Source organism: Vibrio sp. 10N.222.54.A3, assembly GCF_041474095.1.
Lineage (GTDB): Bacteria > Pseudomonadota > Gammaproteobacteria > Enterobacterales > Vibrionaceae > Vibrio > Vibrio crassostreae_C.
Genome location: NZ_JBFRTN010000007.1, coordinates 1 through 52,488, shown reverse-complemented (window position 1 = coordinate 52,488; position 52,488 = coordinate 1). Strand labels below are relative to the sequence as shown.

Below are 52,488 nucleotides of genomic sequence, written 5' to 3'. Positions count from 1 at the left end.
CCAATTAGGAAACAAAGCCGTTCAGAAAGTTAGATTCGAGCGAGCTGGCTAGTTTGGTTGAACAGTTTGGCAATAACCTTGATTCTCTAGGTTTAGAGACGTTTTTCCGCGATCTATTAACGTTGAATGAACAACGTAAACATCAAGCATTAGAGCAACTTCTGACTTACGCGGCTGCTCATCAAGACCAAGCGGAGTTTGCTTTGGTTATTGAGCTTAGTCATCAGTATCCAAACGATATTGGTCTATTTTGTGTTCTGCTTCTTAACTTGATCACATTGAACCCGGGTGAAGCGATGTATTTGAATGCGAATACTCCGCATGCTTACATTAAGGGAACTGGGCTCGAGATCATGGCAAATTCAGACAACGTTTTGCGAGCAGGTTTAACGCCAAAGCACATTGATGTCGCCGAGTTGGTTGCCTGTACAGAGTTCAAACCGATCCCGTTTGAACGCTTGTTGTTAGCGCCCTCAAAACTGGGTCAATGTGATAGTTATGATATTCCTGTCAGTGATTTTGATTTCAATATCTTTCATCGCCCTCAGCAAGAAGAAGTGATCACAAGCGGTGCTGAAATTTTGATGGCAATAGATGATGATTTAACGCTAGTGAGCCAAAGAGGTGAGCACTTAACCCTTACGAAAGGGCAATCGGTATTTATCCCGGCTTATATTGGTCATTACGAATTGAGCAGTAATGGCCGTGTTGCCAGAGCGTTTAATTAAGTGAGTGCTCAGCTGGAATTGCTATCAAGTTTTGCGAATGAAGATGTTGGCTTAAAGGGCTAATGGAAGAATGAACAAGCCAAATTCATATTGGCTTGTTCATGTTGCCTATCGATTACTTAATAGTCGGCAAGCTTGTTGCTTCCATATTAATCGACATACTCCAAGATTGTTCCTCTCGAATGGACTTAATAGATCCTCGGTTTGTAAGCCAAGCAGTTTGAGTGTCACGAGGTCCGTCATTTTCAAATTGTGTTTCACTTTCTACTTTACATGCATCAAAGGTACCAGCAGGTACAGTGACTTCTTCTTTACCTAAGTATGTTTCTTGGTAGTTGAAGGTGGGTAGAAAGTAAGGTCGTCCGTTGATAATTTCATCTAATGACGTTTCTACAGATACAGTCCTTAATCCAGGAGACTCAATCCCAATGAATTCACCACTGACTTCGTCATACTCATAGTCATATTGTGATGTTAGCGGTGCATTGGTTGAGGTACCGAAATCTACCACTTGATTGATAATCTTTTGATTATCAGCAATTGCCAGTGGCAACACAGCCTTAGCCGAACCCCAGCCTAGTGAGTCATCAGAGTTAAAGCCCTCTTGACCTAGATAGTGATCTTCAGAGCTATATGAATACTCATACCCCATTAAAACACCTTGCGAATCTTTTATATCGATACGCGTCTTTTCTAGGCTACCTGCTAAGTTAGAAATCCAACTTGGAAGTCCGGTGACTAACGTAACATCATTCAGCCAAGAGAAAGTGTCACCCAAGTAGGTAAACTCATAAGTTAGGTTCTGTGTTACTGCTTCCGGCTCCCACATAGGTGTGCGTTGCACATCGTAAACCGTAACGTCATTAGCTGTAGCGATGAACTGAGCATCCGGCAGTGAGTCGAGACAAGCTTGTATGTTCAGAGGATGCAGAGGCTGTGGCGTTAATGCGTTATCCAAAATGAACTGTTTAGTTGCTTCGTCAAAGATATAAGCCTCACTACTAGCTTCTTCGATCTCTTTGAAGGTAATACGTACAAAGCCTTCGACTACAGACAAGTAAGCGGAGTTATCTTCTTTTTGGTAGTTAGACCATGTAGCTTGCGAGTGGATAGATTCAGGGATCGTAACTTGACGTAATACCTCGCCATTTACGGATTCATCTTTCCACGAACCGAGTTCTGACAATTTGGAGAATGTAGAATCTAAATTCCATGCTCTTGTATAATAAACTACGGTGCCGTTAGAGAGCAGCTGTGCAAATATTTCAGCATTTTCCATGCCTGCCATTGGAATTAAATCTGCATGATTGTTAGACGCTGTGTCATGACGGTCTGATTCATCTTCAGCAATGGTCGATGCCAAAGTGGCAAGCCATGTATCGCTGCCATTCTTAAAGGCGCTAATGCCGTTACACATGTTATTGAGCGCTTCATAGCGATCCGGAGTGTGCTCGGCACACCAATCACCTTTGTAAAAGGTATAAATGTTGTCGCTGATGTCTTCTACAGACAATTTATATGCGGTTGTGTTGTCAGGGAATTTTAAACCTACTGGCATAATGTTAGACCAAACGTTCTCATCATCCGTTTGATCCATGATTGAACGAACATTGAGCCCACTGATATCTAATTGCTTGGCGCTAGCAACTTCACTAAAAATCGAGCTTCTAGATTCTAGAGTTAAGCTGCCGTCTTCGTTCGGCTTAATGCTGGTTAAGGTATCATCGCTCGCTTCCCAACCGTTTTGTCCTAACACCATGCTATTTGTGTCAGGGGTATATTCAAACTCAACAAATTGCTCAGCAAAGTAATCATAAATATAACTGGTATCGGTAACTGAGTTATCTGCATCAGACTTCAATGTTCCATAGGCAACTACTAAATCTTTGCCAGTGTCATTATCGCCGCCAAACCAATTGATACCGTCTGTTTTGATAAGCTTCGCGAGGTCGGCTTGCTTAGAGCCTTTATTTGCCTCATTTTCTTTAATTTTATCTTCGAGATTAGAGTCATCAATGGTGATGTGATCGCGATTAATACTGCCAGCAATATCGCTTGGGTTGAAGTTATCTCCAGCTGCTTCAATATTTTTTACGACTTCCTCGAGGACTCGAGTGACTTCTTCATTAATTAATGCGGTGAGTGCTTCGACAGAAATACCGGCGCCCGCTGCTGTTTCTGATAGCGCATCCGTGTTCTCTGCCATGACTGAAGCGGTAACTTGAGCAACGCGGTGTAGGTTTTCAAAAGCCGCTTTTTGTGCATCGGCTAAGTCGTTATTGTTTTTGGCTTCGATATAATCTTGCGTTAAATCGAGATTTGTCCCCAACTTCTCTTGAATAGCTGTTTTAGCTTCTTCTAACGAAGAACCACTCTCTATTTCATTTTGAATCAGAGTCGTTAATGGGCTAATAAATGCGGATTTTGGTGGTGCAGTTAAGCGATAGCTCTTGCTTAGAACGACACCTGGGTTATCGGTATCGATGGTTTGTCCGGCAACCACTTCGATCAACAGAGTACCTTGTTCAAGTTGTTCTTGAGTTAGATTATCAATTGTAAACGAACCATCGTCACCCGTTACGGCACTTGGCTCATCCTTATCACAAACTTTATTACTGTTTAGATCCAAACACGCATTGGCTCCTACCAAATAGCCATCAGCGGCCTTTGCTGTTAAAGACGCTGAAGTTGCTGTTGAACCGCCAGTATCAGTTGTGGAGCTATTTGAACTGTCGCTACCACATCCTGCTATCCCTAGGGCTATTGCCACTGCTAACAGTGAACGTTGACCATTCATGTTAGTTCTCCTATTAAGTTATTGATAAAAATTTACTACTCTGGAATCAATTGGCAGAATGTCATTGATAAATATGACTATTTATAAATTGAATGCCATTGATGAGAAATGTATCAAAGCGGAATGTGGTGGAAATAGCCGGAGTATTTATTCTAGAGACATATCTAACTAGTGGAGTTATATATGCGAGTGATATCTCTGGTGAATGTTTGGTACTTGTAATTTACATACTTATCAATTGTAATTATTATATATCTAGTTGTATTTTATAAACTTTTGCAGCTAAGGTGATAAAGTGAGCATCACTGTCATCAACAATTTGATAGCCAAGTGCCTGATAAAAACTGATGGCGCGAGTGTTACTTCTAAAGCTCGACAGAGTGACTTGGTTTCGTTGTTCTTGATGGGCTTTGTTGTGGATGAGTAACATGGCTTTTTTACCAAGAGACTGACCTTGGTATTGAGGGGAAATGATCAGCAGATGAATATGATAGGTGTTTCCGTAAGGCTTAAAGCAGACGAGTCCGACTCTTTCGTTTTTATGGTATATCCAATGAAACCAAGAGGGATGGTAATCGTTTAAAAGTCGCTTACGTTGGAAGTCGTCCTCCCAGCCGAAAACGTTATCTACGTGTATGAAAAGCCCCTGCTTAACAAACGCAAACAGTTCTTCGAATTCGGAACTTGGAACGAGTCGGAGTTGTATATTCTCTTCTTTTATTACCACTCTGCTTGCTTCCTTATCAAACGCCTTTTAATAAGCAAACAGTAACATAATTGAAGAAGCCGAATCAGCTTAGAAGTTCAATTGTCTTTAAATCAAAAAGCCATGTGTAGTGCATGGCTTAGAATAAAGTCTTGGACTGATTTTTCTATACGATCTTAAGTGCGTGGTGGCGCGTGAGCTGTTTGTGTAGCGAGTCTTTTAGCGCCATGCGTTCAACTTTGAGGTTGTGCATGCTGTCGTCATCGATAGGGCTGCCAGAGATTTCTAGCTGACGGATGTCGTAGTCGAGTTGGTGGTACTTCTGCATGTCTGCTTTGAATTTTTCGTCGTCGTGGTTGAGCTGAACAATGTCTAATTTAAGATCTGGGAAATCTAAGATAAAGGCATGGTTTTCATTGAGCATTGGCACTTCCTCTCTAGTCGGATTATTAACAGTATAGAAGCAATTTATCGAAAGAAATGTGGCTCAAAACACAAAGCCGTAAAGCGATCAAAAAAGGGCTCAAACTCGAGGAATCATCTTCGAACTTGCGCCCTTTTGTATGTATATAGCTAACTATTTATCGTTACATGTTTAGAACTATGTGTGTTGAAAGCAGAAAGCTTACTTCGCTTTCTTACCAGAGCGTTGCTGCTCTTTGTGTGCTAGCTTTTCTTTCTTACGTTGATCGATAAGGTGAGCGGCTTCGCCACCTACGTGGGTTTCGCCACGAGCATTCGACAGTTGAACTTGCTTTTCACGTTCGCGGAAACGGGCTTTCTGCTCGTCGCTGTGCTTATCAATACACTTAGGGCAGCTTACGCCTTTCTCGAAGTGCTCAGAGGCTTTGTCTTCGTCAGTGATTGGCAGACGACACGCGTTACACACATCGTAACCGCTCTTCTCTAGCTGGTGGTTAACTGCAACACGACCATCAAATACGTAGCAGTCGCCTTCCCACATGCTCTCTTCTTCTGGTACTTCTTCTAGGTACTTAAGAATGCCGCCTTCAAGGTGGTAAACCTCATCAAAGCCTTGCTCTTTCATGTAGGCCGTTGATTTTTCGCAACGAATACCACCAGTACAGAACATTGCGACTTTTTTGTGTTTCTTAGGATCGAGATTGTCTTCAACGTATTGAGGGAATTCACGGAAGGTTTCTGTGTTTGGGTTTACAGCATTTTTAAATGTACCGATATCGACTTCGTAGTCGTTGCGAGTATCAACCAGAATCACATCAGGATCAGAAATCAGAGCGTTCCATTCGTTTGGTTTCACGTAAGTGCCGACAACGTGGCGTGGGTCGATACCCTCAACGCCCATGGTTACGATCTCTTTCTTAAGCTTAACTTTGGTGCGGTTGAATGGTTGTTCTTCGTTGAACGACTCTTTGTAAACAACATCAGCCAAACGAGAATCTTGTTTGAACCATTTAAGAAGAGCGTCGATAGATTCGCGCTTACCTGCAACGGTGCCGTTGATACCTTCACTCGCAAGTAGCAAAGTACCGCGGATTTGGTTGGCTTCTAACACGTCAGTGAGTGGCTGGCGAATTTCTTGGTAATCATCAAGTGCTACGAATTTATACAGAGCACATACAACATATTGAGACATGGTTTTTCCTTTCTGCGAGCTGGAACGTAAATCCAGAGCGGTTGCCTTTTATGAGACATACTGAATTTGATTTACTCAGGTTTGCCCATATTGGCTTATTGAAATCCGCCGCAGTATAACCAAGCCAAGGAAGGACAAAAACCAACCAAAAGTAGGGCTATTTAGCATTGTTATTAGTGTGGCTTTTGGACTAAGAAATGCAATGAAACCGTTTTATCTGGTTCGAATTACAACACGTATTCCCAAACCAAAAAGGCCCTGCTGTAAAAATACATCAGGGCCTTGGTATTGAATCTGTCTGACTTAATCAGCGATTACGCTTGGTTAAGTACTTCCGCTAAGCGTTTCACCGCTTCTGTTAATTCTTCTGGGTTGGCGTTAGTGAAGTTTAAGCGCAGTGCGGCTTTTGCTTCATCGGCCTTTGGATAAAATACTGGGCTTGGTACAACCGCCACACCATTCGATAGCAAAGTCTTAGCTAATTCGAAGGTATCGCACTCTGGGATTTCTACCCAAATGAACATCCCGCCATCTATGGCTTTTAACACGCAATCTGCAGGCAGTTGTTTTTTTAGCTCTGAGAACAACACTTCATAACGAGACTTGTACAGTGTGCGAATGTTTTCCATGTGTACGTTGAAGTCTTCATGTTTTAGAAGACCAACAAGCAGTGCTTGCATAGGTACACTTGAGTGTAAATCCGCGCCTTGTTTGACTTTGATCAGTGGCTCAAGGTAGCTGCGTTTACCTGTTACCGCGCCAATGCGTAAGCCTGGCGATGCAATCTTAGAGAATGAACGAAGAACGATAGAGTTGTCAGGGCAGAACGAAGAAACCAATGGCAGTTCCGTACCTGTGAAACGTAGCTCACGGTATGGCGCATCTTCAATGAAGGCTACGTTGTACTTGATACACAGCTCAGCCACTTTTTGACGAGTTTCTGTTGCCCAACATACACCTGTTGGGTTGTGGAAATCAGGCACGGCATAGAACATCTTCGGTGATTGCTGTGCAAAGCACGTTTCCAGTTCGTCTAGGTTCGGGCCAAATTCAGTTTGAGACACGGTCGCAATGTTTGCTTGAACTAGGCCAAACACCTGCATCGCACCTAAGTAGCTTGGCGCTTCCATCACAACCACATCACCCGGGTCAACATACGCACGTGCAATCAAATCCAAACCTTGCTGAGAGCCAGTACAAATCATTACCGTGTGTGACTCTGGCAATTGGTAGCTTTGTGTTAGGTGGTCAAGCAACGGGCCGTAACCGGCAGTAGAGCCGTATTGGAAAACTTCAGGCATGTTCGCTAGGTTTTCTAGCGTTGGCTTCATTAAATCGATTGGGAATGTTTTCTCGTCCGGTAAACCGCCGGCCAATGAGATGACATTTGGATCACTTGCGGCTGCGAGGATCTCTCGAATGTATGAAGATTGAATCTGTTGTAATGACTGTGCGATTTCCATGTGTTGTGTCTCGTCGTTTATCGTTTTTATTCTATCGCTTGATATTACACGGCAATTGTAAAAACTAGCGTGTCCGTTTATGCTCTTAAACATGTCCATTTATGCTATTTAAACGATGTCACGTCAACACATATCGCGAATCAATGATGTCCTGTTCCATATTCACCAAGACATCAGTCAGCCTTTGTCTGCCAAAGAGTTATCTGAGATAGCGGCCTATTCAGAACAGCACTTTCATCGCACCTTTAAAAGCGTGGTCGGGGAGTCGTTGCATCAATATATCCGACGCACTCGAATGGAGTATGCAGCCAACCAATTGATGTTTGATACCAGCTCGTCAGTGGTCGAGATCGCCCATAAATGTGGCTTTAGCTCGGTGTCTTCGTTTAGTCGAGCATTTAAAGCGACCTTTAATATGTTTCCGGGCGAGTGGCGTAAACACGATTTACAAGTAGCAGAAAAACCCTATTTGAAAGATCCCGAAGTGGCGGCGGGCTATTTGAATGTGGCGCAGCGAGTATTGCCCGAACCCAAGATCGTTGAAGTGCCTGAACGCATGGCGGCCTATGTTCGACATACGGGTTATAACCGCTCTATTCGCAATGCGTGGTTGATATTGAAAGCGTGGGCGAATTCCGAACAGCGTGATTTTTCGAGCCAATTTGGTTTGCATCACTCAAACCCTGCTTGGGTTGAAATGGATCAGTGTCGTTATGTCGCGTGTATCGCGATTGATGAGCCGATTAAGTATCGTAGCGTAGTTAATCAGATGGTGATTCCGGGCGGCTTACACGCTGTGTTTCGACTAAATGGCCGCTATGGAGAACTGCTACCACAGATCAGTATGGTGTTAGAAAAGTGGCTACCCACATCTGGTTTCAAACAGCGCTCGACTCCCGCGTATGTGCATTATCATCAGAATCATTTTCTCAACACCGATGAAGTGTTTGAACTCGATTTCTACCTTCCCGTGAGCTTTTACTAATCGATGGTTGTGCTGTTTTGTTGAACCAGACTTTGATCTTTTGTTGAGACAAATTAGCACAACCAATAGCAGCTAACGATTTTATGCAGTTGGCCTAAGATAAAGATGCTTTGTTGATAATCTACTCTAAGTAAATGATGACAACGTACGGATTAAACGATAGCATTTCGTTCTAATTGCAAATAGTTCTTAATATCACTCGATAGAATATGACCATTACCCACAAAGATTATCTGAAAATCGCTTTCCCTTTCATCATCTCAACGGTGACACAACCTCTGTTAGGTGCTGTGGATACCGCTGTTATTGGCCAACTTGGTATTGCTGAATTGATTGGTGGCGTAGCGATCGGCACCATCATTATGAACACCATGTATTGGTTGTTTGGTTTTTTCCGTGTCAGTACCACGGGCCAAAGTGCGATGGCACTGGGTAAGGGAAACCGCACTGATTTGGCGGGTAGCTTGATGCGTCCGTTTGTGCTGTCTGGTTTAGTGGGTTTGATCTTTATCTTGATACAACCACTCATCTGGCAAGGCGCAATGTGGGTGATAGAGCCTGAAGCCAATGTAGCCGAGCACGCGCATATCTACTTCAGTATTTTGATTTATGGCGCGCCTTTCGTGTTGCTTAACTACACCATTATTGGTTGGTTAATGGGACAGGCGAAAGCCAAAGACGTTCTTTATACACAAGTGTTTGGTAATGTGTTGAACATTGTCTTGGATGCGGTGTTTGTACTTTATTTCGATTTGGGTGTCGCAGGTGTGGCTTACGCAAGTTTGATTGCACAAGTTACCACCTTTGCGATTGGTGTGACCTTGGTGATGAAGACCAGCAATATTTCGATCTCTGAGTTCTTGCAAGGCTCGAAGATGACCAAGAAAGACCTATCGACAATCATCTCTTCGAATACCGATCTATTGCTTCGCACCATTTGTATCTTGGTGTTCTTCAACATGATGGCGCGTACTGGCTCTAAACTGGGTACCGATGTTCTAGCGGCTAACGCGATCTTGATGCAGGTGACCTTCATTGTCAGCTATATGTTTGATGGTATTGCCAACGCATCGAGTGTGTTTGCAGGTAAGGCGGTAGGACAGAAGAACCCTTCAATGCTTGATCGTGTTTTAAGGCTTAACTTCCAATGGACGGCAGGTTTCATTGCCGCGCTGACGCTTTTAACTTTGATTTTTAAAGATATGATTGTTTTCTTGTTTACCGATATTCCAGCGCTGGTCACGCTGTACCAAGAGATGGCTCCGTGGTTAATTGTGTTCCCGCTAGTGGCTGGCTTTGGCTTAACGGTTTACGGCATCTTTACCGGAACGGGAACCACGCGTCCGGTTAGAGACTCAAGCATCGTGACTTTGTTGGTATTCTTAGCGGTACAGGCATTCACCATCGATATTTGGGGCAATCATGGTTTGTGGCTTGCGTTTACTCTGTTCTATCTTGGGCGTATTGCGTTCCTGTATCCGTTCATCGCACAAGTTAAGCAGAAGTGTTACCCAGTCAAAGATTCAGTACAGGGTGCCATTAACTAAGCTGTCTAATTGCCATCTTTAATACATTATTAATATTTTATGAAAGCGCTTTACTATTTTTATACGATAAATTTGGTGAGCGCTTTTTTGTATGTAATGACTCACTATAAATGGTCAATAAAATTGTAAGTAAAACGCGATACAGTTCAATGTCCGCTTTTCATCGCCTCAGCTAAATGATAATGTTGTTATGTTATAACATCTATCTGTGAGTATCTGCGTGAACGCCCCACTTTTGTCTGTTGACCACCTAACGATCAAAACCTCTTCGAGAACCCTTTTCCAAGATATCCACTTCGATGTTTATCGCGGTGAGCTGTTGGCGATCATGGGACCGTCAGGCATTGGTAAGTCGATGCTTTCTCGCGCTATTGCCGGGTTTCTGCCAGAGACGATTGAAGTTGAAGGTCATATTTCTCTATCTGGTGAAGCTGTGTGTGGTTTGCCTATGTTGCAAAGAACTGCCACACAGCGCCCCGCAGTTATCTTCCAAGATGCGCTTCAAGCTTTGAACCCTCTGGTTTCAATAGAAGGTCAACTCTGCCTTGCCTTGACGGGAACTCGCACTAAGCTTAAATCAAAAGAAAAAATTCAAATTACCGAGTTGCTGAATCAACTTGGTTTTCCTAATCCAGAAACCATCTTGCCGTTGTACCCGAGCCAAATTTCGGGTGGGCAACGCCAACGTGTGTGTATTGCGATTGGCTTGCTGAGTAACGCCGATATTATCATCGCCGATGAACCAACCAGTGCGTTAGATCCGGTGACAGAGCAAGAGATACTTAAGCTGATTCGACACAATGTTAAACAGCGTCAAATTGGTGGTTTACTCATCACCCATGACCTGCATAGCGCGTTGGCGTGTGACAAGCTGTTAGTCATCGATGATGGTGGTGTGGTGGCTTACGGTGCACCGAAACATGCACTTGAGTCGAGCTCTCACGCTTTCTGCTGTTCATTGAGAGACTTAATCGAATGAGCTCGACCTTATCACTAAACTCAGAAGCCTCGCCATTAATGCCAGTGACTGATTCAGAAACACAAACACCGATAGAGATTAAGTTCGACAATGTGAGTGTTCACTACTACTCCGTACCAAGTTGGTTGGGTGGTAAAGCGTTCAAAGCGCTACAGAACATTGACCTTAAGGTTGAAGACAAAAGCTTAGCGATTGTTGGGCGTTCTGGTGCGGGGAAATCAACGTTGATTGAACTGCTATTTGGCCTTAAAGCGCCAACCGTTGGTCAAATAAACTTGTTCGGTTATTCGCTCCCAATTCGCGATAGCAAAGCGCAAGCAACGGTGTGTCGCTTGATTCAATTGGTGCCTCAAGAGCCCCACACTAGCCTCAACCCTTACTATACCGTTCGACAGATCTTAGCCGAACCTCTAAGTAACTTAGATGTTTCGGGTAATCATGAAACCATCATTGAAGAGACGCTATTGGACGTGGGCTTACCTGCCACTTTGTTATCACTGAAACCTAATCAGCTTTCTACAGGTCAAGCTCAACGTGTGGCTATTGCTCGGGCTCTTGTCGTTAGACCCGCAGTGCTGGTGGCCGATGAACCTACTGCCAGCCTTGACCCAGTGAATCGCCAAAGGTTGTTGGACTTGGTTAATTCATTAAAAAAGAAGCGCGATATGCGCCTTATTTTGGTTACTCACGATTTAGGTGCCGCAAAAGCCCTTTGTGAAGAAATACTGGTACTCGACCATGGTGAAATGGTGGAGCACGGACCGACCGATCAAGTGATGAGTAAACCTGCTCATCCTGCGACTCAGATGCTGATCGAGTCTCAGCCTCTTTCGAATTCTACTTGTTAACACAACCTTATTTATTACGAAATACAGCTTATTAACGAAATACAGCTACAGAGAAAAAATAATTATGCGTTTTAATTCAATCAAACTGGCTTGCACGCTTGCGTTGGCTCTGCCTTTGACGGGCTGTTTTGACTCTCAACCAGGGTCTAGCGATGCCGCAGTAAAATCTGAAATTCGAGTTGCGATGATGCAACCACCAAGAACGGGTTTATCGCCACTTTCTGATGACGCTTTTAAGTTATCTCGTTGGAGCACAGCAGAAACTCTGGTTAACCTGAGCCCAACCTCAGAAGCAGAACCTATGCTAGCAACGGATTGGAAACATCTTGATCCTCTGACTTGGCAGTTCACGATTCGCCAAGGCGTTAAATTCCATGACGGTTCGACATTAACGGCAAACTCTGTAGTGAACTCTCTACAAAAAGCGCTTGAAGCAGCACCTAAGCCGCGCATCCTAGATGGAGTAGAGCTAGAAGTGAAAGCGATGGACAACTACCGTGTAGAGATTAAAACCAGCTTTGATGACCCTCTTCTACCAAGCCGTTTATCAAGCCCTCAATTAGCGATCCTAGCAGCAAGTGCTTATCAAGAAGATGGTCGTGTTAGTCCAATTGGCGCAGGTACTGGCCCGTTTGAGCTGACTGAAATCAACGGCACAACCAGCGCGAAACTGAAACGTTTTGACGGCTACTGGGGCGAAAAAGCGCAAGTAGAATCTGTAATTGCAGAATACGTTCCTAATGGTTTTGCTCGTGCTGCAGCACTGAGAACCGGCACGGCTGACGTCGTTGAAGCGGTACCCGTTTCACAAATCGCGACCATTGATCCGAACCTACTTTACGAAGTGGCAATGCCTCGTACTAATACGCTTTACCTGAACAACAAGTCAGGCGTATTCAGCGATATTAACTTGCGTAAGGTAGCGGCGGCTGCGGTAGACCGTGAGCAAATCGTGAATACTGTTTATGAAAACCACGCGGACATCGCACAAGGCCTATTAGGTCCTGCACTTGCTTGGGCTGAGCCGATCCGACCTGAAGGTCAAGCAATCGACAAAACGCTAAAAGCAAACGGTGAAAGTATTGTTATCGGTACCTTTACCGACCGTGCAGAGCTTCCAGAAGTGGCAGCGCTACTGAAGCAACAACTTGAAGCGGCTGGTTTCAAGGTTGAGCTGGATATTCGTGAATACGCTCAGATCGAGAACGATGCGCTATCTGGTAAGTTCGACGCGTTTATCCTTTCTCGTGCAACGGTTCTAGATTCGGGTGACCCAGTGGCTTACATGATGAGCGACTTTGGTTGTAAGGGTTCATTCAACCTTGGCCAGTTCTGTTCTCAAGAGGTAGATAAAGCACTGAATCACGCTGATTTGCAACCACTAGGTGCACTACGTCAGCAAGCGATCATCGAAGCCGAGCAAAAAATCCTTAACGACTTCGCGGCTATTCCACTGCTTCACGAACGTGTGATTCAAGGTGAAAGCGAGCGCGTGAGCAATGTGGTTCGTGACCCAAGTGAGCGCCGTTTAGTTGACCAAACTACACAGATCAAACAAGCGAAACAGGCTAACTAAATAGATGCTATCTGCTGAGACTCTGCGTCGAACCTTATTTCTCTTGACGCCTTGGTTATCAAGAATCGCCTCACTGATTGTGGTGGTGATTCTTGTTGGCTTGATGCCTGATATCGCGGGCATCGACCCAAGCCAATCCATTCTGCGTGCGAGGGCGGGGCAACAACACCTGCTTACGCCTGAAGCTTTAGCAGCGGTGCGTGCTGATCTTCAGCTTGACCGTTCGGCAAGTGAGCGCTTGATCGACTGGATAGGAAGCGCTTTTTCGGGTGACCTAGGTAAATCCTGGATTGATGGATCTTCGGTTGCGTTAGGTATTCAAAAAACAGCGTCGACATCTCTGTTTTTGATGTCGAGCGCATTGGTGATGACTTTTGCACTGTGCGGTGCAGGTTTACTTGCTACCTTGCGCAGTTGGAAGAAGGGCAAACTAGGGCAGAGTTACAGCAGTTTAAGTACGGTATTAATATCGTTGCCAGAGTATGTAGTGGCCTCGGTATTAATACTGGTGTTCTCTATCTGGTTAGGTTGGCTGCCGCCGTATGGTTGGCAAGGTTGGCAAGATATCTGGCTACCGAGTTTAGCGCTCGCACTGCCTGCTAGTGGCCTATTTAGCCGCCTACTCAGAGACAGTTTACAACGCGTTTTAAATGAACCTTGGGTGATCACCTGGCTTAGTGCCAACGTTCACTCCAACCAAATTATTCGCTTTGCGCTGAAAAGAGCGCTGAGCAGCCTGATCCCACAAATCGCGATGATCGTGATTGGTTTGACTGGTGGCGCGGTCGCGGTTGAGCTTATCTTCTCGATTCCGGGTATCGGGCGCATGATTCTAGGCGCAGCTAAGGCGCAAGACTTGCCGATGCTGCAAGGTGGCCTGTTGGTGCTGCTACTGTTTTCAATTGCTGTGAGCAGCATGAGCTTGTTTGTTCAACAGCTGATTCTGGGTCACAGCCTGAAAAGCGGTAAGCTCATTAGTAGCCACTCTTCGTTTCGCTTTACACAAAGCCGCAACAAGCGTGCTGTTGCTTTTTCAATATTCTCATTCCTGATTGCTATCGTGGTTTGGGCTGCATTTCGTGACCCATACACCAGTCAATTTTCTCGTTTAGCAGATCCAAGTTGGCAAGCGCCTTTGGGTGCGGATGGCATTGGCCGAGATCTGTTAGCGAGAATCGGCTCGGGCATGGTCTCGACCTTCCAGGCCGGTATTTTGGCAACGTTCTTGAGCTTGGTGACGGGCATCATCATGGGTTTCAACACCCGCTTTAGCCAAGGCCTTATCGAGATCACCAAGGGGATCCCATATATTATCGCAGGCTTGCTTGTTGCAGGTTTAACGGGGATGAATCCGAACAGCGCATTAATCGCGATTGTATTGGTGTCGTGGGCGCCGTTAGCCGCCCACTGCTCAAGCTTGATCGTAGAAGCCAAGGCTCAACCATATACGCACCTCGCGCCATTGTGGGGAACTAGCAAGCTTCGAATCTTCCGTTTCTACTTGCTTCCTTATGTATTGCCACCTTTGCTAAGGCACGCGATGTTGAGGCTACCCGTCATCACTCTGAGCCTGACCTCGCTAAGCTTCATCGGTTTAGGTGCGAAACCGCCTGCACCGGAATGGGGTTTGATGATTGCAGAAAACTTGCCCTACATTGAACGCGCACCATTGGCAGTCATGGGGCCAATCGTTGGGCTGATTCTGTTAGGTGCGGCAATTAACATGATGTTTGATGATTAACGAAAAAGAACAGGCTGCTTAAGTTTTCGACGTGCTATTCGATTGAGTGTTCGATTTGCTTTTTATGTTGTAACCTTGAGCCTGTTTTTTAGAATTGGCTTTCGGATCGGTTGTCGATCGGTTTTTAGCTTACTTAAGTGTTCAGCGTTAAGGGTTCAACATGTATCTCGTTTTGTATTGCCACAATATTGGTATGACCGACTTTTCCTTTTTTGAAACGGAAGACTTTGACAAAGAAGAGGGCTATATCGTGCGAGGTAAATGGCCGAATGAGAAAGCGTTTCGTGATTACTTAACCAAAGAGTTTGGTGACATGAGCGAGTTCCAAGTGATCGACTTGATCGCCAAAGGTGCAGAAGCAGAACACTACTCGCCAGAAGAGTTGATGCGCTTAGCTCAGTAGCCGTTAGATCAGCAATATCTAGCTCGGTAATACGTTTTAAATCGAATAAAGAAATGGCAGCCTGATTGGGCTGCCATTTTTCGTTTTAGGTTAAAGCTAATACCTTTTGCATCGTGAATGGTGCTACTGCGCCACTTCGTCCACCAAGTACAAGATTGACTGATACGGAATGCCACTGTGATGTGACAAACCGATCTCACAGGTTCGACTGTTACTGAAGCCACGAGTACAGTTGCTCGGCACTTGCTCTTTGAGTGGGTGTATCGCCGCTTCATTCAGCTCTGGCGTGGTAAAACCTTTATCACCCGCCCAACCACAGCATTGAATATGCTCAGGAACAATCACCTCTTCGGTACAGGCTTTGGCAAGGTTCAACATCGCGCCTTCTAAGCCCATTCGACGAGAACTACAAGTCACATGCAGCATTACGGTTTCTTGCAGTGGCTCAAGTGTCAGATGTTCAAGCAAATATTGATTCACAAACCCTGTTGGCTCTAACACCTCTAATGGCTTGGTGAACTGTTCAATACTGCGTTTAGCACATGGGCTGGTATCCATCAATATTGGGTATTCACCCTGACGACTGGCTTGCCATAGCACTTCTTCCAACTGCTGAGCCTTCGACTGTGCTAAGTCGGTCATTCCTTTGCTGTCGTAAGGCATACCACAGCATTGGTCATCTAGCTTCTTCGGTAGAATTACCTCGAATCCTGCCTTGTTGAGCAAAGACATGGTCACTTCAGTAAGAGGACGTTGGTCGCCCGCATCACTTTGTTGCCCCATGGTTCGACTGGCACACGAAGGGAGGTAAACTACTTTCTTCGCGTTGTTCGATGTTTCGGCTGTCATTGGTGAAGCCGTGAGGGAGTGATTGTTGGATTGCGGCATCTCTGGCATCCAAATCGGTGTCGCGCCTTTGGTCACTGAGCGTAGGCCATTGGTAAGCTTGCCGACCGTGTTGGCGCCCAGAACCTTACTCGCCACTTGGTTGGTTTTGAGGCCAGCCTTGGTCAGCTTAGTGGTGGTCGAGAAATGATCCGCTGTCCACTTAGCGATTGGTGTGAACTTCTCATACTTGGCAACACGAAGCTTCTTCACTAAGTCACCCGTATTAATGCCTACCGGACAGCGCTCAGCACACAGGCCTGTTGCCGCGCAGGTATCAATGCCTTGGTATTCGAAGGTTTTCTCTAGTTCACTGGCTTCTATCTCTTCACCTGCTTCTCGGCGGCGTTGCAGTTCTCGGTACAACACAATACGTTGGCGAGGTGACAAGGTCAGTGTGCGAGACGGGCAAACAGGCTCACAGAATCCACACTCAATACAGCGGTCAACAAGGTCGTCGGCAGCAGGCATTGGTTTTAGGTCGGTGATGTGGGAATTTGGATTGTCGTTGATGATAACGCCGGGGTTGAGCAGCCTTTCTGGGTCAAACAGCGCTTTGATCTGTTGCATCAAGGCATAGCCATCTTTGCCCCATTCCAATTCCACATAAGGTGCCATGTTTCGGCCCGTGCCGTGTTCCGCTTTCAGTGAACCTTGATACTTCACTGCAACTAGCTCGGCAACGTCATCCATGAAACCGCCGTAGCGATCGATTTCTGTTTGGCTGTCGAAGCCTTGGGTAAACACAAAATGAAGGTTGCCTTCGAGTGCATGGCCGAAAATGATCGCTTCGCTGTAGTCGTATTTATCGAACAACTCTTGCAGCTCTCGAATACCGTTAGCCAGGTTTTCAACAGGGAAAGCCATGTCTTCGATGATAACGGTTGTGCCAACTTCACGAACGGCCCCAACTGCTGGGAACATGCCTTTTCGAATGCCCCACAGGGTTGCAACAGTCTTTGGATCGGACGTAAAAGGGACCGATTCAACAATCGTGTAATCAGCCAATGCATCCAAAATTGATTTACATTGTAAATCTAAGTCCTGCTGGGAGCTGGCGTGTGATTCCACCAAAATAGCCGCCGCTTCTAAATCTAGGTTTGGCATAAACGCAGGCATACCCGGTTTATCCGCGACAGAACGTAGCGCCCTGCCGTCCATCAACTCAACGGCTGCAACCGGAGTTTTGGATAATGTAGTTACGGCTTTACTTGCTTGCTCGATGTCGGCAAACACCAATAGCGCTGAAGCTTTGTTCGGGTGTTCAATCACCGTGTTGTAAGTGATCTCGGCTATGAAGCCTAGTGTGCCTTCTGAGCCAATCATCAGGTGTTTTATGATCTCAATTGGGTCGTGGTAATCGACCAATGCATTGAGCGCGTAGCCGGTGGTGTTTTTAAGACGGTACTTGTGGCGGATTCTGTCTGCCAGTTCTTGATTTGAGCTAGTCTGTCTGTGTAAATCAATAATGCCTTCAAACAACGTTTTGTGTGATTGCTTGAAAGCTTCAACGCTGGCGTTATCTGCCGTATCAAGCAGGGAACCATCACTCAATACGATTTTCATGCTCTCGACGGTGCGATAGGAGTTTTGCGCAGTACCACAACACATACCGCTGGCGTTGTTCGCGGCAATACCGCCAATTTTACAGGTGTTGATAGAGGCTGGGTCTGGGCCGATTTTACGTTGGAAAGGGGCGAGGTATTTGTTAGCATCAGCACCAATCACACCCGGTTGAAGGATAATCTGATTGCCGTTGTCGACGATTTCATGGCCACGCCAGTCGTCGGTCAGAGTAATAAGTACCGAGTCTGAAACGGCTTGGCCTGAAAGGCTGGTACCCGCAGCGCGAAAGGTAAAATGAATGCCCAGTTCGCGACAGCTTTGAATAGTGAATATCACTTCATCTAAGTTTTTCAGCCTTAGAACCATTTTCGGTACCAAGCGATAGAAACTCGCATCGGTGCCGTAAGCCAAGCGCTTTGCCTCTTGTGTGACAATGCGTTCTGTTTCTATTCTTTGAGCCAGTATCGCTTCAAGCTGCTTATAAGCTTGTGGATCTACTACTCGCTCATGGGATGTGTTTGTCTCCATCTTTGCTTCCTTGTGCTTCTTATTTGGCACTGATTTGCTTTTTTGTTTTTTTATTTTATTTTCCAGTGCTTAAACGGTGTCACAACGGCAGTGGAATTGCTGTGACACCGATTGAACTTCGGTCTAAGTAGACCAAAGCATTACAGTGAATCAACGGACTTAATCTAGCCCCACCAAAGATTCACGGGTTAAGTCTTTGATTGTCTTGGCGCCAGTTAGAGTCATCGCAACGCGCATCTCTTTGTCGTACAGGTCGAGTAGGTTCTCAACGCCTGCTTGTCCTTGAGCCGCTAACGCGTAGACGAATGAGCGGCCAAGTAAGGTGCAATCTGCGCCCATCGCCATCATGCGCACTACATCTAAGCCAGTACGAATGCCAGAGTCGACCAGAATTTTGGTGTCGCCTTTAACTGCATCAGCAATCGAAGGCAGCGCTTTGGCACTTGATAGAACGCCGTCAAGCTGGCGGCCGCCGTGGTTTGAAACCACAATGCCGTCTGCGCCAAATCTCACCGCATCCTTTGCATCTTCTTCATCAAGAATGCCCTTGATGACCATTGGACCGTCCCAGAAATCACGAATCCACTCTAGATCTTTCCATGAAATCGACGGGTCGAAGTTATCACCTAACCAACCGATGTAGTCTTCCAGCTTGGTAGGAGAACCACGATAAGTAGAGATGTTGCCTAGGTCGTGTGGTTTACCCAGTAAGCCGACATCAACTGCCCAGCTAGGATGACGCATAGATTGGAATACGCGGCGTACTGCTGCATTTGGACCACTCATTCCTGAGTGCATGTCACGGTAGCGAGCGCCGGGTACGGGCATATCCACGGTGAAGACCAGTGTTGTGACGCCAGCGGCTTTAGCGCGTTCAAGAACGTTCTTCATGAAGCCACGGTCTTTTAACACGTAAAGTTGGAACCACATTGGGCGTTCAATCTTAGGTGCAACTTCTTCAATCGGACATACCGACACGGTCGACATGGTAAAAGGGATGCCTTTGTTGTCGGCGGCTTTTGCTGCTTGTACTTCACCGCGTCTTGCGTACATACCCGTTAAACCAACAGGCGCCAGTGCGATTGGCATCGCTAGCTTCTCGCCAAATAGTTCGGTTTCCAAATTTAGGTCCGACATGTCGTTGAGTACGCGTTGTTTTAGCGCAATCTCAGCTAGGTCAGCCGTGTTGCGACGTAGGGTATGTTCTCCGTAAGAGCCACCATCAATGTAGTGGAAAAGAAACGGTGGTAATTTCGCTTTTGCTGCGGCGCGGTAATCAGTCGATGCGGATATGATCATAATTTCAGTCCTAAATTCTTGGGATGTTGCTCTTCTTTGAGAGCTTGGTTTGGGCTGCTTTAATTCGGGAAAATGGCGTTAATACCCATGGGTGTTGATGTGCTCTAGTATCCATCCCGGAACTCATCAACTGTCTTATTAGACGGTGTCGCTGTCGGGGAATTGAGTATTAACGCCAAGTGCTTTTGAACGACTTATGGTTTACATAAGTGCGTCGGTCATTTTGAATCCGTAGATAACCACTAGGCCGATGATGCCTGTCATCACCAAGTAGTAGAACGTTGGAATGATTGTCTTACGTAGGGTTGCACCTTCGCGTCCTAGCAAGCCAACAGTTGCTGATGCCGCTACCACGTTGTGAATCGCAATCATGTTACCTGCTGCTGCACCAACGGCTTGTAGAGCAACAACCACCGCACTAGAGATAGTCAGAGTCTGCGCTACTTCGAATTGGAACTGGCTGAACATCATGTTTGAAACTGTGTTCGAACCTGCAATGAAGGCACCTAACGCACCAACCGTTGCACTCAATGCTGGGAATGCGCTACCAACGAGGTCAGCTGCGAAGTTTGCCGTGGTTACGGGCATACTTGCTAAATCTGCGCCGTTCACACCAGAGTTAATGAAGATACGAACCATTGGGATGGTGAACACCAACACAAAGCCTGCGCCAATCAGAGTCTTGCTCGATTCACCGAAGGCTTTAGCCAGTGGCGTTGCGCTGCGAGATTGCATGAGAACAGCAACCAGCGCGACGAAGACCAAGATACCGCCCGGTAGATACAGAGGCTGAATCGCAGTGCTCACACCGGTTTCACCAAGGATGTTGCTGAACGATAGGCTAACGCTCTTCAGTAGGCCTTTGAATTCAGGGCTCACGCGGCTCGCAACCAAGGTCACCGCTAGCAGCACGTATGGTGCCCATGCCATCGCCATGCTCATCTTCTTATGGCCTTGATTGTTGTCGTCAAGGTCGATTTTCAGAGAACCTAGCCATTCTGCAGGCCACTTGTCTTCGCTCTCAAAATCCCATTTTGATTTAGGTACTAGGAAGCCGCGTTTTGCTGCTGTTACAACAATCGCAAGGCCAACCAAACCACCAATCAGTGATGGGAACTCAGCACCTAGGAAAACACCCGTTAGTGCGTAAGGAATGGTGAAAGCGGCACCTGCGAACAGTGCGAATGGCAGGATATCAAGACCTTCAGTCCAGCTTTTGTTCTTACCGAAGAAGCGAGTCAGCATCATCGCCATCAATACAGGCATCATCACACCAACAGAAGCATGAATTAGCGCAACACTTGATGTGATCTGTTGTAGGTAAGCATCCCATGTTGAACCATTGGCAATCAGGCTTTCACCGATGTTGTGCGTATCCAAACCTTTGTTTACGCCAACAATGATAGGTGTACCAACCGCGCCAAACGATACCGGCGTAGATTGAATCATCATGCCCATCAGTACCGCAGCTAATGCTGGGAAGCCGATTGCAACGAGTAAGGGAGCGGCGATTGCAGCGGGTGTGCCGAAGCCAGATGCGCCCTCAATGAATGAACCAAAACACCAAGCAATGATGATCGCTTGTACACGACGGTCTGCTGATATGTCAGTAAATCCGTTGCGGATGGTGGTGATAGCTCCGGTGTGTTTCAAAGTGTTTAATAAGAAGATGGCGCCAAACACAATCCAGAGAACCGACACGGTAATGCCGAAGCCTTGGAATACTGAAGCCAGCACGCGAGTGCTAGACATATCCCATGCGAATAGGGCGATAGCAACGGTTAATGCAAATGCCACGGGCATCGCTTTTTTTGCAGGCCAGTTAAGGCCAACCAGCAGAATCGCTGCAACAACTATTGGCGAAAAGGCCAATAATGCTAGTAGAGTTTCACTCATGGGTACTTCCTCGTACTGTTTTCAAACGTTCATGTTTGAAGTAAAGATCACGTTATGGTTTGTCATTATTTGAATCGCTTTGGCCTCTAAACGGGAACCTTCTTTAGGCGAATCTTGTAATTGGAATGACTGTTTTTGTAATTGTTTTGTTAATTTGGCGTGAATTTACCCCTTTATTTTTTATTGATATAGGGAAATAATGAAAATAATTAATTCCAAAATTGGCATAATCAGATGCGAGCAGACGATTTGATCCTGTTTTCACAGGTGGTAGAACTAGGCAGCTTCAGTAAGGTGGCAGAGCAAAATAACCTTACAAATTCGGTAGTTAGTAAAAGAATTGCGCGTTTAGAGGAAGAGGTTGGCGTGCAATTATTATATCGAACCACGCGTAAATTGACCTTGACTGAGGCGGGCAAGGCAATGTTACACGGGGCCAAAAATGTGAAGCAGGCAGCTCAAGAGGCTATGGACGCAGTTTCAGGCTTTGGTGAAAATGTCAGTGGTCATATCAAAATGTCAGTGCCTACTATCTCCGGAGATTTGATTCTCGCAGACGCTGTGGCCGAGTTTTGTAATATGCACCCAGGTTTAACGGTCGATATGTCTCTGAATAATCGCTTTGTCGACTTGGTTGAGGATGGTCTCGATTTGGTGATTCGTACCGGCTACTTGGAAGACTCCAGCTTAATTGCCCGTCATATATTGGACTCTCAATGGGTGGTATGTGCTTCTCCGTCTTATATCGCCAAGAATGGTAAGCCGATGCAGCCCAAGGACTTGGTTGAGCACAATTGTCTGCAATACGCTTATCAAACAACGGGTGCTAGCGAATGGCAGTTTCTGCATAGTAAAGATGGCTTTACTGATAACGACAAATACATCGTGCGTGTCTCGGGATCATTTTCTACCGACAACGCGACGGCACTAAGAAAAGCGGCGTTGGGCGGCCATGGTGTGGCGTACGTGCCACGTTGTCTGGTTTATCACGATATTCGTAATGGTCAGCTGGTGGATATCTTCCCTGATTTGGTGGGGAAAAAGTTGGGTATTTATGCGGTGTACCCGTTCACTCGTCAGCCACCGAACAAGATTAAGTTATTGATTGAACACATCAGAACGCGTTATCTGACGATTTCACATTATTTTTAATAAGGATCACGATGAGCTATTTAAAAGAGTATCAATATCCAGTCACCAACAAACAGATCGTCAGCGATGACTATTTTGGTCAGATAGTCGAAGACCCATATCGCTGGTTAGAAGACGACAGAAGCGACGAAACCGCGCAGTGGGTGGCGAGCCAAAATGAGGTCACGTTCGATTACCTTGCTCAAATTCCGTATCGCGATGACCTGCGAGAGCGATTAGCGAAAGCGCAAGACTACAAAAAGAGCTCGCAGCCGTTTGTTCGAGGTGAGTACACCTATTTCTATAAGAACGATGGCCTGCAGAATCACAGCATTCTCTATCGTCACAAAGAAGGGCAACAAGAAGAAATTTTCCTAGATCCGAATACTTTCTCGGAAGATGGCACTACATCACTGGGTGCGGTGTCGTTTTCTAAAGATTACAGCCTAGTGGCGTACAGTATTTCAGAGGGTGGTAGCGACTGGCGTAAGATCTTCGTGATTGATACCGAGACTAAACAGCAGCTTGAAGCCGAAATCACTGACGCCAAATTTACTGGTATTTCTTGGTTGGGTAATCGCGGCTTTTATTACTCTAGTTACGACAAGCCAGACGGCAGTGAACTCTCTGCTCGTACTGAGCAACACAAGCTGTACTTCCATGAGTTGGGTACAGAGCAAGCTAGCGACAAAGTTATCTTTGGTGAGAACAACGCTGAGCAGCACCGCTATGTATCAGGCTATACCACCGAAGACGACCGTTACTTGATCATTCTAGGGCGAGAGTCGACATCGGGTAATAGACTGTTCTATATCGATTTAAACTCACCAGAACAACAGCTGAACACGCTGATTGATCATGTGGATAGCGATACGTACCTCATCGATAACCAAGATGAAGTCTTTATTTTATACACCAATCTCGATGCGCCTAATGGCAAGGTGGTGAGCTTTGATACTCGCAGTCAACAGTGGCTCGATATCATTCCTGAAAAGCCACAGCCGTTAGATATCAGCACTGGCGGTGGTTACTTGTTTGCTCATTACATGGTCGATGTGGTGTCTAAGATTGAGCAGTTGGATTACCAAGGTAATCGAGTTCGTGAAATTCATTTGCCTGGGCTGGGAACGGCCAGTGGCTTAGGTGGAAAAAACGAGCAAACTCAGCTTTATTACACCTTTACCAACTATGTAACGCCGCCAACGATTTTCTCTTTCGATGTCGAATCTGGCAATTCTGAAATCTACCAACGCTCTGAGTCTCCGTTTGAGTCGGATCAATTTGAGTCTAAACAAGTCTTCTATACCTCGAAAGATGGCACCAAGGTTCCGATGCTTATCTCTTATAAGAAGGGATTAGTGTTAGATGGCAATAATCCAACCATGTTGTACGCCTATGGTGGCTTTAACGTTAGCCTAACGCCTTCTTTCTCGGGCACTGTGGGCAGTTGGTTGGAGCTTGGCGGTGTGTATGCGGTGCCGAACCTACGTGGTGGTGGCGAATACGGTAAGGCGTGGCACAAAGCCGGTACACAACAACAAAAACAGAATGTATTTGATGACTTCATTGTTGCTGCGGAGTTCTTAATCGAAGAAAACTACACCTGCAATGATAAGTTAGCGATCCGCGGCGGTTCTAACGGAGGCTTGTTGGTTGGCGCTTGCATGACACAAAGGCCTGAGTTGTTCCAAGTGGCTTTACCTGCGGTTGGGGTGTTGGACATGTTGCGTTACCACACATTCACGTCTGGTGAAGGCTGGGCGTACGACTACGGTACATCAACGCAGAACAGAGAGATGTTCGAATATCTGCTTGGCTATTCTCCGGTTCATAATGTGGTGCGTGGCACGGATTACCCTGCGACATTGGTTACTACAGCTGATCACGATGATCGCGTGGTACCTGCTCACTCTTATAAATTCATTGCAGAGCTGCAAGATAAGCATGAAGGCGGTGCCCCCGTGATGATTCGTATCGACGTCAATGCGGGCCATGGTGCTGGAATGCCGCTGAGTAAAGCGATCGATCTCACTGCTGATATCTACGCATTTACCCTGTTCAATATGGGAATTGAGTCCCTAGATTCATTTTAGCGAATACTTGATTTTAGATAACTGGGTATTTTACTCAGACCAAAAATCCTCAAAATCTGCCTTAGATTTTGAGGCTTTTCATATATATGAAAACCAATCAAAGCTGCATCGTATTTCCTTCACTTTCACACTCTGTTTTCCGTGATAGCCGCCACCATTACTGATGAAATGAAAGCGATTTCAAGCTGATATTTCTCGCATTTTTGTTCATAACTCATTGATCTCAATGCGGTAGTTTTCTCCGTGAATTTTCTAAAAGTTTCATGGCATTTAAGCTGATTTATCAGTGTGAACAGCGACCAACTTTTCAACTCTTTCATTGCTTAATATTTCCCTGTTCGATGAAAACTCAAAAAAATAATAGGGAAATACAATGCAAAAATTTAAGCTTTTGCCAATAACGGTCGCAGTGGCGGCATCGCTTGCTTCACTCTCTTCTTTTGCTGCTGATACTAATATCGAAGCATTAGAAAAACGAATCCAAGAGTTAGAATCAAAGGTTGTGGATATTGATTATGTCAACGATCAACAGCCCGCAGTTTTAACAGCAGAAACTAAGGTGCCAGATGGCATCGTCTTCTCTGGTTATGCTCGTTACGGCGCTCACTACAAGAGCGGTGATGAGCGTTACGTAGACATCGGTACAACAGGTCGTTCTGTCGGTCGTTTGGGTAACGAAGCTAATGGTGGTGAGGTTCAGCTAGCTAAGCTTTTCCAAGCTGACAATGGTGCGATTTGGGACATCGTATTCATGGCTGACCACTGGGAAGCAGACGCTTGGGCTGACGACGGCGGCCTGAGTATGAAAAAAATGTACGCAGGTGTAACTAACGTATTTGAAAGCCAACCAGAACTTTATATGTGGGCTGGTCGCGACTTCCATCAACGTCCGCAACAAGGTTTGAACGATTACTTCTGGATGACACACGATGGTCAAGGCGCTGGCTTTAACAACCTAGATTTCGGTGGCGCTAAGCTAGATATGGGCTTTGTTGGCCAAGTGAAAGGCGGCCTCGTAAATGACAATGGCCGATACGCCGTGACAGCGAAGCTACACAGTATTGACGCAGGTATTGGTAATCTGGATTTTTACGCGAACTACGGTTTTGCATCGAGCGAAGCGGATACGTCTGCGACGACTGAGTACGTATACGATCCAGTGACAGATTCAATGCAGCCTGTCGTGACTCAAGGACAAAAAGTCAGTGATGAAACGGCCTACCTTGTGGGTGCGACTCTTGGGCTAGGCGATTCTAACAAGTTGGTTGTTAAGTATGGTGACGGTGCAGATTCATCGGTATATGACCTTAAAGGTGATTACCAGACTTTGTATGCAAGTGTTGAGGGTAGCTACGCGGCATCTGAACAGTTCATCATCGATTACTTAGTGTCTTACAAAGACAATTCTGGCTCAGACTTAGATCGTGAGAATACTGAATACGCGGGTATCGTTCGTCCACAGTACCAATGGGATGATGTTCACTCTACATGGTTAGAAGCTGGCTACGGCATGGTTGATTACGATGACGACGGTGAAGAGAACGCGTGGAAAGTAACGCTGTCTCAAAACGTTTCTCTAGGTGGCTTACCTTGGAGTCGTCCAATGCTTCGCTTCTACACAACCGTGGGTGATGTAGAAACGAAAGGCAACACAGTGAAGACAACCAATGTTGATACATTGTCGTTCGGCGCAATGTTTGAAGCTTGGTGGTAATCACAGGTATAGAAAGCGCTGCTCTTTGAATTTGGCATATTTTCAAGGAGCCATGCTTTCAAATATCTATGCTTGTTAAGAGCACGTAATACTGTCCATTTTAGCCCTAAAGGCAGATTGATTAGGGCACGTTTCAATTAACTCCATTCTTGGGCACATTTTTGTGCCCTTTTTTTCGCCACTAGATCAAGGAATAACGATGAGACTTTCTTCCATCGTGTCTCGAGTTTATTTAGGTTTCTTCACGCTGATAGTAATCATGCTGGGTAGCGCATGGTTGAGTATTAGCAGCAACAAGAACATAACCTCACACATCGAAACCATCACTCAACAAGCCACTCCTTTAATGCTCCAATCCTCCACGCTCACCATTCGTTTTTTGGACATTAATCGCAGCACTACTCCCTATTTATCCGCCAACTACATTGATGAGCTCGAACCGCTGAAACAAACCGTTTTGAGTAATATCGAGCAATATCAGCAGCAGTTAAATTGGTTTGATGGCAAGGCTGAATCGGGCTCACCACTTGAACCCATACTCCAAAATATTGAAGAAACGGGCGTTGCCACCATCAATAAGGTAGAGCAGTCCTTAAACTTATACGTCTCTTATTTGGATAGTAAAGATCTCGGTTCGATGGATCAGGAACAATTTCAATCTGTGGTAGGACAACTCAATAACACCTTGGTTAATCAATTGGCGAGTACGAGTTCGGGCAACACGCAAAAAGCGGTAGAAGCCTTGTTGGTTCAGTTGAGTTTGATTGCAGCAGAAGCGAATGAAGCTTTCTCTCTGCAAACTTCATCGGAGGTTCGTGGTGTTGAGCGTCGCCTACAAAGCCGTAAAGAGCGATTCGAACAAGCTGTATCAGACTTGGATAATCTGGACTCATCTTTGCTACGCCGCAGTAAACAGTCTTTATCACTGCTCGCTTCACATGTATTTTCAGCGCAAGGATCTGTGTCAACGCATATGGAAACCGTGAAGCTACATGAGAGCATTGCTCAGCAAAGAGTGGAGATCGAACAGCTCATTGATGTGCAGTTAAGCCATTTTGATGAGCTTTCTATGTACGCGGAAGACACGGCTAAACGTTTATATCACGAGTCGATGGACTTCTCTCATCAAGCACTGTTGATGCAGGCCATCATTGCTATTGGGTCGGTTATTATTGCGCTGCTAATCGGGCTGAACATCGCTAAAGGGATTCGCAAGCCAAGTAAATTACTGCAAAGTGCACTAGACCAAGTCGCCAAAAAAGACTTGAGCGCGATGGTGCAGTATCAAGCCAATAATGAGTTCGGCTCAGTGAGCGACAAGGTCAACTTAGTGATCAGTCATCTGACTCAAATGATTGAGAACATGCGTTATTCGTCGACGTGCTTAAAAGAGGCGTCCATAGAGAATCAAAGCACGAGCCGTTCATTGAGCGAGGCGATGCAAGACCAAACCAATCAGACCGTGATGGTGGCAACAGCTATGGAGCAGATCGAGTGCTCGGTGACCGAAATAACTCAAGCCGCTAATCAAACGCTAACGCTTGTAACCGAAGCGGTGTCGAGTTCCTGTGCTGGTCAGAAGACCATGGATAAAAGCGTCGAGTTAATGGGCAGTTTAGAGCGTAAGTTAGCAGAATCAACAGCGACCATTGACCAGCTCGAAAGCGAAAGTGCCAGCATTGGCTCCATTTTGGATGTGATATCTGGGATCTCTGAGCAAACTAATCTACTGGCGTTGAATGCGGCAATAGAAGCGGCGCGAGCTGGAGAGCAAGGGCGTGGTTTCTCTGTGGTTGCGGATGAGGTTCGAGTGTTAGCAGCGAAAACCAATGCCTCGACGCAAGAGATACACAACAAGATCGAGCAGTTGCAAACTAGCTCTAAACTGGCGGTTGAACAGATCAATCAGTGCATGGTGGGTATGGTTCAATGTGTTGAGCAAACGGGCGAAGTGAATCACTCGATATCGACGGTGTCTGATCTTCTGAACGAAGTAGAGCAAAGAAGCCATCAAATTGCGACCGCGACGACAGAGCATCAAGTCGTTGCCTCTCAAGTCACTCAAAATATCAGTCAGATACACACCTTGGCTGAAGATAACTCGCAACGTTCTCAAGTGCTTTTTTCCCACGGTCAGCAATTAGAAATCATGTCGCAACAGCAATTCTCACTGACTCAAGAGTTTAAGTTACCGAAGCCATCTGAAAATAAGGATTAGACATCTATCTGAGTCTTAATGATTGCATGCCCAGCTTTTTGCTGGGCATTTTTGTGTCGGGTCAACGGAGCATTAATGTGAGTGTTCATGAGATGAAATGTTCTCATACAATTTCGAAAGGCCATTGAAATAACAAGGTCACTTTCCCCGTGTATATTGCCGTCAGCTGCGGATTCATCATCAAATAACGTTTTCAAAAAATGGATGTAGGCGGGCTTGTTTGATCTGACGAACAAGTAACCGAGCGCCATCTTGATAATATGAACAATAATCTCATGAAACTGTTTCATGGCGTGAAGTTAATCTGTAAGCGCTTTCATGATTTCCACAACTGGCCTTTTTACCTCCAACTTTAGTGTGATGACACTCACTTCAACTAAAACGTAATTTCTTAATAATCGTTTTGTAAGCGGTTACAAGCTAATGAAGTATCGAGGTTCGAGTGGCAACAATTAAACACGTATCAGAACATGCAGGTGTGTCTCAGGCGACAGTGTCTAGGGTTATTAATGGCACTAGCAGAGTCAGTCATGACAAGAAATTAAAGGTTGAGAAAGCGATCAAAGAATTGGGTTATCGCCCGAACTCTATCGCTCAAGCTTTGGCGTCAAGTCGTACCGGTAGTGTTGGCGTTGTTGTTCCAGAACTTGGCGGTTCTTTCTATTCAGGCATTTTGCATTGCATAGAAGAAAACCTACGCCGCTTTGGTTACCACGCTGTCGTTACAGCGGGTTCGAACACCGAACAAGGGCAGCGCGAGTCTGTGGAGTTTCTGCTGGGGCGTCGTGTTGATGCTTTGATTCTTCATACTCAATTGCTCAGTGATGATTATTTAATTGAATTGGAAGAACAGGGGACCCCTGTGGTTTTGATTAACCGCTTCATCCCAGAAATGGCGATGAGTTGCATTGATATTGATAACGAAGTCGGGGGGCTACTCGCTACTCAATATCTTTTGCAAAAGGGACATACAGATATCGCGTGTATTACCGGGCCTTTAGATAAAGCAGATGCTAGGGGGCGTTTGCAGGGGTATCGAAAGGCCTTGGAAGAAGCGGGTGTGCCATACGATGAAGCATTAGTCTCGGAAGCGGGCTTTACTGAAGAGACGGGCATCAGTGCTATGAAGAAGCTGATTAATCGTAAGTGTCATTTCACAGCAGTATTTGCTTCGAATGACCACATGGCATTTGGCGCCTTCGAGGTGTTGCATCAAGAGGGACTGTCTGTTCCTAAAGATGTATCACTGGTGGGCTTCGATAACACCATCTTCGCGCGCTATCTGACCCCTAGTTTGACCACCATTAATTTCCCTATTGAAGAGATGAGCGTTGAAGCAGTACAGCTCACTCTACAGAAGCTAAAAAAAATAAAACATGACGTGAACTTTAAATTGCTGCCGACGTTGGTCACTAGAAACTCGGTATCGGATTTACCAGTTACCCTATAAAAATATTAAGGATAGAACATGAAATTTAAGACCTTAGCACTTTCATGCGCGGTTGCTTTAGGATTAGGTACAACAGCTGCAAATGCAGCAGACAAAGAAATTCGTTTCGACGGTTTCCCTGATTTCGATAGCAGCCTGAAGGTATTACTGCCTGATTTCGAAAAGGAAACGGGTATCAAAGTTGATTACCTTATGAACAACCACGGTGACCACCACACGAAACTCACAACGAACCTTGCAACGGGTTCTGGTGCCGGTGATGTGATTGTTGTCGACGTTGAGAAAATTGGTCCATTTGTTGGATCTGGCGGCCTAGTTAACCTGTCTGAAAACTACGGTGCAGATAAATACGAAGAACGATTCGCACCATACGCATGGGCACAAGGTAAAGGCGCTGACGGCGACATGTACGGCATTCCTGTCGACCTAGGTCCAGGTGTTATGTACTACCGTACCGACGTATTCGAAAAAGCGGGCATTGATGTAGAAGAAGCAATCAAAGATTGGGATTCATACATAGCTGCTGGTGAAAAACTGAAAGAGCAAAACGTACAACTTATCGCTTCGGCAGCCGACGTGGCACAAGCGATTATCTTCACGACTGTTCCTGAAGGTGAAGGTCTGTACTTCGATAAAGATGGCAACCCAGTTGTGACATCAGAGCGTTTTGTTCACGCTTTTGAAGTAGCAAAAGAGATTCGCGACAAAGGCTTAGACGGCCGCATTCTGGCTTGGTCTAACGAATGGTACGAAGGCTTCCGCAACGGCACATTTGCAACTCAACTTTCTGGCGCTTGGCTTCTTGGTCACCTAAATAACTGGATTGCTCCTGAAACTAAAGGTAAGTGGGCAGTCGAAAACCTACCTGATGGTATCTACGGCAGCTGGGGCGGTTCATTCCTTTCTATTCCAACTCAATCAGAAAACCCAGATGAAGCTTGGGCGCTTATTGAATACATGACGACGGATCGTGAAGTACAGCTTAAACACTTCGAAACGATTGCTGCTTTCCCAGCGAACATCACCACGTATGACGATGAGCTTTTCCAAGAAGAGATGGAATTCCTAGGTGGGCAAAAAGCTCGTCTACTGTTTGCTGAAGTGGCACAGAACATCAAACCAGTATCTCCAGCACAAGGCGACCACGTTGCACGTTCTATTATTTTAGAGAACGCATTGATGGAAGTACTTGATGAAGGCAAAGACATCAAGACTGCGCTTAAAGAGGCAGAGCGTCTAATCAAGCGTCGCACGCGTAATCTTTAATTTGTTTTTACTTTAAGTAAGTGAGGAAGCGTGGATAACGCGCTTCCTTTTTAAGAGGTCGTTACTATGAATCATACAGCGAGCACAACGATAGAACCTGCGGACAAAAGCCTTTTTTCTCGTCTAAATTTGAAAGCGCTTACACCGTATGGATTTCTTCTGCCGTTTCTGATCATTTTTTCTGTATTTGGGATCTTCCCGCTGTTGTTCTCTGTTTACCTGTCGTTCCACGAGTGGAACCCAGTAAGAGGCATGGATGCGATGGAGTTCGTTGGTTTTGAGAACTATCACATTGCTTTAACGGACCCATGGCTATGGCGTTCATTGAAGAACACGCTTTGGCTAGCAATCACTTCAGGCGTGGCTCAGCACTTAGTCGCTATTCCAGTGGCTTACATGTTGGTTTCAATGGGTGACCGTATGCGTCACTGGCTAACATCGGCGTACTTTCTACCGTTCATTACATCAACGGTCGCAGCGTCACTGATTTTCTTTAATATGTACTCTCCTAACTCAGGAATTATTAACCAAACGCTGATGGCTCTGGCCGATAGCACGCTGTTTGGTTGGGCATTCGCTTGGGTGAACGATTTCCAACCAATCCGTTGGTTAGACGATGCCACTATGGTGAAGCCGTCTATCGCAATCATGGTTTTCTGGAAATACACCGGTTTTAACATCGTCCTTTACACCACGGGTTTAATGACGATTCCTAAAGACATCTTAGAAGCTGCACGTATGGATGGTGCGAATGCCTTCCGCCGCTTCTGGAACATCTCACTACCAATGATTCGTCCATTCATCTTCTTTGCAATCACCATGACCATCATCGGTAACCTGCAAATGTTTGAAGAACCGTTCGTTCTAACGCGTGGTACAGGTGGTACGGGTCAATCTGGTTTAACTATCTCTATGTACCTCTACAAAGTGGGTTGGGAATGGTTAGAAATGGGCACAGCGTCAGCAATTTCATGGCTTCTGTTTGCACTGATCGCGTCTTGTACTTTGGTTCAATTTTTATTCTTCGGTAAGAAAGGCTTAGGGGAACATTAAGATGTCGACATCAATTAAGACAAATACCTCACCATTAAGTGGCCTAATGCCAAGCGAACGCACCATGTACATCATGACTAAGATCTTGATGGTCATGCTCGGCATATTACTGATTGTTTCCGCAATCATTACGGTGTTCCCGTTTGTGTGGTCAGCACTGCTTTCAACACGTGACCGCTCGGAGATCTTCGGCTCGGGCATCAGCTTTGCGATTGGCGACAGCCTAATGGTGAACTACGCAAAACTGCTAGAAATCATGCCGTTTTGGAAAGCGATGTTTAACTCGATTTACGTGGCTTTCTTGGGCACAACCATCTCGCTGCTGTTTTGTAGCATGGGTGGTTACGCGTTTGCTGTGTTTAAGTTTCGCGGTAAGAACGTGTTGTTTGGCATGTTGGTTGGCTCAATGGCGATTCCGCCAGTGCTTAGCCTGATCCCTTACTTCATGATCGTGAAATTCTTAGGCTTGTTGGATAACCACATGGCGGTATGGCTACCGTTCACAACCACGCCGTTTGGTATCTTCTTGATGCGTCAGCACGTGATTGCATCGATTCCTAAAGAGCTGTTAGAAGCAGCGAAGTTGGATGGTGCAGGTGAGTTCAGAACGTACTGGAGTGTGGTACTGCCACTGATGAAGCCAGCATTAGCAACACTTGCTATCGTGCAGTTCGTCTTCTTCTGGAATATGTTTATGCAGCCTCTTGTGGTGCTAAACAACCCAGATAACTATGTTATTACGCAAGCACTTCGAAGTGTTCAAGGTATTCCGAATACGCCATGGGGCGCGGTAATGCTAGGTACCACAATTTCTATTTTACCGCTTGTGATTACTTACTTGTTCGCATCGAAACAGATGATCAGTGGTTTAACGTCCGGCGCAGTCAAAGGTTAGGTTTAAGGGTTATAACAATGAATAAATATCAACTTCCAAGTGATTCAAAGTTACGCAGTAAGGAATTTGTATTCGGTGTCGCGACATCTTCATACCAAATTGAAGGCGGCGTTGAAGAGGGCGGTCGTACACCGTCTATCTGGGACACTTTCTGTAAGACGCCGGGCAAGGTCGATAACGGCGACAGTGGTGATGTGGCGTGTGACCACTACCACTTATGGCAACAAGATATCGAGATGATTCAAGGCTTAGGCGTTGATGCTTACCGTCTCTCTATTGCATGGCCGCGCATCCTGCCACAAGACGGTGTCGTGAATCAGCAAGGCCTAGAGTTTTACGAGCAGATCATCGATGAATGTCATGCCCGTGGAATGAAGGTGTTCGTGACACTTTATCACTGGGATCTACCGCAATACCTTGAAGACAAAGGCGGCTGGCTAAACCGTGAAACGTCTTACAAATTCGCAGAATACGCGGAAGTGGTGAGTAAATACTTTGGTGACAACATCGATGTGTACACCACGCTGAATGAACCGTTTGTTTCTGCATTCCTAGGCTACCGCTGGGGCGAACACGCGCCAGGTATCAAGGGTGAGAAAGAGGGCTACCTAGCATCTCACCACCTAATGCTGGCACATGGTTTGGCAATGCCGATCCTTCGCAAGAATGCACCTCACGCTAAGCATGGTGTGGTATTCAACGCGACGCCAGCTTACCCGCTGACGCCACAAGACCAAGCGGCAGCAGATTACTGCGAAGCCGAGAATTACCACTGGTTCATCGACCCAGTATTAAAAGGCGAGTACCCACAGCTGGTGGTTGAACGCCAAGCGATGAACATCCCTATGATCCTTGAAGGTGACTTAGACATCATCAGTGCTCCTGTTGATTACATCGGTATCAACTACTACACACGCAATGTCGCTCGCTTTAATGAGAACGGCGACATTGAATCGGTGAAACAAACCGATGCTGAACACACTTACATTGGCTGGGAAATCAACCCACAAGGTTTAACCGATTTATTGGTAAGACTGGATGCTCGCTACGAAAATATGCCACCTATCTACATCACAGAGAATGGTGCAGCAGGTAACGACGAGCGTGTTAATGGACAAGTAATGGACGACCAACGAGTTCGTTATTTCCAAGGTCATATCGAAGCGGTTCACAACGCGGTTGAAGCGGGTGTGAAAGTCGACGGTTACTTCGCTTGGAGCCTGATGGATAACTTTGAGTGGGCATTCGGCTACTGCCAGCGTTTTGGCATTGTCCATGTTGATTACACCACCCAAGAAAGAACATTGAAACAGAGCGCAATTGCGTACCGAAACATGCTTCAAGAGCGCGCTGAGGAGAACAGATAATGGCTAAAGTAGAATTCAAAAACATCAAGAAATCATTCGGTGATGTTGAGGTTGTAAAAGAGTTTGATTTTACGGTTGAAGACGGTGAGTTCGTGGTTTTCCTTGGCCCATCTGGCTGTGGTAAATCGACCACACTTCGAATGCTTGCAGGCCTAGAGAGCATCAGCTCAGGCGACATCGTGGTTGGTGGCAAAGTGATGAACAAGGTCGATGCTAAAGATCGTGACTTGGCTATGGTATTCCAAAGCTATGCACTGTACCCACACATGACGGTCTACGAGAACATCGCCTTTGCATTAAAACTGAAGGGCATGCCGAAAGCGGAAATCGATGTAGAAGTCCTAAAAGCGGCGAAAATGCTAGAGCTTGATCCACTACTGAACCGTAAGCCGAAAGAGCTTTCTGGTGGTCAGCGTCAGCGTGTGGCAATGGGCCGTGCGATGGTTCGTACGCCTAAGGTTTTCTTGTTTGATGAGCCGCTGTCTAACCTAGATGCAAAACTTCGTGGCGTGATGCGTGAAGAGATCAAACATCTACACCGTGAACTAAAAACCACCACGATCTACGTAACCCACGATCAGATCGAGGCGATGACATTGGCGGATCGCATCGTGATCCTGAAAGACGGATATGTTGCTCAAGTTGGTACACCAACCGAGGTGTTCCAGCGTCCGGCAAACAAGTTTGTCGCGCAATTCATTGGTAACCCATCAATGAACATGTTGGAAGCAAAACTGATTGAAAAAGAAGGCGAGTACTTCGTTGAAATCGGCGATGTTCATATCCCACTGCCTGAGCGCTTTAAGTCTCTGGCATCTAAGAACCTAGCTCTGCATTTTGGTGTTCGTCCAACAGATATTCACCTACGTGCCGAGCAAGTTGACCACGACCGCGTGCTGCCATTCCCTGTGAAAATCAAAGACAAGGAACTACTAGGCGCGAGCATTCTTCTGAAAACAGAAATTGGCGGTCAACCGCTGATGGTTGAAACCCAAGCCGCTGAAGTGGATGTAAAAGATCTGACGCTTTACTTGGATTTGGATGCTTTCCACTTGTTTGATGCATTGAGTGAGAACTCGCTAGCGAGCTAGTCAATCAATTTAAATCAGTCATTGAGCTGACACCAACCAACTTACGACAAATTGTTTTGGCTCCTCCTGATTTGGGAGGGGCTAGGGATAGTGATGATGAAATTCGGATATTTTGACGATAAAAACAAAGAATACGTAGCAACCACACCGTGTACACCGATCAAATGGTGTAACTATGTCGGCACATTAGATTTCGGTGGCATTGTTGATAGCAACGGCGGTGTACTACTATGCAAAGGTGATCCAGCACTTAACCGCATCACCAAATACATTGCTCAACTGCCAAACTCAGATTTCAAAGGTTCGACCCTATACCTCAAGGTGCGTGACGAAGCGGGTAACGTAGAGGTGTTCTCACCTTTCTATACACCGACTCTGAAGCCGTTGGATAAGTTTGAAAACCACACTGGCTTGTCTTACACCACCATCATTGCAGAAGCATTTGGTGTGCGTTGTGAAGCGACTTTCTTTGTACCGAAAGCTGACCAAGTACTGCTACAAGACATCAAAGTGACCAATATTTCAGACAAAGCACTGCACGTTGATGTGGTACCTGTGTATGAATTCACACACTTCGATGCGCTTAAACAGCTACTCAATGCGGACTGGGTGCCACAAACCATGACGCTAAAAGCACACCAGCAAGAGTCGGGTCATACCGTGCTTGAGCAGTATGCTTTCATGAAGCGTGACTACGCGGTGAACTTGATGACAGCGGATCGCCCTGCGACGTCTTTTGATGGTGATCGCCAATCGTTCTTAGGTAATTTGGGCTACGGTACGTGGGCAGCACCACAGGCACTAAACAATGATGAATTAGGCAACACCGAGTGTTTACGTGGCGACAACATTGGCGCACTGAACCTGCGTCTGGGTTGGTTATCTCCAGAGCAGACCGAACGTACGATTGTACAAATCGCGCAAGAACAGAGCCTAGAAGCAGCATTGCCTCTATTGACTAAATATCGTGACCATCAAGTGGTCGATTTTGCGTTCGCTGAACTGGCTGAACATTGGGATGGTTACCTACAAGCGGTTCAGGTTGAAACGCCAGATCCTGCAATGAACTCAATGCTTAACGTACATAACCCACGTCAGTGCCACACAACCAAAAACTGGTCTCGTTACTTGTCTCTGTATCAGCTTGGCTATGGTGCTCGTGGTATCGGTTTCCGTGACTCTTCGCAAGATACTTTAGGCGTAATTACTCACATGCCAGAAGAGGCGCGTGAGTTCATTGAGCGTCTGTTGTCTGTTCAGAACACCAACGGTTCTGCGATGCATCAGTTCTTCCCATCAACGATGGAAGCGAACGCGGGTGACTCACGTGAAGAAGAAGATCGCCCTGATTATTACGGCGATGATCACCTGTGGATCATCTACGCGGTCACTCAATATGTGAAAGAAACGGGCAATGCAGACTTCTTGAATAAAGATATTCCGTTCTATCAAAAAGACAAAGCAGGCAACCCAGTAGAAACGGGAACGGTTTGGAACCACCTGTGCCGCGCGATTGAGTTTACTTACACCAATACCGGTGAGCACGGTCTACCGCTATTAGGTTTTGCTGACTGGAATGACACGGTGAACCTACCAACGGGTGCTGAGTCGATGATGGTGGCTAACATGTACGGCAAAGCACTGCTCGACATGTTGGACTTGTGTGAGCTGCGCGGCGAAGTGCAACTGACGGCTAAGTTTAAAGACCAGTACCAACAGATGCAGAGCACCGTCAATGAATGCGGCTGGGATGGCGAATGGTTTGTTCGTTACTTTGATGAGCAGGGCTTGCCGATCGGTTCTCATAAAAATGAGCAAGGGCAGATCTACACCAACGGTCAAAGCTGGCCTGTAATCTCTGGTTTCGCGACTCACGAACGTGCAACGCAAGCGCTAGATTCGGTTTACAACAAACTAAACACCACCAATGGCATCAAGCTTTCAACTCCTGGTTACAACGGCTTTGATCCGCAGCTAGGTGGTGTTTCAACTTACCCACCAGGTGCAAAAGAGAACGGCGGTATATTCCTGCATTCCAACCCTTGGGTGATGATCGCAGAAGCGAAAATGGGTAACGGCGAACGTGCTTACGAGTACTACCGTCAGATTAATCCTGCTTCTAAGAACGACGACATTGATACCTTTGAATCTGAGCCTTACTGCTACCCACAAAACATTTTGGGTGATGAACATAAGCAATTTGGTTTAGGCCGAAATGCGTGGCTTTCTGGTACTTCATCTTGGACATACGTTGCGGGTACGCAGTGGATTCTGGGTGTTCGTCCTGAAGTGGATGGCTTGCTGGTGGACCCATGTATTCCTGCTGAGTGGCCTGAATTCAAAGTGCGTCGTCAGTTCCGTGGCGCGACCTACAATATCCATGTTACCAACCCAAATAACGTGTGTAAGGGAGTGGCAGAGATGAAGGTCAACGGTGACCTAATTTCAGGTAATAAAGCGCCAGTGTTTACCTCTGGTGAGCACACCATCGAGGTGATTTTAGGTTAACAAAGAGAAGGGCGCTTTATGCGCCCTTTATTGCTTCTTTAGTTTGGTTCTTTCGTTGCGTTGTTTCGTTAGCAATGCGTTCTCTGGGGGCTGATTTCGCATTCAGCGGCTGTCTTACTTTGCTTGCCTTAGTTGGGTTGATAGTTGGCTTGGCATTGCCAAGTAAAGGTCTGAGATTGGTTCGGGCTAAGTGTCAATAAGCCGATCTGGTTATTGAACGCATCAGCTGGGCAAGTCATTGGTTCTATTGCAATACTTTGCTCGCTAGTTGGCGTGTACAGCTGAACGAATGGGTAGCTTTCATCTTGTTGATAGCGAATAGCGGCAGACGAATCTGAGCGTGTAAACGCAAGTTGGTTGGTTGCCTTGGAATCAAATTCAAAGCAGTGATTTAAGCTTTGATTGGTGAGTGAATCGTCCAAAGACAAACGGTCAAAAGCCTGTTTTTCACCATTGGGTAGGTCGTTCTCATGTACGACCTCAGCGCAAGGCGACATAGTCAATTCACACTGTTCTAGGTCATTGCCGAGCGAGAAATAAGGGTGCCAAGCATCACCGAATGGGAAGGCGAAATCACCACAATTAGAGACAGTTGTTGAGCAAGAGAGCTTACCCGTTGTGTCGATAGTGAAGGTGACTTCAAGGTTAAAAGCGAACGGGAAAGCAGGGTGCAAAGATGATGTCTGATATTGCAGCGTCACACTGGCTGATTTTTCATTGGCTGCGCTGTTTTTGATTGAAAAAGGTTGGTTGTAGAGCAAGCCATGTACGGCGTGATCAGACCAAGGGAAGTTAGCTGGGAGTTGATGGTTTTGGTTGTCGAAACTGTAGCGACCTAAGTTTAAACGGTTTGGAAAAGGAAATAATTTAGCACTGCGGGAAAAGAACGGATGTTGGTTGATCAGTTCATCATAATTCTGATAGCCACAAATAAAAGAGAATGGACTGTTATTTACAATGTATTTATTTATAACAGCACCAAACCCATTGATTATTTGAAGTTCTATACCATGCTGCTGATTTATTAATGTGACAGAGTCAATATTTCCAAATTTTTCATTTATAATTTTAAACATGTTGATGTCTCCATTTTTGAAAGATATTAACAAGAAGAAAAAAATATTCAATGGCGGTTTTAACATGAATAATAAAATTCCATATTCAAGCTATTCAGGAAATTCAGAACACTTGTGTAAAAAGGGCGACGCAGTTGAATTTATTCAACCTTGGTACACGCCAATTTCTACGACACCAGAAAATACAGGTATGGCGATCGGTGGTATCGGTAATACTTTTACATTGACGCCAAATGGTAACACGCCAAACTTCAGCTTTATTCCAGGAATATTTGTCGACTGTTCAGAGCAAGTTATTAATTTTAATGATTTTTATGCGTCAGTGATGGATGTGCCGACCATTGAAGCGCTTCAGGTTGTTAACGAGCAAGAGCTTAGTGTTCATCTGAATTTTTACCCAGCGCTATTCGATGGAAAGAAGATAGATAAAGAAAACATTTCTAATGCAATTAACCTCATTCGTGCTGCATTAGAAAATGGTAATTTTTATAAAGAAAATAAAGATAATTTTATAAAGTGGAATGTCGAATTTTCTAATAAGACTCAATTATTAATAGAATCCGATTCATCTTCAACTATTTGTCAATTATATGTAGCCTTAGATTTCTTTAATGGTTTATTAATAAATGATACAACGAGATTATTATCACTCACTGCGGGTAATAATAATGATATGGATAGTATCAATGGCAGTGATATAGATAGTGTTAATGGCAGGGATATAGAATACCAAGCTTTATATCCACTGGCTGAATATAAATACAGTAGCTTCGAAGATATTAATATAAAGCGTAAGGTAGTCTCTCCGATCGTTAAAGAGAACAAACGCCTGTGTTCTTTACCGATGCACTGGAATCACTTCGAATTAACCAATAATTCATCGCAACCACGCGTGATTACGCTTGCTCAGCCGCTTCAAAACTTGATTGGCTCTACCTACCAAAAAGGCCGTGATGGCATTCAGGATTCGGCATGTACCTTGTCTCAAAATCCGATTGCTCAGCAGCATGAAGTGGTTAACTTAAAGGGTGAAAGCGGCAGCTTTACGGGTGTTCAATTGTCTAGCCAATCGCCTTATCAAAGCGATATTGAAGGCGAAGTGGTGTTTGGTGTTCAAGCGGATAACCATTTGACTGAATCTGGTAAGGTTTCGATTTCTGTCAAACCAACGCTTTATACCTCTAAGACAGCTCAGCAAACAGAGTTCGCACTGAAAACAGGCCGTACCAACGCGGAATTCCAAACAGGAATTTACACGGGGCGTGAAGCATTGAGCGCATTGGTGGTGGTTCAGGTTGAATTGGAACCTGGCGAGTCTGTTGACCTGCGTTTTGCACAGGTGATGGCTCACAGCAAAGTCATGCTTAATGGTTGGCACTCAGATAAGGCTTACACGCAATTCTACCCGCAAGTAAAGCCTGCATTACCTATGTTAGAAGACATGTTGCCTAAGCTCGAAACCATTGAGCAGCAGATCGTCGAACAACAAACAACTTTTCTAGAGCAAGCTCAAAACAAGATCTCGCAGCCTGAATCGGCACTTCGCTATGCGACGATGGCGATGAATTCATTGTCTTTCCTAGCGGAATCAACGGTATGGGACAAAGAAGATAAATTCTTAGTAAAAGAGTGTGTCGACTACCCATTCTTTAACTCTCTGGATGTGTACTTCTACGGCTCATTCTCGCTGCTTTATCTGCTGCCTGAGCTTGATGGCTGCGTGATGAAAGAGTTCTCGAAAGCCATTTTGGCCGAAGACTTCACTCAGCGCCGATACTGGGAATACGAAGCGACGCCTAATGCCGAATTGATTGATGACAAGTACCAAGGTGTGCGTGCTATTCGAGGTGCGGTAATCCACGATTTGGGTAGCCCATTCGACATTCAGCCCGATGCTTACAGTTGGCACAATGTGAAAGAGTGGAAGGACTTAGCGCCGAAATACATTCTGATGGTGTACCGCCATTACCAAAACACCCAAGATCTCTCTGTGGTTAATGAGTGCTGGCAAGCGGTAACTGAAAGCATCGATTTCTTATCGAATTTGATCGCTGAGGGTGATGATTTGCCGCTAACCCGTGGCACAGACGATACCTTTGATAACCTAGCGTCACATGGCATCTCAATTTATTGTGCGAGCCTTTGGGTTGCTGGCTTGCAAGCGGCGAGTGAACTTGCACAATTGATGGGTGAAAGCGTGCGAGCTAGCGGTTACTTAACGCGTTCTAAAAAGGCGTTAGCCACGGTTGAGCAAAGCTTGTGGGATGACAAAGAGGGTTACTACCACTTCTTCGTGACGCCAGTTCAAGCTAAGCATTTAACAGGTGAAGGCTATCAAGCTCTGGAAACCTTAGGACTTTCATTGACTGGTGATGCGATTGCTGACAAGAACACGCTCAATACCTATCTCAATGAAACGGATACTTCCATCAGCATCAGTAAGGTATCTCAAAGAGTCTCTAAGAAACGCTTGCTGAGTGAGACGGCGCCACAAGCCTTTACTCAAGAATACTTAGATTTAGTGCCAGATTCTGACAACAGTTTTGGTGATGCCTTGTTGGCCGACAGTTATCTAAAACTCATCGGACTCGAGGGTATTTTTCCGCAAGAGAACATCCAACGCGCACTAGACTATGTTTATAAGCACAACTTTGAGATTAACAGCCCTAAGCTTGGGGTTGCGAATATGACGTTGGCCGATGGTTCGCCGCATGAAGCGTTCCAAGCACAAGACGTATGGATTGGTGTGCAGTTTAGTGTCGCAACGGCGTTGAGTCTGGCGGGTAAATCTCAGCAAGCAGAAACATTGATGGATACCGTGTATACCGCGCTGTATGACTATTCAAAAATTCCATTTGCAGCGCCAGAAGGGTTCAACTGCTCTGTGTCTGTCAATGAGAAAGATCTTATGGAAGCCTTTAAGTTGACACAAAATGATGCGAAAAACTGGCTAAGTGTACTTAAATGTCAAAACTGTGTGCTGTCTGACGGTCGGATTAATCCAGCATTGACGAAAGATACTGATAATTTTGTTAAAATGGTGAGCGGTGAAATCCCGCTAGAAAAGCTGGCAGGCTTACACAAATGGTTACTGAGTACTGGCTTGAAATATACGGCTGGTCGTTACTTCAGACCGGGGATGATCTTCGCCTACATGTATTAACTTAATGACACGATTTTCAGCTAAAGCAGTGGTATGCAGGTTGAAACTGATGGGGAGCTTAAAGCTCCCCGAATGTCACTGGATTAGGGTATCGAGATGCGCACTAAAACAAAAAAAACAACAGTATACGATGTAGCAAGACTGGCTGGCGTTTCTCCCAGCACCGTGTCTCGCTTCCTTAATCGAACCACTTATGTGTCGGACGATAAAAGCCAAAATATTGAGCAAGCGATTAAAGACACTGGCTACAAACCTAATTTTCAAATGCAAGAGAACACCAACCGACGTTCACTCACCATTGGTGTGTTGGTGCAACACCCTGACAGCCCTTATACCAGTCGTATCCTCAACGACATGGAGAAAACCCTGATAGCTCAAGGCTATTCGTTAGTGATAGCAACCGGGCATTGGCAAAAAAAGCTCGAGATACACGCCTTAGAGTATCTGGCTAAGAGCAATGTCGATGGAATGATCATCGTAACAGGCAGCATCACCAAAGAGGATATTGCCAAGTACGCGCAAGACATCCCGATTGTCGCGGTCGGTTATGATTTCGCTGAAGACAACGTTCGTTCAATCAATATCGATAATGTGCTAGGCGGTTACATGGCGACGCTTCACTTATTACAACAAGGGCATGTGAACATCGCCCATATCAAAGGGCTTTCGAGTCAACCAGATGCGGGTAATCGTTTTGAAGGCTATAAGAAAGCGCTGCAAGAGGCGGGCATTAAGGTGATGCCAAAGCTCGTCAAGCAAGGGGATTTCAGTAGTGAAACTGGCTATGAGAAAACCGTGGAATTAATTGAATCTAAGATTCACTTCTCAGCCCTGTTTGCTGCCAATGATCAAACGGCTTACGGCGCGATTAAGGCGCTCCATGATCACGGCTACAAAGTGCCAGAAGATGTGTCAGTGATTGGGTTTGATGACTTGCCAACGTCTAAGTATTTCACACCTGCGTTAACAACATTAAGGCAGCCAATTGAAGAGATTGGAGAGGTGTGTGCTCAGTCGATTTTGAACTTACTTTCAGGTGAGAGGCATGAAGCACGACTACCACCGATAGATTTAATCGTCAGAGAGTCGACCAAGTCTCTGTATCGTTAGTTGTGAAATGATTGAATCATAGGGAGTTACAGTCAAAGACACATTATTTCCCTTCAGAAACGAAAAATGTCGCATCCATGCGACATTTCTCTTTTGGCGGCCAAACCAGTTTTGCTATATCCATTCTAGATTTCAATCCATTAGGAGATTATTCAGAATGTAATTATAAGACGCTGTTAATGTTGATTAGTTCCCTTTATGCGGCATTTTTTTTCGATTTATCTTCTAAGTCGAATGACGCAGCGATTAATTTCTTGGTGTAGTTGTTTTTCGGCGCATTGAAAATCTCTTCTGCAGACCCTTCTTCCATTACTTCGCCCTTCTGCATCACCAGTACGCGATCCGACAGTGCTTTCACTACCGAGAGATCGTGGCTGATGAACAGGAAGCCGATATTGTGCTTGGCTTGAATGTCTTTCAGCAGGTCAATCACGGTCAGTTGTACTGAGCGATCGAGTGCTGAAGTCGGTTCATCCAGCAAAATGAAAGAGGGCTCTAGAATCAGTGCGCGAGCAATCGCGATACGTTGTCTTTGCCCGCCAGAGAACTCATGCGGATAACGGTTTATTGAATTCGGCTCTAAGCGAACTTCAATCAATGCTTTGCGCGCTCTTTCTAAACGTTCTTGCTTGGATAGATGAGGTTGATGCACCGTTAAGCCTTCGGTGATGATTTCCCCAACTGTCATGCGTGGTGATAAAGAACCATAAGGATCTTGGAACACCATTTGGACATCTTTCTTGAGCTTGTGACGCTCTTTATCATTTAATAAGCTAACGTCTTGGCCTTTGTAAACAATACGTCCGGTACTTGGCAGCAAGCCGATTAACGCTCGTCCCAGTGTTGATTTTCCTGATCCGGATTCACCAACAATACCCAAGGTTTCGCCCTGTTTAAGATTTAACGAAATGCCTTTTACGGCTTCGAAGTACTGACTTTTACTCTTGATGAAATGTGATTTAACCAAGAACTGAACTCGGATGTCGTCAGCAGACAATAACTCTGGGGCTGACGCCTCAACAGGAACCTTAGCGCCTTTAGGAATCGAGTTAATCAGCATGCGTGTGTAATCGTGTCTTGGATTCTCGAATAAGGCTTGAGTCATCCCTTCTTCAACTAGCTCACCTTTGCACATCACCAGAACACGGTCGGCAAAATGTTTTACTACGCCTAAGTCATGGGTGATGAACAAAATTGCCATTCCCATCTTGCCTTGGATCTCTTTGATAAGAGCAAGCACTTCAGCTTGAACCGTTACATCTAATGCAGTTGTAGGCTCGTCAGCAATCAGGATATCCGGTTCATTAATCAGCGCCATTGCGATCATGATGCGTTGCAGCTGACCACCCGAAAATTCGTGAGGGTACTTGGTGTACGACTTTTCTGGCATTGGCAAGTGCACAAGATTAAACAGCTCAATCACTCGCTGTTTGGCTTGAGACTTTGACACTTTACGATGCCACATAATAGCTTCTGCCACTTGAATGCCGACGCGCAGGTATGGGTTCAAAGATGTCATCGGCTCTTGAAAGATCATGCCGATTCTGTCGCCACGAATCGACTGCATTTCACGCTCTGATTTTTCGAGAACAGACTCGCCTTCAAACTCAATTTGAGACTGCGGATCAATAATGGCGTTGTCTGGAAGTAGACGCATCAGTGCGTTGGAAGAGACAGATTTACCAGAACCTGATTCACCAACAATGGCCAAGGTTTCGCTGGATTTAAGGGTAAAGTTAACCTTTTTCACCGCATCAACGATTCCATCGTTGGTTTTGAAGCTAACGGAGAGGTTATTGACTTTAAGAAGAGCCCGGTCCGACATGATATATCCTTATCAATTTAAGACATTAGGTGAAGATTGAACTTCTGACGTTGTTTTAAGTTGCCCAAAATGGTGATGAGCACGTTGAATTTGTTCTAGTTCGAGCATCCAATGCGAACTGCGCTGAGCGCTGCAAAAAGCGATCAGGTGATTGAGTAAATCTTCGCTCTGCTTTTCCAATAATCCAAAGGTACGTTGAATCAGCTCTGTGTTCTCAAGAGAGATAAATTGCATCAGAGCGTAAGATTGATTCAAGGTATCGAAGGCTTGTTGATGCTGACCTAAACGGTTGAGTATCTCTGATTGAGCGACACTCGCATCTCTCAACCCGGCAAGCAAGCAGGCAAATTGGCAAGGCTTAATATCGCTTTGGTATGCTGCATCTTGGATGTGATGAGGAAGTGAGGTTAGAACATCACCATACAGGCGCTGTGCTTCAGGCCAGTGACCTTGTTCCATTAACTGTTCAGCTTTTAGGTAGTGCATCCAGCATCGTTCAATTTCCATATCCACATCCTCAATTTATAATATCTGAAAATGTTAATGATATTTATTATCAATTGCAAATTAAAATCATTCACATGTTAAGTTGGTGAATTAAATGACGAGCTATTCCTAAAAATGGCTTAAATTGTGTGTTATTTGTTCAGTTGAACAGCTGTGTAGCGTAAGTCACTAAATTTGTAGGAAATTACATCTACACTGATTTTATCTACACCCAAGTAATGAAGGACTAAGGAGGCGGCGATGGCGATGCAAAGACTCAATACAGAACAGCTGTATCAGGTAGCGGATTTAGACAAGCTACCATGTAAGTCGACCAAAGAACTGGCTCCAATTGACGAAATCGTCGGGCAGGAACGGGCACAAAAAGCCGTTGAGTTCGCGATGTCAATCAAGGAAAAGGGTTACAACATTTATGCGATAGGGCGAAATGGTCTGGGTAAACGCACCATGATCTTGCGCTATCTGAACCGTCACCCTCAAGAAGTGCAGGAGCTTTTTGATTGGTGTTATATCGCGAACTTTGAAGATATTCGTACACCTAAGGTACTGAAATTGCCTCGTGGCGTTGGCAGCAGCTTAAAGCAAGATATTGAAAAATTGATGCGAAAACTGCTGAAAGGTATGCCTCTAGCGTTTGATAACGAGATGTACTTTAGCCGTGCTGACAGGCTTAAAAACCAATTAGCAGCTAAGCAACAAGCCGCGTTAGAAAGCATTAGCCAAGAAGCGAAAGACAAGGGCATTAACCTGACGATTACCACTCAGGGTGATTACCAGTTTGTGGCCATGAATGGTGATGATCTTCATACCGAAGAGAGCTTCGATCTGCTTTCGCCGGAAGAACAAGATCAATTTGATAAAACCATTGATGGATTGGAAGTCGGCCTACGAACCATTTCTCGTGAGTTGACGGAGCTTGAAGAGACGTATACTGAGAAAATTCAAAAGCTTAATGATGATACGGCGCGAGATGTGATCACGCACTTCATTAAGCAATTGAAGAAGGATTACAGTCAATATCCAGACATCAAAAAGTACCTAACGGCACTGCGTAAAGACATTGTCGACAACGCTGACATCTTCTTAGAAGAGAGCACGGAGCAAGCCGAAGTTGCAACGGCCTCTTTGGATAAGAAAATGCCGCGTCGCTACAAGGTTAACGTGATTGTGAGCCAAAAGGAGGAGACTCTGCCGATCGTGGTGGAAGAGAATCCAAATTATCACTCTCTGTTTGGCTATGTAGAAACGGCAACGTTCAAGGGCACCGTATTTACTGACTTCTCATTGATTCGCGCAGGTAGCTTACACAGAGCCAACGGCGGCGTATTACTGATGGATGCAGTAAAGGTACTTGAGCAGCCGTACGTTTGGGAAGGTTTGAAACGAGCGCTACGCTCACGTCAATTGAGCTTCACTTCATTAGAAAAAGAGGTGACCTTAACGGGGGCGGTATCGCTTGATCCAGAACCGATTCCATTGGACGTTAAGATCATCCTGTTTGGCGATTACCGAACTTACCAACTGCTGCAACACTACGATGCAGAGTTTGGTGAACTGTTCCGTGTGACGGCCGATTTTGAAGATGAGATGAAGCGTACTCCCGATTCTGAAATGCATTACGCGCGCTTTATTTCGAGCATCGTGCACGACAACAACATGCTGCATTGTGACCGCAAAGCGATTGCTCGCATTATTGAGCACAGCTCTCGTCAGGCGGGTGACCAAGGTAAATTGTCTCTGCACTCGGCACACATTGCGAATCTGCTTCGTGAATCAAACTACGTGGCGAGAGGCTCAAAATCGAACCTGATTCGAGCAACGCACGTTGACCAAGCGTTATCTAACCAACAGATGCGTGTCGGACGACTACAAGACAGTGTGATGGAAACCTTCACTAACGGCACAACGCTAATCCATGTTGATGGTCAGGCGGTTGGGCAAGTGAATGCGCTTTCTGTACTCAGCACGACGGATCATATGTTTGGTGCGCCGAACCGAATCACGGCAACCACCGCTTACGGTGATGGTGAAGTGATTGATATTGAAAGAAACGTAGACCTAGGTGGCAGTATTCACTCGAAAGGGGTGATGATCTTGTCGGCTTACCTTTCTTCTGTGTTTGGTAAGACAGCCAAAGTCCCGCTCACCACCAACATCACCTTCGAGCAATCTTATGGTGGCGTCGATGGTGACAGTGCGAGTATGGCTGAGTTCTGTGCGGTGGTGTCTGCATTTTCTAAGCAGCCGAACCGTCAAGACATCGCGATTACAGGCTCGATGAACCAGTTTGGTGAGTCTCAGCCAATTGGTGGAGTGAACGAGAAAATTGAAGGTTTCTTTGATGTGTGTGAAATCAAAGGGCGTTCAAACGAACAAGGGGTGATCATCCCACGTTCAAATGTTCACAACCTGATGCTGCGTAGCGATATCGTGAAAGCGGTTGAAAAGGGCGAGTTTAATATCTGGGCGATTGACCATGTAACAGAAGCGATTGAGCTGTTTACAGGTAAAGCCGCAGGTGAGGCAAGTGATGAGGGTAGTTATCCAATTGATACTATCTTTGGTATCGCCCAAGCTAAACTGAACGCACTGCGCAAATAGTTTGAATATCTAGATACAAACTATTTGCTAAATAGATAGCTAAACAAATAAACAAACAGCCAAAACGCAAAAGCCATCGATTCTAGAGTCGATGGCTTTTTTGTTGGTTGAGGTTTAGTTTGCCAGTGAGCTATTTGTATTTGGTCAGCTTACGGTATTCGGTGAAAGTTGCGTGTTAAATGGTGTTAACCGTTTCGCAAGCATAGCTTGGTGCCATCGAACTTCAGTTTTGCCAATAAGTGTTTGGCGTTAGCTCTGCCAATATCATCAAATTCGACACCGTATCGAGCGTAGTGCGTCGATTTCTGTAAATTACAGACGATGCCTCGCAATGGCGGAATCAGTGGTCCGTTGTAGTTCTCAGGGGTTATCTCAATAGACACGCGATCGGCAATCTGAATCGCACGAGAGGTTGGTGAGGTAACGAAACGACAACCACTTTTCGATAAATCTCGTATCTCACAGTTTGCTCGCTGGTCGTTGAAGATGATTCTTGAAGCCAGATTCACTTCATAGCGTGTTTCTTTACGTAGCTGTGTCACTTGCATCGTGCTTGGTGTAGACAGCACTAGAATAGGGAAGGGTTCACCAATCTTATGGTGAATTTGGCTTCTAAAGTGGATAAGCGCGCCTTCACCTCGTAGAGAATACGCACGAGCGGTCATCCAAAAACCTTCTTGAAAGAAAAAGTTCAGATCTTCATTGGATACCTCGGGAACCTCAACCACAATACAGTTATCACTGTGCGTTCCGATAAACTTGGTGGTGGCGAGAAACTTCGTGCCAACGGGAGTCGAGACATTTAATGTCAGCTCACTGCCGTGCTCAATCATGGCCAGTGCATCAGTGCTATTGATAGTGGAAACGGTGCGATTACGAGGGTCTTGAAGTGCCTGATTATGCTCCAAAGGCTTCTTCAGGGGTGCGTTCATTATATGTTCTCCATGCGCCAACATGCGTCTGTTAGTTATATTGGTAACCTGCTAACAAGGGGTTATTACGTGCTAGATTTAGTGGACGTACTCACATAGATTTATAGAGTGCCTTTTATCATTGCTGATTTTATATTAAGCCGATTGCACTGAATTATTTGCTGTGTTTGTAAGTACTTAGTTTTATTTATATGCACTTGCGCTAGTCTATTACAAGGAACTCATACTTCAAACTTTTATTGTTTGTCGTATCAATTATTTGCAGGAGTTGAGAATGCAGGCAGTAAAATGGGATCAAGAAGTGAACCAGATCACGGTAGAGTTAGAACCCAACCAGTTCGCGGTCGTTAAGTATCAAAAGGACGGAGATGTACTACATATCACGTCGACACGCATTCCTGATGAACTGCAAGGCAAGGGCTTTGGGAAGGTGATGATGGAATCGGTATTGCCTGAAATTGAACAAGCGGGCTTCAAAATTGTGCCAGTTTGTAGCTATGTCGTTCACTACATGAATAGGCAGCCACAGTGGTCACATCTTCTATCTGATAAAGCATAGCAACGAGTAATATGTCTCAATCAATATCGTCAAATAATCGGGCTCAACCTGAAGCGAGTTCAAGTCAAAATCAGCCTGATCTTTATCAACAAGAGCTTTATCAAAATGAGCTTTATCAAAAAATAGCGACCTCGTTGGGTTGTCATGAAGGGTTTGATGTCCAAGTGATTCAACGCCTGTGGGGTGGATATGGCGAGTTAGTTCGCTTGGTCTTTTCTCAAGAAGGCCATGCTGAACTGAAAAGTGTGATTGTTAAACATGTCGCGTTACCAGATAAAGCAGAACACCCAAAGGGTTGGAATACCAAACTCTCTCATCAACGAAAGGTGCACTCTTACCAAGTGGAAACGGCTTGGTATCAGTCGTTTACCCAACAGTGGGATGAGCGTTGCCCTGTACCTGTAGGGTTGCATTGTGAGCTACAAGAAAACGAGTGGCTGATTGTGATGCAAGACCTGGCCAAAATCGGCTTCCCGTTGATCTCTCAGTTTGATGTGCTTACCGCCTCTGACGATCTGGCAACCAAAGATACGCAGTCTGAACAGGCTTTTGGTTACACTGTAGAAGAGCAAAAACAACGTGATGCCTGCCTAAAGTGGCTCGCTAGTTTTCATGCGAAGTACATTCATATCGACCAAGAACAGTCGGCATCATTGTGGCAAGTTGGTACTTACTGGCATTTAGACACGCGCCCTGATGAGTTAAATGCCTTGGCAGATTTACCCTTGAAGAACCAAGCCAAGCACATCGACCGTTTACTAAAAGAATGTCCATATCAAACTTTGGTGCATGGCGATGCCAAGCTTGCCAATTTCTGTTTTGATTCAGAAAGCCAAAACGCAGCTGCCGTCGATTTCCAATATGTGGGCCATGGTTGTGCGATGAAAGATGTCGCCTTGTTCATGAGTAGTGCGGTGAGGCCGCAAGATTGTGCAGAGCTTGAATCACAGATGTTAGAGACTTACTTCCGATACTTGGAAGAGGCATTGGCGTACTATCAGCCACAGCTTTCATTTGATGAAGTCGAAGCCGCATGGCGACCAATGTTTTGCGTGGCATGGGCCGATGTCCAACGCTTCGTAAAAGGCTGGAGCCCAGAGCATTGGAAGATTAATCCTTATACTGAGCAGTTGACCTTACGAGTGCTCACTCAATTAGACGAACAGGAGTCCGTCAATGTTCGATAGAACCGCGAGCTGGAAAACGCCGCAAAACTTTTTATTACTGATTTCGATTGTTGTACCGATCGCGTTTTCGAGCTGGATGGCTCTGCTTAATAACTTCGTGATTGAGAAAGCGAACTTTGATGGCGCCGAGGCTTTGTTTCCTAAATCAGGGAACTAATGCTTAAAGCTACGATCAGATCATCTAAGTTCACTCACATACTTAGAGCAATGCCAAAGCCTCGCTACAGAACAACTAACTGGAAACAATATAACCAAGCCCTAATCAATCGTGGTTCACTGACATTCTGGATTGATGAGGAAGCGATTCAACAGTGGAAGCAACTCAAGCAAGGTAAACGAGGTCGACCTCGATTGTTTAGTGACTTAGCCATTACGACCGCCCTCATGGTTAAACGAGTATTCGCGATGCCGTTGAGAGCGTTACAAGGATTCATCGATTCTGTTTTCAAACTCGCTCAACTCCCGTTGTCATGTCCTCATTATTCATGCATCAGTAAACGAGCCAAAACGGTTAATGTGTCATTCAAGACAAAGACCCGAGGCGCAATACAGCATTTAGCCATTGATGCAACAGGGCTAAAGGTCTACGGTGAAGGTGAATGGAAAGTAAAAAAACATGGTACTGACGGGAAGCGTCGAGTTTGGCGTAAGCTCCATTTAGCCGTAGACACTGGCACTCATGAAATCATTGCGGCTGAGTTAAGTTTATCGAATGTCACTGACGGTGAAGCTCTTCCTAATTTACTGAATCAAACTCGTCGTAGAATCAATGAGATATCTGGTGATGGAGCTTACGATACAAGACAATGCTACGAAGCAATACGTATTAAACAAGCTGTTCCACTTATTCCACCGAGAGAAGGTGCTGCTTTTTGGTTACGAGGTCACCCCCGTAATCTGGCGGTAGCTTGCCAGAAATTATACGGCTCAAATAAACATTGGAAAAAGAAGTACGGTTACCATAAACGGTCACTTTCAGAGACGGCTATGTTCCGTGTAAAGACACTGTTTGGTGGGCGATTAAGTTTAAGAAACTATAATGCTCAGGTTGGTGAAACCTACGCCATGATTAAAGCGTTGAATAAGCTCACAGGGTTAGGTATGCCTAAAACGATAGAAATAGCCTAATAATCACCCATACTGGCCGTTTCTATCTGAGATCCAATTAGGAAACAAAGCC

36 protein-coding genes and 2 pseudogenes are annotated in these 52,488 nt (G+C 45.5%); 26 read left to right on the top strand and 12 right to left on the bottom strand.

Annotation, left to right across the window (positions count from 1 at the left end; all coding sequences use genetic code 11):
• Positions 1-20: 20 nt before the first annotated feature.
• Positions 21-728 (top strand): annotated as a pseudogene (gene manA, locus AB4507_RS02170) (mannose-6-phosphate isomerase, class I); the annotation flags it as partial.
• A 115-nt stretch (positions 729-843) separates the two neighbouring features.
• Here manA and AB4507_RS02165 read toward each other — a convergent pair.
• From AB4507_RS02165 to AB4507_RS02145, 5 genes are all read right to left on the bottom strand, one after another.
• Entirely contained in the window at positions 844-3,525 is a 2,682-nt protein-coding gene (locus AB4507_RS02165; protein WP_372182151.1) for a hypothetical protein, read from the bottom strand.
• Positions 3,526-3,772: 247 nt separating this feature from the next.
• Positions 3,773-4,252 (bottom strand): N-acetyltransferase, encoded by a 480-nt coding sequence (locus AB4507_RS02160; protein WP_102393071.1) that lies wholly within the window; start codon positions 4,250-4,252, stop codon positions 3,773-3,775.
• Between the two features lie 145 nt (positions 4,253-4,397).
• Complete coding sequence (locus AB4507_RS02155; RefSeq protein WP_010432560.1) at positions 4,398-4,655, bottom strand: YdcH family protein; 258 nt, start codon at positions 4,653-4,655, stop codon at positions 4,398-4,400.
• Between the two features lie 201 nt (positions 4,656-4,856).
• The gene (locus AB4507_RS02150) at positions 4,857-5,846 is read right to left on the bottom strand and encodes a rhodanese-related sulfurtransferase (RefSeq protein ID WP_017085031.1); all 990 of its coding nucleotides are present in this window, start codon (positions 5,844-5,846) and stop codon (positions 4,857-4,859) included.
• A gap of 314 nt (positions 5,847-6,160) precedes the next feature.
• Positions 6,161-7,309, bottom strand: coding sequence for a PLP-dependent aminotransferase family protein (locus AB4507_RS02145; RefSeq protein WP_017072375.1), 1,149 nt, complete (start codon positions 7,307-7,309; stop codon positions 6,161-6,163).
• 115 nt (positions 7,310-7,424) lie between these two features.
• On the opposite strand from AB4507_RS02145, the gene AB4507_RS02140 reads away from it, so the two are divergent.
• The 7 genes from AB4507_RS02140 (at position 7,425) to AB4507_RS02110 (ending at position 15,388) form a co-directional block, all read left to right on the top strand.
• Entirely contained in the window at positions 7,425-8,294 is an 870-nt protein-coding gene (locus AB4507_RS02140) for a GyrI-like domain-containing protein (protein WP_372182150.1), read from the top strand.
• A 209-nt stretch (positions 8,295-8,503) separates the two neighbouring features.
• Positions 8,504-9,841, top strand: coding sequence for an MATE family efflux transporter (locus AB4507_RS02135; protein ID WP_017072373.1), 1,338 nt, complete (start codon positions 8,504-8,506; stop codon positions 9,839-9,841).
• A 220-nt stretch (positions 9,842-10,061) separates the two neighbouring features.
• Complete coding sequence (locus AB4507_RS02130; protein WP_017061554.1) at positions 10,062-10,820, top strand: ATP-binding cassette domain-containing protein; 759 nt, start codon at positions 10,062-10,064, stop codon at positions 10,818-10,820.
• Positions 10,817-11,668: an ABC transporter ATP-binding protein gene (locus tag AB4507_RS02125; protein WP_372182148.1), complete on the top strand. Its 852-nt coding sequence runs from the start codon at positions 10,817-10,819 to the stop codon at positions 11,666-11,668. Before AB4507_RS02130 ends, AB4507_RS02125 begins: the two co-directional genes overlap by 4 nt.
• A gap of 64 nt (positions 11,669-11,732) precedes the next feature.
• Positions 11,733-13,244: an ABC transporter substrate-binding protein gene (locus tag AB4507_RS02120; RefSeq protein WP_372182146.1), complete on the top strand. Its 1,512-nt coding sequence runs from the start codon at positions 11,733-11,735 to the stop codon at positions 13,242-13,244.
• Positions 13,245-13,248: 4 nt separating this feature from the next.
• Positions 13,249-14,985, top strand: coding sequence for an ABC transporter permease subunit (locus tag AB4507_RS02115; RefSeq protein WP_104215574.1), 1,737 nt, complete (start codon positions 13,249-13,251; stop codon positions 14,983-14,985).
• 160 nt (positions 14,986-15,145) lie between these two features.
• Positions 15,146-15,388, top strand: coding sequence for a hypothetical protein (locus AB4507_RS02110; protein ID WP_102299817.1), 243 nt, complete (start codon positions 15,146-15,148; stop codon positions 15,386-15,388).
• A 123-nt stretch (positions 15,389-15,511) separates the two neighbouring features.
• Here the strand turns inward: AB4507_RS02110 and AB4507_RS02105 are convergent, their stop codons facing one another.
• The 3 genes from AB4507_RS02105 to AB4507_RS02095 form a co-directional block, all read right to left on the bottom strand.
• On the bottom strand, positions 15,512-18,367 hold the full coding sequence (locus tag AB4507_RS02105; RefSeq protein WP_372182145.1) for an FAD-binding and (Fe-S)-binding domain-containing protein: 2,856 nt from the start codon (positions 18,365-18,367) through the stop codon (positions 15,512-15,514).
• A 159-nt stretch (positions 18,368-18,526) separates the two neighbouring features.
• Positions 18,527-19,666: an FMN-dependent L-lactate dehydrogenase LldD gene (gene lldD / locus AB4507_RS02100; RefSeq protein ID WP_102320301.1), complete on the bottom strand. Its 1,140-nt coding sequence runs from the start codon at positions 19,664-19,666 to the stop codon at positions 18,527-18,529.
• Positions 19,667-19,867: 201 nt separating this feature from the next.
• Positions 19,868-21,562, bottom strand: coding sequence for an L-lactate permease (locus AB4507_RS02095; protein ID WP_372052047.1), 1,695 nt, complete (start codon positions 21,560-21,562; stop codon positions 19,868-19,870).
• 234 nt (positions 21,563-21,796) lie between these two features.
• On the opposite strand from AB4507_RS02095, the gene AB4507_RS02090 reads away from it, so the two are divergent.
• The 11 genes from AB4507_RS02090 (at position 21,797) to AB4507_RS02040 (ending at position 38,348) form a co-directional block, all read left to right on the top strand.
• On the top strand, positions 21,797-22,714 hold the full coding sequence (locus tag AB4507_RS02090; protein WP_372182143.1) for a LysR family transcriptional regulator: 918 nt from the start codon (positions 21,797-21,799) through the stop codon (positions 22,712-22,714).
• Positions 22,715-22,725: 11 nt separating this feature from the next.
• Positions 22,726-24,786, top strand: a complete 2,061-nt coding sequence (locus AB4507_RS02085) for a prolyl oligopeptidase family protein (protein WP_372182142.1) — start codon at positions 22,726-22,728, stop codon at positions 24,784-24,786.
• Positions 24,787-25,159: 373 nt separating this feature from the next.
• Positions 25,160-26,500: a carbohydrate porin gene (locus AB4507_RS02080; protein ID WP_372182141.1), complete on the top strand. Its 1,341-nt coding sequence runs from the start codon at positions 25,160-25,162 to the stop codon at positions 26,498-26,500.
• Between the two features lie 199 nt (positions 26,501-26,699).
• A complete protein-coding gene (locus AB4507_RS02075) occupies positions 26,700-28,718 on the top strand; it encodes a methyl-accepting chemotaxis protein (protein ID WP_372182140.1) in 2,019 nt (672 codons plus the stop codon).
• Between the two features lie 442 nt (positions 28,719-29,160).
• Complete coding sequence (locus AB4507_RS02070) at positions 29,161-30,168, top strand: LacI family DNA-binding transcriptional regulator (RefSeq protein ID WP_009846150.1); 1,008 nt, start codon at positions 29,161-29,163, stop codon at positions 30,166-30,168.
• A gap of 18 nt (positions 30,169-30,186) precedes the next feature.
• Positions 30,187-31,434 carry an ABC transporter substrate-binding protein gene (locus AB4507_RS02065; protein WP_012601181.1) on the top strand — a complete coding sequence of 416 codons (1,248 nt, stop codon included), beginning with the start codon at positions 30,187-30,189 and terminating at the stop codon, positions 31,432-31,434.
• Positions 31,435-31,500: 66 nt separating this feature from the next.
• On the top strand, positions 31,501-32,487 hold the full coding sequence (locus AB4507_RS02060) for a carbohydrate ABC transporter permease (protein ID WP_102398449.1): 987 nt from the start codon (positions 31,501-31,503) through the stop codon (positions 32,485-32,487).
• A 46-nt stretch (positions 32,488-32,533) separates the two neighbouring features.
• On the top strand, positions 32,534-33,382 hold the full coding sequence (locus AB4507_RS02055) for a carbohydrate ABC transporter permease (RefSeq protein WP_017061568.1): 849 nt from the start codon (positions 32,534-32,536) through the stop codon (positions 33,380-33,382).
• 17 nt (positions 33,383-33,399) lie between these two features.
• Entirely contained in the window at positions 33,400-34,749 is a 1,350-nt protein-coding gene (locus AB4507_RS02050; RefSeq protein ID WP_372182139.1) for a GH1 family beta-glucosidase, read from the top strand.
• Positions 34,749-35,840 (top strand): ABC transporter ATP-binding protein, encoded by a 1,092-nt coding sequence (locus AB4507_RS02045; RefSeq protein ID WP_372052400.1) that lies wholly within the window; start codon positions 34,749-34,751, stop codon positions 35,838-35,840. The genes AB4507_RS02050 and AB4507_RS02045 overlap by 1 nt, the downstream gene beginning before the upstream one ends.
• 93 nt (positions 35,841-35,933) lie before the next feature.
• A complete protein-coding gene (locus AB4507_RS02040; RefSeq protein ID WP_372182138.1) occupies positions 35,934-38,348 on the top strand; it encodes a GH36-type glycosyl hydrolase domain-containing protein in 2,415 nt (804 codons plus the stop codon).
• 128 nt (positions 38,349-38,476) lie between these two features.
• Here AB4507_RS02040 and AB4507_RS02035 read toward each other — a convergent pair whose 3' ends face one another.
• Positions 38,477-39,424, bottom strand: a complete 948-nt coding sequence (locus AB4507_RS02035; RefSeq protein ID WP_372182137.1) for an aldose 1-epimerase — start codon at positions 39,422-39,424, stop codon at positions 38,477-38,479.
• Positions 39,425-39,488: 64 nt separating this feature from the next.
• Here AB4507_RS02035 and AB4507_RS02030 point away from each other — a divergent pair, with 64 nt between their 5' ends.
• Complete coding sequence (locus AB4507_RS02030) at positions 39,489-42,587, top strand: GH116 family glycosyl hydrolase (RefSeq protein WP_372182135.1); 3,099 nt, start codon at positions 39,489-39,491, stop codon at positions 42,585-42,587.
• Between the two features lie 96 nt (positions 42,588-42,683).
• Positions 42,684-43,697: a LacI family DNA-binding transcriptional regulator gene (locus AB4507_RS02025; RefSeq protein WP_137001361.1), complete on the top strand. Its 1,014-nt coding sequence runs from the start codon at positions 42,684-42,686 to the stop codon at positions 43,695-43,697.
• A gap of 196 nt (positions 43,698-43,893) precedes the next feature.
• On the opposite strand, the gene AB4507_RS02020 is transcribed toward AB4507_RS02025, so the two are convergent.
• Together AB4507_RS02020 and AB4507_RS02015 are read right to left on the bottom strand one after the other, a co-directional pair.
• Positions 43,894-45,522 carry an ABC transporter ATP-binding protein gene (locus AB4507_RS02020; protein ID WP_372182134.1) on the bottom strand — a complete coding sequence of 543 codons (1,629 nt, stop codon included), beginning with the start codon at positions 45,520-45,522 and terminating at the stop codon, positions 43,894-43,896.
• A 12-nt stretch (positions 45,523-45,534) separates the two neighbouring features.
• Complete coding sequence (locus tag AB4507_RS02015; protein ID WP_029235272.1) at positions 45,535-46,029, bottom strand: hypothetical protein; 495 nt, start codon at positions 46,027-46,029, stop codon at positions 45,535-45,537.
• Positions 46,030-46,269: 240 nt separating this feature from the next.
• Between AB4507_RS02015 and AB4507_RS02010 the strand changes: the two genes are divergently transcribed.
• Positions 46,270-48,630 (top strand): Lon protease family protein, encoded by a 2,361-nt coding sequence (locus tag AB4507_RS02010; RefSeq protein ID WP_017061577.1) that lies wholly within the window; start codon positions 46,270-46,272, stop codon positions 48,628-48,630.
• Positions 48,631-48,815: 185 nt separating this feature from the next.
• Here AB4507_RS02010 and AB4507_RS02005 read toward each other — a convergent pair whose 3' ends face one another.
• The gene (locus AB4507_RS02005) at positions 48,816-49,562 is read right to left on the bottom strand and encodes a flagellar brake protein (protein ID WP_017065025.1); all 747 of its coding nucleotides are present in this window, start codon (positions 49,560-49,562) and stop codon (positions 48,816-48,818) included.
• 274 nt (positions 49,563-49,836) lie between these two features.
• On the opposite strand from AB4507_RS02005, the gene AB4507_RS02000 reads away from it, so the two are divergent.
• From AB4507_RS02000 to AB4507_RS01985, 4 genes and pseudogenes are all read left to right on the top strand, one after another.
• Complete coding sequence (locus AB4507_RS02000; RefSeq protein WP_004732803.1) at positions 49,837-50,121, top strand: GNAT family N-acetyltransferase; 285 nt, start codon at positions 49,837-49,839, stop codon at positions 50,119-50,121.
• 11 nt (positions 50,122-50,132) lie between these two features.
• Positions 50,133-51,308 (top strand): phosphotransferase, encoded by a 1,176-nt coding sequence (locus tag AB4507_RS01995; protein ID WP_372182133.1) that lies wholly within the window; start codon positions 50,133-50,135, stop codon positions 51,306-51,308.
• A pseudogene (locus AB4507_RS01990) lies at positions 51,298-51,438 on the top strand (MFS transporter); the annotation flags it as partial. The gene AB4507_RS01995 and the pseudogene AB4507_RS01990, both read left to right, overlap by 11 nt.
• Positions 51,439-51,515: 77 nt before the next feature.
• Positions 51,516-52,436, top strand: coding sequence for an IS5 family transposase (locus AB4507_RS01985; RefSeq protein WP_029236538.1), 921 nt, complete (start codon positions 51,516-51,518; stop codon positions 52,434-52,436).
• The last annotated feature ends 52 nt before the right edge of the window (positions 52,437-52,488 follow it).

What these genes read in the sequence shown, in the direction of transcription:
- AB4507_RS02165 (WP_372182151.1), bottom strand. Translation starts at nt 3,525, where the DNA reads ATGAATGGTCAACGTTCACTGTTAGCAGTGGCAATAGCCCTAGGGATA.
- AB4507_RS02155 (WP_010432560.1), bottom strand. Translation starts at nt 4,655, where the DNA reads ATGCTCAATGAAAACCATGCCTTTATCTTAGATTTCCCAGATCTTAAA.
- AB4507_RS02150 (WP_017085031.1), bottom strand. Translation starts at nt 5,846, where the DNA reads ATGTCTCAATATGTTGTATGTGCTCTGTATAAATTCGTAGCACTTGAT.
- AB4507_RS02145 (WP_017072375.1), bottom strand. Translation starts at nt 7,309, where the DNA reads ATGGAAATCGCACAGTCATTACAACAGATTCAATCTTCATACATTCGA.
- AB4507_RS02140 (WP_372182150.1), top strand. Translation starts at nt 7,425, where the DNA reads ATGTCACGTCAACACATATCGCGAATCAATGATGTCCTGTTCCATATT.
- AB4507_RS02135 (WP_017072373.1), top strand. Translation starts at nt 8,504, where the DNA reads ATGACCATTACCCACAAAGATTATCTGAAAATCGCTTTCCCTTTCATC.
- AB4507_RS02125 (WP_372182148.1), top strand. Translation starts at nt 10,817, where the DNA reads ATGAGCTCGACCTTATCACTAAACTCAGAAGCCTCGCCATTAATGCCA.
- AB4507_RS02120 (WP_372182146.1), top strand. Translation starts at nt 11,733, where the DNA reads ATGCGTTTTAATTCAATCAAACTGGCTTGCACGCTTGCGTTGGCTCTG.
- AB4507_RS02115 (WP_104215574.1), top strand. Translation starts at nt 13,249, where the DNA reads ATGCTATCTGCTGAGACTCTGCGTCGAACCTTATTTCTCTTGACGCCT.
- AB4507_RS02110 (WP_102299817.1), top strand. Translation starts at nt 15,146, where the DNA reads ATGTATCTCGTTTTGTATTGCCACAATATTGGTATGACCGACTTTTCC.
- AB4507_RS02105 (WP_372182145.1), bottom strand. Translation starts at nt 18,367, where the DNA reads ATGGAGACAAACACATCCCATGAGCGAGTAGTAGATCCACAAGCTTAT.
- lldD (WP_102320301.1), bottom strand. Translation starts at nt 19,666, where the DNA reads ATGATCATATCCGCATCGACTGATTACCGCGCCGCAGCAAAAGCGAAA.
- AB4507_RS02095 (WP_372052047.1), bottom strand. Translation starts at nt 21,562, where the DNA reads ATGAGTGAAACTCTACTAGCATTATTGGCCTTTTCGCCAATAGTTGTT.
- AB4507_RS02090 (WP_372182143.1), top strand. Translation starts at nt 21,797, where the DNA reads ATGCGAGCAGACGATTTGATCCTGTTTTCACAGGTGGTAGAACTAGGC.
- AB4507_RS02085 (WP_372182142.1), top strand. Translation starts at nt 22,726, where the DNA reads ATGAGCTATTTAAAAGAGTATCAATATCCAGTCACCAACAAACAGATC.
- AB4507_RS02080 (WP_372182141.1), top strand. Translation starts at nt 25,160, where the DNA reads ATGCAAAAATTTAAGCTTTTGCCAATAACGGTCGCAGTGGCGGCATCG.
- AB4507_RS02075 (WP_372182140.1), top strand. Translation starts at nt 26,700, where the DNA reads ATGAGACTTTCTTCCATCGTGTCTCGAGTTTATTTAGGTTTCTTCACG.
- AB4507_RS02065 (WP_012601181.1), top strand. Translation starts at nt 30,187, where the DNA reads ATGAAATTTAAGACCTTAGCACTTTCATGCGCGGTTGCTTTAGGATTA.
- AB4507_RS02060 (WP_102398449.1), top strand. Translation starts at nt 31,501, where the DNA reads ATGAATCATACAGCGAGCACAACGATAGAACCTGCGGACAAAAGCCTT.
- AB4507_RS02055 (WP_017061568.1), top strand. Translation starts at nt 32,534, where the DNA reads ATGCCAAGCGAACGCACCATGTACATCATGACTAAGATCTTGATGGTC.
- AB4507_RS02050 (WP_372182139.1), top strand. Translation starts at nt 33,400, where the DNA reads ATGAATAAATATCAACTTCCAAGTGATTCAAAGTTACGCAGTAAGGAA.
- AB4507_RS02045 (WP_372052400.1), top strand. Translation starts at nt 34,749, where the DNA reads ATGGCTAAAGTAGAATTCAAAAACATCAAGAAATCATTCGGTGATGTT.
- AB4507_RS02040 (WP_372182138.1), top strand. Translation starts at nt 35,934, where the DNA reads ATGATGAAATTCGGATATTTTGACGATAAAAACAAAGAATACGTAGCA.
- AB4507_RS02035 (WP_372182137.1), bottom strand. Translation starts at nt 39,424, where the DNA reads ATGTTTAAAATTATAAATGAAAAATTTGGAAATATTGACTCTGTCACA.
- AB4507_RS02030 (WP_372182135.1), top strand. Translation starts at nt 39,489, where the DNA reads ATGAATAATAAAATTCCATATTCAAGCTATTCAGGAAATTCAGAACAC.
- AB4507_RS02025 (WP_137001361.1), top strand. Translation starts at nt 42,684, where the DNA reads ATGCGCACTAAAACAAAAAAAACAACAGTATACGATGTAGCAAGACTG.
- AB4507_RS02020 (WP_372182134.1), bottom strand. Translation starts at nt 45,522, where the DNA reads ATGTCGGACCGGGCTCTTCTTAAAGTCAATAACCTCTCCGTTAGCTTC.
- AB4507_RS02015 (WP_029235272.1), bottom strand. Translation starts at nt 46,029, where the DNA reads ATGGAAATTGAACGATGCTGGATGCACTACCTAAAAGCTGAACAGTTA.
- AB4507_RS02010 (WP_017061577.1), top strand. Translation starts at nt 46,270, where the DNA reads ATGGCGATGCAAAGACTCAATACAGAACAGCTGTATCAGGTAGCGGAT.
- AB4507_RS02005 (WP_017065025.1), bottom strand. Translation starts at nt 49,562, where the DNA reads ATGAACGCACCCCTGAAGAAGCCTTTGGAGCATAATCAGGCACTTCAA.
- AB4507_RS02000 (WP_004732803.1), top strand. Translation starts at nt 49,837, where the DNA reads ATGCAGGCAGTAAAATGGGATCAAGAAGTGAACCAGATCACGGTAGAG.
- AB4507_RS01995 (WP_372182133.1), top strand. Translation starts at nt 50,133, where the DNA reads ATGTCTCAATCAATATCGTCAAATAATCGGGCTCAACCTGAAGCGAGT.
- AB4507_RS01985 (WP_029236538.1), top strand. Translation starts at nt 51,516, where the DNA reads ATGCCAAAGCCTCGCTACAGAACAACTAACTGGAAACAATATAACCAA.